52 protein-coding genes are annotated in these 57,091 nt (G+C 70.7%); 30 read left to right on the top strand and 22 right to left on the bottom strand.

What is annotated here, in order from left to right:
• Positions 1 to 2 precede the first annotated feature (2 nt).
• Complete coding sequence (gene clpX, locus OEY_RS0105080) at positions 3 to 1,280, top strand: ATP-dependent Clp protease ATP-binding subunit ClpX (RefSeq protein ID WP_003938129.1); 1,278 nt, start codon at positions 3 to 5, stop codon at positions 1,278 to 1,280.
• A gap of 133 nt (positions 1,281 to 1,413) precedes the next feature.
• Here the strand turns inward: clpX and OEY_RS0105075 are convergent, their stop codons facing one another.
• Both OEY_RS0105075 and OEY_RS0105070 read right to left on the bottom strand, forming a co-directional pair.
• Positions 1,414 to 2,757: an MFS transporter gene (locus OEY_RS0105075; RefSeq protein ID WP_010592835.1), complete on the bottom strand. Its 1,344-nt coding sequence runs from the start codon at positions 2,755 to 2,757 to the stop codon at positions 1,414 to 1,416.
• A 166-nt stretch (positions 2,758 to 2,923) separates the two neighbouring features.
• Positions 2,924 to 3,574: a TetR family transcriptional regulator gene (locus OEY_RS0105070; protein WP_010592834.1), complete on the bottom strand. Its 651-nt coding sequence runs from the start codon at positions 3,572 to 3,574 to the stop codon at positions 2,924 to 2,926.
• Positions 3,575 to 3,675: 101 nt separating this feature from the next.
• Here OEY_RS0105070 and OEY_RS0105065 point away from each other — a divergent pair, with 101 nt between their 5' ends.
• Positions 3,676 to 4,548 (top strand): shikimate dehydrogenase, encoded by an 873-nt coding sequence (locus tag OEY_RS0105065; protein ID WP_010592833.1) that lies wholly within the window; start codon positions 3,676 to 3,678, stop codon positions 4,546 to 4,548.
• Positions 4,549 to 4,579: 31 nt separating this feature from the next.
• On the opposite strand, the gene OEY_RS0105060 is transcribed toward OEY_RS0105065, so the two are convergent.
• Positions 4,580 to 5,221 (bottom strand): TetR/AcrR family transcriptional regulator, encoded by a 642-nt coding sequence (locus OEY_RS0105060; RefSeq protein ID WP_225222741.1) that lies wholly within the window; start codon positions 5,219 to 5,221, stop codon positions 4,580 to 4,582.
• Positions 5,222 to 5,284: 63 nt separating this feature from the next.
• On the opposite strand from OEY_RS0105060, the gene OEY_RS0105055 reads away from it, so the two are divergent.
• On the top strand, positions 5,285 to 6,460 hold the full coding sequence (locus OEY_RS0105055; protein ID WP_010592831.1) for an alpha/beta hydrolase family protein: 1,176 nt from the start codon (positions 5,285 to 5,287) through the stop codon (positions 6,458 to 6,460).
• Positions 6,461 to 6,476: 16 nt separating this feature from the next.
• On the opposite strand, the gene fdhD is transcribed toward OEY_RS0105055, so the two are convergent.
• Positions 6,477 to 7,289 carry a formate dehydrogenase accessory sulfurtransferase FdhD gene (fdhD, locus tag OEY_RS0105050; protein WP_010592830.1) on the bottom strand — a complete coding sequence of 271 codons (813 nt, stop codon included), beginning with the start codon at positions 7,287 to 7,289 and terminating at the stop codon, positions 6,477 to 6,479.
• Entirely contained in the window at positions 7,289 to 9,598 is a 2,310-nt protein-coding gene (locus OEY_RS0105045; RefSeq protein ID WP_010592829.1) for an FdhF/YdeP family oxidoreductase, read from the bottom strand. Before OEY_RS0105045 ends, fdhD begins: the two co-directional genes overlap by 1 nt.
• A gap of 238 nt (positions 9,599 to 9,836) precedes the next feature.
• On the opposite strand from OEY_RS0105045, the gene OEY_RS0105040 reads away from it, so the two are divergent.
• The gene (locus OEY_RS0105040; protein WP_010592828.1) at positions 9,837 to 11,189 is read left to right on the top strand and encodes an ammonium transporter; all 1,353 of its coding nucleotides are present in this window, start codon (positions 9,837 to 9,839) and stop codon (positions 11,187 to 11,189) included.
• Positions 11,190 to 11,355: 166 nt separating this feature from the next.
• On the opposite strand, the gene OEY_RS0105035 is transcribed toward OEY_RS0105040, so the two are convergent.
• From OEY_RS0105035 to glnT, 5 genes are all read right to left on the bottom strand, one after another.
• Positions 11,356 to 12,003, bottom strand: coding sequence for a helix-turn-helix domain-containing protein (locus tag OEY_RS0105035; RefSeq protein ID WP_010592827.1), 648 nt, complete (start codon positions 12,001 to 12,003; stop codon positions 11,356 to 11,358).
• Positions 12,004 to 12,137: 134 nt separating this feature from the next.
• A complete protein-coding gene (locus OEY_RS0105030; RefSeq protein ID WP_006937284.1) occupies positions 12,138 to 13,463 on the bottom strand; it encodes an FMN-binding glutamate synthase family protein in 1,326 nt (441 codons plus the stop codon).
• A 34-nt stretch (positions 13,464 to 13,497) separates the two neighbouring features.
• Positions 13,498 to 14,184, bottom strand: coding sequence for a protein glxC (locus tag OEY_RS0105025; RefSeq protein WP_029539893.1), 687 nt, complete (start codon positions 14,182 to 14,184; stop codon positions 13,498 to 13,500).
• A gap of 101 nt (positions 14,185 to 14,285) precedes the next feature.
• On the bottom strand, positions 14,286 to 15,173 hold the full coding sequence (locus OEY_RS0105020) for a glutamine amidotransferase (RefSeq protein WP_006937281.1): 888 nt from the start codon (positions 15,171 to 15,173) through the stop codon (positions 14,286 to 14,288).
• Positions 15,174 to 15,229: 56 nt separating this feature from the next.
• Positions 15,230 to 16,606, bottom strand: a complete 1,377-nt coding sequence (gene glnT / locus OEY_RS0105015) for a type III glutamate--ammonia ligase (RefSeq protein WP_010592825.1) — start codon at positions 16,604 to 16,606, stop codon at positions 15,230 to 15,232.
• 301 nt (positions 16,607 to 16,907) lie between these two features.
• On the opposite strand from glnT, the gene OEY_RS0105010 reads away from it, so the two are divergent.
• The 8 genes from OEY_RS0105010 to OEY_RS0104975 all read left to right on the top strand — a co-directional run bounded on the left by OEY_RS0105010 (position 16,908) and on the right by OEY_RS0104975 (position 23,161).
• Positions 16,908 to 17,285 (top strand): cupin domain-containing protein, encoded by a 378-nt coding sequence (locus OEY_RS0105010; RefSeq protein ID WP_006937276.1) that lies wholly within the window; start codon positions 16,908 to 16,910, stop codon positions 17,283 to 17,285.
• A gap of 10 nt (positions 17,286 to 17,295) precedes the next feature.
• Positions 17,296 to 17,808 carry a 50S ribosomal protein L32 gene (locus OEY_RS0105005; RefSeq protein WP_225222742.1) on the top strand — a complete coding sequence of 171 codons (513 nt, stop codon included), beginning with the start codon at positions 17,296 to 17,298 and terminating at the stop codon, positions 17,806 to 17,808.
• Positions 17,808 to 18,803, top strand: a complete 996-nt coding sequence (locus tag OEY_RS0105000; protein ID WP_010592824.1) for a PDR/VanB family oxidoreductase — start codon at positions 17,808 to 17,810, stop codon at positions 18,801 to 18,803. Before OEY_RS0105005 ends, OEY_RS0105000 begins: the two co-directional genes overlap by 1 nt.
• A complete protein-coding gene (locus OEY_RS0104995) occupies positions 18,800 to 19,807 on the top strand; it encodes a heme-dependent oxidative N-demethylase family protein (RefSeq protein WP_010592823.1) in 1,008 nt (335 codons plus the stop codon). Before OEY_RS0105000 ends, OEY_RS0104995 begins: the two co-directional genes overlap by 4 nt.
• Positions 19,804 to 20,280 (top strand): dimethylamine monooxygenase subunit DmmA family protein, encoded by a 477-nt coding sequence (locus tag OEY_RS0104990; protein ID WP_010592822.1) that lies wholly within the window; start codon positions 19,804 to 19,806, stop codon positions 20,278 to 20,280. The genes OEY_RS0104995 and OEY_RS0104990 overlap by 4 nt, the downstream gene beginning before the upstream one ends.
• Before the next feature lie 24 nt (positions 20,281 to 20,304).
• Positions 20,305 to 21,312 (top strand): heme-dependent oxidative N-demethylase family protein, encoded by a 1,008-nt coding sequence (locus tag OEY_RS0104985; RefSeq protein WP_010592821.1) that lies wholly within the window; start codon positions 20,305 to 20,307, stop codon positions 21,310 to 21,312.
• A gap of 70 nt (positions 21,313 to 21,382) precedes the next feature.
• Positions 21,383 to 22,543: a lycopene cyclase family protein gene (locus OEY_RS0104980; protein WP_010592820.1), complete on the top strand. Its 1,161-nt coding sequence runs from the start codon at positions 21,383 to 21,385 to the stop codon at positions 22,541 to 22,543.
• Positions 22,544 to 22,921: 378 nt separating this feature from the next.
• A complete protein-coding gene (locus OEY_RS0104975; RefSeq protein WP_017680511.1) occupies positions 22,922 to 23,161 on the top strand; it encodes a WhiB family transcriptional regulator in 240 nt (79 codons plus the stop codon).
• A 41-nt stretch (positions 23,162 to 23,202) separates the two neighbouring features.
• On the opposite strand, the gene OEY_RS0104970 is transcribed toward OEY_RS0104975, so the two are convergent.
• Both OEY_RS0104970 and OEY_RS0104965 read right to left on the bottom strand, forming a co-directional pair.
• The gene (locus tag OEY_RS0104970) at positions 23,203 to 25,215 is read right to left on the bottom strand and encodes a SpoIIE family protein phosphatase (RefSeq protein ID WP_010592819.1); all 2,013 of its coding nucleotides are present in this window, start codon (positions 25,213 to 25,215) and stop codon (positions 23,203 to 23,205) included.
• 97 nt (positions 25,216 to 25,312) lie between these two features.
• On the bottom strand, positions 25,313 to 26,503 hold the full coding sequence (locus OEY_RS0104965; protein WP_010592818.1) for an NAD(P)/FAD-dependent oxidoreductase: 1,191 nt from the start codon (positions 26,501 to 26,503) through the stop codon (positions 25,313 to 25,315).
• 149 nt (positions 26,504 to 26,652) lie between these two features.
• Between OEY_RS0104965 and OEY_RS0104960 the strand changes: the two genes are divergently transcribed.
• From OEY_RS0104960 to OEY_RS0104945, 4 genes are all read left to right on the top strand, one after another.
• On the top strand, positions 26,653 to 27,267 hold the full coding sequence (locus tag OEY_RS0104960; RefSeq protein ID WP_010592817.1) for a GNAT family N-acetyltransferase: 615 nt from the start codon (positions 26,653 to 26,655) through the stop codon (positions 27,265 to 27,267).
• A 125-nt stretch (positions 27,268 to 27,392) separates the two neighbouring features.
• Positions 27,393 to 27,809 (top strand): toxin-antitoxin system YwqK family antitoxin, encoded by a 417-nt coding sequence (locus OEY_RS0104955; RefSeq protein WP_017680513.1) that lies wholly within the window; start codon positions 27,393 to 27,395, stop codon positions 27,807 to 27,809.
• Between the two features lie 17 nt (positions 27,810 to 27,826).
• A complete protein-coding gene (locus tag OEY_RS0104950; RefSeq protein WP_010592815.1) occupies positions 27,827 to 28,453 on the top strand; it encodes a maleylpyruvate isomerase N-terminal domain-containing protein in 627 nt (208 codons plus the stop codon).
• A 168-nt stretch (positions 28,454 to 28,621) separates the two neighbouring features.
• On the top strand, positions 28,622 to 30,625 hold the full coding sequence (locus OEY_RS0104945; protein ID WP_010592814.1) for a S9 family peptidase: 2,004 nt from the start codon (positions 28,622 to 28,624) through the stop codon (positions 30,623 to 30,625).
• A gap of 59 nt (positions 30,626 to 30,684) precedes the next feature.
• On the opposite strand, the gene OEY_RS0104940 is transcribed toward OEY_RS0104945, so the two are convergent.
• Positions 30,685 to 31,635, bottom strand: a complete 951-nt coding sequence (locus tag OEY_RS0104940; protein ID WP_010592813.1) for a TIGR03621 family F420-dependent LLM class oxidoreductase — start codon at positions 31,633 to 31,635, stop codon at positions 30,685 to 30,687.
• A gap of 101 nt (positions 31,636 to 31,736) precedes the next feature.
• Here OEY_RS0104940 and OEY_RS0104935 point away from each other — a divergent pair, with 101 nt between their 5' ends.
• The 9 genes from OEY_RS0104935 to proB all read left to right on the top strand — a co-directional run bounded on the left by OEY_RS0104935 (position 31,737) and on the right by proB (position 43,877).
• Entirely contained in the window at positions 31,737 to 34,412 is a 2,676-nt protein-coding gene (locus OEY_RS0104935; protein WP_010592812.1) for a valine--tRNA ligase, read from the top strand.
• Complete coding sequence (gene folC / locus OEY_RS0104930; RefSeq protein WP_010592811.1) at positions 34,409 to 35,842, top strand: bifunctional tetrahydrofolate synthase/dihydrofolate synthase; 1,434 nt, start codon at positions 34,409 to 34,411, stop codon at positions 35,840 to 35,842. The genes OEY_RS0104935 and folC overlap by 4 nt, the downstream gene beginning before the upstream one ends.
• On the top strand, positions 35,839 to 36,264 hold the full coding sequence (locus OEY_RS0104925) for a DUF4233 domain-containing protein (protein WP_010592810.1): 426 nt from the start codon (positions 35,839 to 35,841) through the stop codon (positions 36,262 to 36,264). Before folC ends, OEY_RS0104925 begins: the two co-directional genes overlap by 4 nt.
• 16 nt (positions 36,265 to 36,280) lie before the next feature.
• Complete coding sequence (ndk, locus tag OEY_RS0104920) at positions 36,281 to 36,700, top strand: nucleoside-diphosphate kinase (protein WP_006937234.1); 420 nt, start codon at positions 36,281 to 36,283, stop codon at positions 36,698 to 36,700.
• 389 nt (positions 36,701 to 37,089) lie between these two features.
• Positions 37,090 to 40,281 carry a translation initiation factor IF-2 N-terminal domain-containing protein gene (locus OEY_RS0104915; protein ID WP_010592809.1) on the top strand — a complete coding sequence of 1,064 codons (3,192 nt, stop codon included), beginning with the start codon at positions 37,090 to 37,092 and terminating at the stop codon, positions 40,279 to 40,281.
• A 202-nt stretch (positions 40,282 to 40,483) separates the two neighbouring features.
• Positions 40,484 to 40,795, top strand: a complete 312-nt coding sequence (gene rplU, locus OEY_RS0104910; protein ID WP_003939076.1) for a 50S ribosomal protein L21 — start codon at positions 40,484 to 40,486, stop codon at positions 40,793 to 40,795.
• A gap of 36 nt (positions 40,796 to 40,831) precedes the next feature.
• Positions 40,832 to 41,095 carry a 50S ribosomal protein L27 gene (rpmA, locus tag OEY_RS0104905; protein ID WP_003939075.1) on the top strand — a complete coding sequence of 88 codons (264 nt, stop codon included), beginning with the start codon at positions 40,832 to 40,834 and terminating at the stop codon, positions 41,093 to 41,095.
• A gap of 200 nt (positions 41,096 to 41,295) precedes the next feature.
• The gene (gene obgE / locus OEY_RS0104900) at positions 41,296 to 42,750 is read left to right on the top strand and encodes a GTPase ObgE (protein WP_010592808.1); all 1,455 of its coding nucleotides are present in this window, start codon (positions 41,296 to 41,298) and stop codon (positions 42,748 to 42,750) included.
• Positions 42,751 to 42,776: 26 nt separating this feature from the next.
• The gene (proB, locus tag OEY_RS0104895) at positions 42,777 to 43,877 is read left to right on the top strand and encodes a glutamate 5-kinase (protein WP_010592807.1); all 1,101 of its coding nucleotides are present in this window, start codon (positions 42,777 to 42,779) and stop codon (positions 43,875 to 43,877) included.
• A 10-nt stretch (positions 43,878 to 43,887) separates the two neighbouring features.
• Here the strand turns inward: proB and OEY_RS0104890 are convergent, their stop codons facing one another.
• From OEY_RS0104890 to OEY_RS0104865, 6 genes are all read right to left on the bottom strand, one after another.
• Positions 43,888 to 44,721: an NAD-dependent protein deacetylase gene (locus OEY_RS0104890; RefSeq protein WP_010592806.1), complete on the bottom strand. Its 834-nt coding sequence runs from the start codon at positions 44,719 to 44,721 to the stop codon at positions 43,888 to 43,890.
• 21 nt (positions 44,722 to 44,742) lie between these two features.
• A complete protein-coding gene (locus OEY_RS0104885) occupies positions 44,743 to 45,678 on the bottom strand; it encodes a D-isomer specific 2-hydroxyacid dehydrogenase family protein (RefSeq protein WP_010592805.1) in 936 nt (311 codons plus the stop codon).
• Positions 45,679 to 45,727: 49 nt separating this feature from the next.
• A complete protein-coding gene (locus OEY_RS0104880) occupies positions 45,728 to 46,123 on the bottom strand; it encodes an ectoine synthase (protein ID WP_010592804.1) in 396 nt (131 codons plus the stop codon).
• Positions 46,124 to 46,178: 55 nt separating this feature from the next.
• The gene (gene ectB, locus OEY_RS0104875) at positions 46,179 to 47,459 is read right to left on the bottom strand and encodes a diaminobutyrate--2-oxoglutarate transaminase (RefSeq protein WP_010592803.1); all 1,281 of its coding nucleotides are present in this window, start codon (positions 47,457 to 47,459) and stop codon (positions 46,179 to 46,181) included.
• Positions 47,460 to 47,502: 43 nt separating this feature from the next.
• On the bottom strand, positions 47,503 to 48,042 hold the full coding sequence (ectA, locus tag OEY_RS0104870) for a diaminobutyrate acetyltransferase (RefSeq protein WP_026137701.1): 540 nt from the start codon (positions 48,040 to 48,042) through the stop codon (positions 47,503 to 47,505).
• A gap of 141 nt (positions 48,043 to 48,183) precedes the next feature.
• Complete coding sequence (locus tag OEY_RS0104865) at positions 48,184 to 50,286, bottom strand: RecQ family ATP-dependent DNA helicase (protein ID WP_029539891.1); 2,103 nt, start codon at positions 50,284 to 50,286, stop codon at positions 48,184 to 48,186.
• 404 nt (positions 50,287 to 50,690) lie between these two features.
• Here OEY_RS0104865 and OEY_RS0104860 point away from each other — a divergent pair, with 404 nt between their 5' ends.
• The gene (locus OEY_RS0104860) at positions 50,691 to 52,244 is read left to right on the top strand and encodes an acetyl-CoA hydrolase/transferase family protein (RefSeq protein ID WP_010592800.1); all 1,554 of its coding nucleotides are present in this window, start codon (positions 50,691 to 50,693) and stop codon (positions 52,242 to 52,244) included.
• Positions 52,245 to 52,267: 23 nt separating this feature from the next.
• Here OEY_RS0104860 and OEY_RS0104855 read toward each other — a convergent pair whose 3' ends face one another.
• Positions 52,268 to 52,864 carry a DUF3515 domain-containing protein gene (locus tag OEY_RS0104855; RefSeq protein WP_010592799.1) on the bottom strand — a complete coding sequence of 199 codons (597 nt, stop codon included), beginning with the start codon at positions 52,862 to 52,864 and terminating at the stop codon, positions 52,268 to 52,270.
• Between the two features lie 90 nt (positions 52,865 to 52,954).
• Between OEY_RS0104855 and OEY_RS0104850 the strand changes: the two genes are divergently transcribed.
• Genes OEY_RS0104850 through OEY_RS0104840 form a run of 3 tightly spaced genes read left to right on the top strand, consistent with a single transcriptional unit; the run spans position 52,955 to position 55,148 of the window.
• Entirely contained in the window at positions 52,955 to 53,920 is a 966-nt protein-coding gene (locus OEY_RS0104850; protein WP_072786457.1) for a thiamine-phosphate kinase, read from the top strand.
• A 10-nt stretch (positions 53,921 to 53,930) separates the two neighbouring features.
• Positions 53,931 to 54,452, top strand: coding sequence for a gamma carbonic anhydrase family protein (locus tag OEY_RS0104845; RefSeq protein ID WP_010592797.1), 522 nt, complete (start codon positions 53,931 to 53,933; stop codon positions 54,450 to 54,452).
• A gap of 18 nt (positions 54,453 to 54,470) precedes the next feature.
• Positions 54,471 to 55,148, top strand: coding sequence for a uracil-DNA glycosylase (locus OEY_RS0104840; RefSeq protein ID WP_010592796.1), 678 nt, complete (start codon positions 54,471 to 54,473; stop codon positions 55,146 to 55,148).
• Between the two features lie 68 nt (positions 55,149 to 55,216).
• Here OEY_RS0104840 and OEY_RS0104835 read toward each other — a convergent pair whose 3' ends face one another.
• Positions 55,217 to 56,008 carry an enoyl-CoA hydratase-related protein gene (locus OEY_RS0104835; protein ID WP_010592795.1) on the bottom strand — a complete coding sequence of 264 codons (792 nt, stop codon included), beginning with the start codon at positions 56,006 to 56,008 and terminating at the stop codon, positions 55,217 to 55,219.
• Positions 56,009 to 56,236: 228 nt separating this feature from the next.
• Entirely contained in the window at positions 56,237 to 56,428 is a 192-nt protein-coding gene (rpmB, locus tag OEY_RS29680) for a 50S ribosomal protein L28 (RefSeq protein ID WP_003939060.1), read from the bottom strand.
• Between the two features lie 197 nt (positions 56,429 to 56,625).
• Between rpmB and OEY_RS28045 the strand changes: the two genes are divergently transcribed.
• The coding region (locus tag OEY_RS28045) for a DAK2 domain-containing protein (RefSeq protein WP_010592794.1) at positions 56,626 to 57,091 on the top strand (466 nt) is incomplete at its 3' end.

The following is a 57,091-nucleotide window of genomic DNA, read 5'->3' as shown; positions in this document are numbered from 1 at the left end:
AGATGGCACGTATCGGTGACGGGGGCGACCTGCTCAAATGTTCTTTCTGCGGAAAGAGCCAGAAGCAGGTCAAGAAGCTCATTGCGGGCCCAGGGGTCTACATCTGCGACGAGTGCATCGACCTGTGCAACGAGATCATCGAGGAAGAGCTGGCCGAGTCCAACGAGGTCAAGCTCGACGAGTTGCCCAAGCCGGCCGAGATCCGCGAGTTCCTCGACAACTACGTCATCGGGCAGGACTCCGCGAAGCGGACCCTGGCGGTGGCGGTCTACAACCATTACAAGCGCATCCAGGCGGGCGAGAAGGCGCGCGATACGCGTGGCGAGTCGGTCGAGCTGGCCAAGTCGAACATCCTGCTGCTCGGACCCACCGGCTGCGGCAAGACGTACCTGGCGCAGACCCTGGCGAAGATGCTGAACGTGCCGTTCGCGATCGCCGACGCCACCGCCCTGACCGAGGCCGGCTACGTCGGTGAGGACGTCGAGAACATCCTCCTCAAGCTCATCCAGGCGGCCGACTACGACGTCAAGCGCGCCGAGACCGGGATCATCTACATCGACGAGGTCGACAAGATCGCCCGCAAGAGCGAGAACCCGTCCATCACCCGCGACGTGTCCGGTGAGGGCGTCCAGCAGGCGTTGCTGAAGATCCTCGAGGGCACCCAGGCGTCGGTACCGCCGCAGGGCGGGCGCAAGCACCCGCACCAGGAGTTCATCCAGATCGACACCACCAACGTGCTGTTCATCGTCGCCGGTGCCTTCGCCGGACTCGAGCGGATCGTCTCGGACCGGGTGGGCAAGCGCGGGATCGGCTTCGGCGCCGAGGTGAAGTCGAAGGCCGAGATCGATACCACCGATCACTTCGCCGAGGTCATGCCCGAAGACCTGATCAAGTTCGGGCTCATCCCCGAGTTCATCGGTCGCTTGCCCGTCGTCGCCTCGGTGACGAACCTCGACAAGGATTCGCTCGTGCAGATCCTGTCGGAGCCGAAGAACGCCCTCGTCAAGCAGTACGTCCGGCTCTTCGAAATGGACGGGGTGGAACTCGAGTTCACCCAGGACGGCCTGGAAGCCGTCGCCGACCAGGCGATTCTGCGTGGTACCGGCGCCCGCGGTCTGCGCGCCATCATGGAGGAGGTCCTGCTGCCGGTGATGTACGACATCCCGAGCCGCGACGACGTCGCCAAGGTGGTCGTCACCGCCGAAACCGTCAACGACAACGTGCTTCCCACGATCGTGCCGCGCAAGCCCGAGCGCGAGCGTCGCGACAAGACCGCCTGATCGCGGAACACGGAGTAGGCCCCGGCACACGACGTGCCGGGGCCTACTCGTATGTCCGGAACCTGTGTGACCGAATGTCACATCGCATCGATGTGATCGACGCGATGTGACATTCGGTCCCTGAGGGGGAGGGTCAGATCCGGTTGCCGAGCTCGCGCAACGGGGTGCGGAAGGTCTCCTTCGCGGACAGCGCGGAGACCGCACACACCAGGCAGGCGCCGGAGGTCAGGATGGCGACGGGCAGCCAGTTCGTCGGGTCGCCGCCCATGAGCGCGGTGCCGATGGCGGGGGCGAAGCCGGCGATGGCGAAGCCGAGCTGGGTTCCGATCGCCATACCGGAGTAGCGGACCTTCGTGTTGAACATCTCGGCGTAGAACGACGGCCAGATCGCATTGGGTGCGGCGTAGAGCAGACCCATCAGGGCGATGCCGGCGGCGAAGATCAGCGCGACGTTACCGGTCGAGATGGCTTGGAAGTACACGAAGACGAACACCGCCGAGCCGAGGACGCCGGTGACGAAGACGGGCTTACGGCCGACGCGATCCGACAGGGCGGCGAGGGCGGGCTGACTGAACAGGGCGACGGCGTTGGCGGCGATCGCGACCGCGAGCATCGTCGACTTGGCGATGCCCACTTCGTCGCTGGTCGCGAACGCCAGGCCGAAGACGGCGAAGATCGTGCTCACGACCGCGACGAAGGCGCAGAAGACCACGCGAGCCAGGTTGGCGGAGTGGGTTCGCAGCAGGTCGGCCACCGGCAGCTTGGCGACGTCGTCGGCCTTCTTGGTCTCCGCGAACTCCTCAGGCTCCTCGAGCTTGCGCCGCATGACGTACGCGGCGACGAGCACGAGCAGGCTGCCCCAGAACGGGACGCGCCAGCCCCAGCTGTAGAGGATGTCGTCGGGCATGGCCGCGACGGGCAGGAACACCAGGCTGGCGAGGATGAAACCCGCTTGGGTGCCGTTGAGCGTCCAGCTCGCGAAGAATGCGCGACGGTTCTGCGGGGCGTGCTCGAGGGTCAGGGAGCTGGCGCCGGACTGCTCGCCGGCGGCGGAGATGCCCTGGAAGATGCGCATCAATACGAGCAGGGCGGGGGCGAGCACGCCGATCGACTCGGCGCTGGGGATCAGGCCGATGCCGAAGGTGGCGACACCCATCAGGATGAGGGTGAACAGCATGACGTTCTTGCGCCCGACCCGGTCACCGAAGTGGCCGAGGACCACGGCGCCGAGGGGACGCGCGACGTAGGCGACGCCGAAGGTCGACAGGGACAGCAGTGCCGCGTGCCCGCTGTCGGGGAAGAACACCGTCGGGAAGATCAGGGCAGCGGCGGAGGCGTAGATGTAGAAGTCGTAGTACTCGAGCATGCTGCCGAGAAAGGCCGACGACGCCGCGCGCTTGACCTTGGTGGTGTCGTGCGGGCGGGCAGCGGTCGTCATACCGGAATTCTCCGGCGTGTCGAGGGTGTGCGCGGTCATCGCGTCTCCTGTGCGGAAAAGATGGGGGATGTTCGAGATACGAACCCGGGTTCGTTCTGCGTCGTTCCGAATGTAGGCGCCATCACACGCCCGCCGCAAGATGTATGAACTAGATAGTTCATAAATTTTCGGGAGGCGTGCCGGTGTGCCGTGGCGTCGGGGTCGCTCAGTCGGGCGCGGTCGTCAGGTAGGCGACCACGAGATCGCCCAGCATCCGCCGGTGCCGGGTCCGCAGTTCGTCCGTGGCGAGATCCTGGTCGAACAGTGCCTGCCAGGTGTACCGGTTGGCGGTGCGGAAGACACAGAAACTGCTGATCACCAGGTGGATGTCGAGAGCGTCCACGCCGTCGCGGAAGATCCCGTCTGCCCGGCCGCGTTCGAGGATGCCGGTGAGCACGTCGACGGCGGGCGCCCCCAGGCCGGCGAGCCGGGTCGACCGGCGGATGTGCTCGCCGCGGAGCATGTTCTCGTTGGCGACGATGCGAATGAAGTCGGGATGCTGGTCGTGATGGTCGAACGTGGCCTCGGCCAGCGTGCGGATGGCTTCCACGGGGCCGAGGTCCGCGAGGTCCAGCTCGCGCTCCTGGGCGCGGATCGTTCCGTACGAGTTCTCGAGGACGGCCCGGTAGAGGCCCTCCTTGTCGCCGAAGTAGTAGTAGATCATCCGCTTGGTGGTCTGCGTGCGCTCGGCGATCTCGTCGACCCGGGCTCCGGACAGCCCCTTGTCCGCGAACTCCGCCGTGGCCACCTCGAGGATGTTCTCCCTGGTGAGGTCGCTGTTGCGGCGGCGTCGGCCGGTGGTCTGCTCGGTTGCCATGGCGCCACCCTATCGACCGGGTGTTGTGCCGGTGCCCTCCGTGGCCGTACGCTGTGTCTTGTAACTCACTAGTTCGTACATTGCGCTGGGAAAGGCCCGCCATGACCGACTCCATCCTCTGCGGCCTCATCGGAACCGGCATCGGTGCGTCGTTGACCCCGCCCATGCACGAGGCGGAGGGCGCGCGACAGGGTATGCGCTACGTCTACAAGATCGTCGACCTCGACGTGCTGGGTCTGGCGGTGGCCGATCTGCCGCGGCTGCTCCGCTCCGCGCACGACCTGGGCTTCCGTGGCCTGAATATCACCCATCCGTGCAAGCAGGCGGTCATCAAGCACCTCGACGACCTCTCCCCGGAGGCGAGCCGGCTCGGTGCCGTCAACACCGTCCTCTTCGACGGAGGCCGGGCGATCGGGCACAACACCGACTGGTCGGGATTCGGTCGCAACTTCGACCGGGGTCTGGGCGGTGTCGCCCTCGACAGGGTGGTCCAGCTCGGGGCCGGGGGAGCCGGTGCGGCGGTCGCCTATGCGGTGCTCACCCGCGGCGTGCGCGAATTCACCGTCGTCGACGCCGATCTCGCGCGAGCCACCGCACTGCGCGACAAGCTGACCGTGTTGTTCCCGGGCGCCGCTGTCGGTACGGCGACGCCGGACGAGCTGCCCCGATTGTTGGCCGCCGCCGACGGCCTCGTCCACGCGACGCCCGTCGGCATGGCCACCCACCCCGGGACGGCCTTCGACCCGGCGCTGCTGCGGCCCGACCTGTGGGTCGCCGAGGTCGTCTACCGGCCCATCGAGACCGAGCTCGTCCTGCGGGCTCGGGCGCTCGGCGCCCCGACGCTGACCGGGGCGGGGATGGCCGTCTTCCAGGCCGTCGACGCATTCCGCATCTTCACCGGCGTGGAGCCCGATGCGGAGCGGATGCTCGCGCACATGACCGCCCTGATCGAAGCGGAGAAGGTCGCCGTCTGACCGGCACGTCCGGGTGCGTCCTCCGGGGCGGCTACCGTTTGGGCACGCGGAGCATCGCGCAGGCCAGATCGACGATCTCCGACTCGAACGCTCCCAGTTCGGGCGCTTCCCCCACGTCGTGGGCGCGTTCCCAGGCGGCGTAGGAGCCGATGACGAACCGCACCGTCAGGCCGACCCGGCGCCGGGCCTCGGCCTCGGCCAGCTCGAGACTGTGCACGATCGCCTCGAACAGCGACGTGAGCACCGTGAGCGACTCGTCGGTCGGGTAGTAGTCGGCACGGGACGCGCCGGAGGCGGGGATCGTCAGGAACTCCAGGGGCGCCACGGCGAGCCACTGCTCGTTGAAGCGGGCCCAGTAGCTGGGCCGGCCGCGGGCGACCTCGGTCGTGAGGGGGTGGACGTAGGCGAAGACCAGCCGTTCCAGGCGCGGCGGCGTGTCGAGGCGGGCGGCGTCCACGAGGGCGGCCCGTTCCGCGTTGACTCGCGGTGCGTGCCGGGTCCACACCGCGTCGAGCAGTCCGTGCCACGACCCGAAGTGGTACGCGACGGCCGAATTGTTGCGCTGACCGGCGGCTTTGACCACCTCCCGCGCCGAGACGCCGTGGATGCCGCGGTGCGCGATCAGTTCCTCCGCGGCATCGAGCAGGGCGAGACGACCCGTTGACACGACCATGACGTCCACTGTACTAAGAAGATCAACTTTCCATTTAATACGAGCATCTTAACGGAGGAACTCGTGACCCGACTTTCCGGCAGGCGCATCGTCGTCGCGCTCGCTCTGTCCTCGGTAGTGGCTGCATCGGCGTGTTCGGAGTCGGATCCGCCGCCGTCCGAGCGCGCACCCGGTGCACTCGTCAGCTCCCGCCCCCTGACCACCGCTGCGGCACTGCCCAGTGCGGCGCGTACCGACCTGATCACCTACCTGTCCGAGGATGCGGCCGGCCGCACCATCCTCGTATCCGGGACCGTCGCAATCCCCCGGGGCGATGCTCCCGACGGTGGGTGGCCGGTGATCAGCTGGGCCCACGGCACCACCGGTGTCGGGGACGCCTGCGCACCGTCCGCCGACACGGTCGGCGGACCCGCCCACGGCTACCTGTCCCGCACCACCGCCATGCTCGATCGGTGGGTCGCGGACGGCTACGTCGTCGTGCAGACCGACTACGAGGGGCTCGGCACGCCCGGCGGCCACCCGTACATGAACGGCGACAGCGCCGCGAACACCGTCGTCGACATCGTGCGGGCGGCCCGCGAAGCCGATCCCGGGGTCGGCACCCGGTGGACGGCGATGGGCCACAGCCAGGGCGGGCACGCCGCGCTGTTCACCGCCGCGCACGGTGCCGAGCGCGCCCCCGAGCTCGAACTGCAGGGAGCGGTCGCCTATGCGCCGGGCAGCCGCACCAGCGAGACGGCCGCCTACTTCGAAACCGGCGGTCCGGGCATCGCGCAGGCGCTGAGCTTCCTGCCCGTCCTCCTGCTCGGCGCCGAGGCCGCCGACCCGGACATCGCGGCCGACGCGATGCTCACCGACGCCTCCCGGCCGCTGCTCGCGGCGGCGCGCACCGGGTGCATGGACGACGTGCGCGCCGCGGCCGCAACCGTGCCCGTGGACCAGGTGTTCGCGCCCGGCGCCGACGTCGGTCGCCTGACCGAGTACTTCGCCACGCAGGAACCCGAAGCCCTGACGCTGACCGTGCCGACGCTCGTCGTGCAAGGGACGACCGACGTGCTCGTCTCCCGCCAGATCACCGACGAGGTCACGAACTCGTTGTGCAGCAAAGGATCCCCCGTCTCGTACGAGGTCTACGACGGCGCCGACCACCGCGGCGTGCTCGAGGCCGCCCACGACGACGTGCGCTCGTTCGTCGAGGAGGTGAGCTCCGGCGAGGCGCCGGCGGCCGTCTGCAGCTGAGGTCCGGACCGTCGATTCACGCGACGGTGCCGGTGTAGACGTTCATCGAGTCGCCGCGGAGGAAGCCGACCAGTGTCAGGCCCGCCTCCGCGGCGAGATCGACCGCGAGCGACGACGGGGCCGAAACCGCGCCGAGCGCCGGTACTCCCGCCATCACGGCCTTCTGCACCAGCTCGAAGGACGCCCGCCCGCTGACGACGAGCACGCTGTCCGACAACGGGATCCGGTTCTCGGTCAGCGCCCAGCCGAGCACCTTGTCGACCGCGTTGTGCCGGCCCACGTCCTCCCGTAGCGCCAGCAGGGTGCCGTCGGGGGTGAACAGCGCTGCGGCGTGGAGGCCCCCGGTGCTCTGGAAGACCTTCTGCCGCTGACGCATCCGTGGGGGCATTCCGGTGAGGGCGCGGGCGGAGACCGCGAAACCGTCGGTCAGCGGGAACCGGGTACGGGTGCGCACCTGATCGAGGGACTCCTTCCCGCACACCCCGCATGCGGAACTCGTGACGAAGTTGCGTGCGCCCGCCCCGTCCGGCACCGCGACCCCGGGCGCGAGCTGCACGTCGAGCACGTTGTACGTGTTGGCGCCGGTGTCGTCGACCCCGTCGCAGTAGCGCACTACGGCGACGTCCTCGCGGCCGCCGATGATGCCCTCCGCGAGGAGGAAGCCGTGGGTGAGTTCCACGTCGTGTCCCGGGGTCCGCATGGTCACCGTGAGGGCGCGGCCGTCCAGGCGGATCTCGAGCGGTTCCTCCACCGCGAGGCTGTCCGGCCGGCGCGCCTGCCCGTCCGCGGTGATCCGCAGGACGGGCCGGCGGGCGGGGACTCGGCCCATCAGTCCGTCCCGGCCGGTTCGAGCCGCACGACGATCGCCTTGGAGACCGGGGTGTTGGACTTCTCGGCGACGTGGTCGAGCGGCACCAGCGGGTTGGTCTCCGGGTAGTAGGCGGCGGCGTTGCCGCGCGGGGTGTCGTAGGCGACGACCCGGAAGCTCTTCACCCGGCGTTCTTCGACCGTGTCCCCGGTCTGCCACTCCGACACGACATCGACGAGATCGCCGTCGGTCAGGCCCAGTTCGGTGATGTCCTCGGCGTTGACGAAGACGACCTTGCGGCCGTTCTTCACGCCGCGGTAGCGGTCGTCGAGTCCGTAGATCGTGGTGTTGTACTGATCGTGGCTGCGCAGGGTCTGCAGGACGAGCCGGCCCGGGGGAGTGGGCACCCAGACGAGGTCGTTGACGCTGAAGTTGGCTTTGCCGGTGGGGGTGTCGAACTCGCGGTTGTCGCGCGGCGGGTGCGGCAGCTGGAACCCGTCGCGTCGGCGGACCTTCGTGTTGTAGTCCTCGCAGCCGGGCACGACGCGCCCGATCGAGTCGCGGATCAGGTCGTAGTCGCCCTCGAACGCCGACCACCGGACGGAGTGGTCGGGGCCGAACAACTCGCGCGCGAGCCGGCACACGATTGCGACCTCGCTGCGCAGTTCGTCGCTGACGGGGTGCAGCCGGCCGCGGGACAGGTGCACCATGGACATCGAATCCTCCACGGAGACCAGCTGTCTGCCGCTCTTCTGCACGTCGAGGTCGGTCCGGCCGAGAGTGGGCAGGATCAGTGCGGTGCGGCCGTGCACGAGGTGGCTGCGATTGAGCTTGGTCGAGATCTGCACCGTCAGGTCGCAGCGCCGGAGCGCTTCCTCGGTGGCACGGGTATCCGGGGTCGCGGCGACGAAGTTGCCGCCCATCGCCATGAAGAAGCTCGCCCGTCCGTCGCGCATCGCACGGATCGCGTCGACGGTGTCGTACCCGTGTGCGCGGGGACTCGTGATGCCGAACTCGCGGTCGAGCGCGGCGAGGAACGACTCGGGCATCTTCTCCCAGATGCCCATGGTCCGGTCGCCCTGCACGTTGGAGTGTCCCCGCACCGGGCACACACCCGCGCCGGGCTTGCCGATCATTCCCCGCAGCAGCAGGAGATTGACGGCCTCGGCGATGGTGGCGACGGCATGGGTGTGCTGGGTCAGTCCCATCGCCCAGCACGCGACGGTGCGCTGCGAGCGCGCCAGGTCCGCGGCGGTGGCGCGCAGCTGCTCCTCGCTCAGCCCGGTGGCCTCGACGACCGTGCCGAGATCCACCGCGCGGATGTGCCGCTCGTACTCGTCGAAGCCCGCGCAGTGGGCGTCGACGAAAGCCCGGTCGATCACGGTGCCGGGGGCCGCGTCCTCCGCCTCGAACAGGAGCCTGCCGAGTCCCTGGAACAGGGCCAGGTCGCCGCCGAGGCGGATCTGCAGGAATTCGTCCGCGATGTCGGTGCCGTGCCTGAGCACGCCGTCGACGCGCTGCGGGTCCTTGAACCGGAGCAGCCCGGCCTCGGGCAGGGGATTGATCGCGATGATCCTCGCGCCGTTCTCCTTGGCCTTCACCAGGGTGGAGAGCATGCGCGGATGGTTGGTGCCGGGGTTCTGTCCGGCGATGAGGATCAGGTCGGCCTGTTCGAGGTCGGGCACCGACACCGAGCCCTTGCCGATTCCGATGCTCTCGACGAGTGCGCTGCCCGACGATTCGTGGCACATGTTGGAGCAGTCGGGCATGTTGTTGGTGCCGTAGCTGCGGATCAGCAGCTGGTAGAGGAACGCGGCCTCGTTGCTGGTGCGGCCCGAGGTGTAGAAGACGGCGTGGTCCGGGGTGGGCAGGTCGCGCAGGTGGTCGGCGATCAGCCGGTACGCGTCGTCCCACTCGATCGGGGCGTAGTGGCTCGCGTCCGGGCGCAGCACCATCGGATGGGTCAGCCGGCCCTGCTGTCCGAGCCAGTAGTCGGTCTTCTGCGACAACTCGGCGACGGAGTGCCGGGCGAAGAATTCGGGCGTGACCGTGCGCAGGGTGGCTTCCTCGGCGACGGCCTTGGCGCCGTTCTCGCAGAACTCCGCGGGTTTGCGGTGACCGGGAGTCTCGGGCCAGGCGCAGCCCGGGCAGTCGAAGCCGTGCCGCTGGTTCAGACGCGGCAGCGTCGCGGCGGTGCGGGCGACGCCCATCTGTTCGTAGGCGCGCTTCAGCGACACCAGGACCGCCGGGACACCGGCGGCGTGGTCCTTCGGCCCGGTGACCTCCAGGTCGGATTCCACGATGTCGTGCAGCGGACCGTGTCGAGTCATGTGTCCATCCTCACCCGCGGGAGATGCGCATACCAGTTCGAACGCTACCGGTTGCCGCCGAGCGAGCGATCGGGGGTGGCAGTTCCGGGCGCGAGCTGCCGTTACACGAAGTTCACCGGCGGCTCCCACGCACATTACACAGCGAGTTCACTCTCAGGTGACGGTGATTAACAACATAAGACAGTCACCGCGACACGGACGAGGGGCGATCCCTCGGGACTGGACAAGGTGGACACCTATGGAAGAGGCAATCGCTGCCGCCGATACCGCCTGGATTCTCGCGGCCTTCACGGCGGTCTCGCTGATGGTTCCCGGGCTCGCGCTGTTCTACGGCGGCATGGTGAGCGTCCGCAGCACGCTCAACATGATCATGATGACGTTCGCAGGATTCGCACTGGTCGGAGTCCTGTGGGTGCTGTTCGGCTACTCGGCCGTGCTCGGAGACTCGCTCGGCGGTGCCGGACTGCTCGGCAACCCCCTCGAGTATCTCGGGCTCGGCCAGCTGCTCGCGGCGCCGGCCGAACCGGGGCTGCCCCCGGCCCTGATAGCAGGATTCCAGCTGCTGTTCGCAGGCATCACCGTCGCCCTCGTGTGCGGCGCCCTTGCGGACCGCATGAAATTCTCGGCCTGGATGGTGTTCGCCGGGCTGTGGGCAGTGCTGGTGTACTTCCCCGTCGCGCACTGGGTGTTCGCGTTCGACTCGGAGGACGGGTCCGTCGTCGGCGGTTGGATCGCCAACACCCTCGGCGCGGTCGACTTCGCCGGCGGCACCGCCGTGCACATCAACGCCGGCATCGCGGCTCTCGCGGTGATCCTCGTGCTCGGCAAGCGCCGATCGTTCCTCAATCCGCCTCGGCCGCACAGCCTTCCGCTGACCGTTCTCGGTGCCGGCATCCTGTTCTTCGGCTGGTTCGGCTTCAACGGCGGTTCCGCGCTCGCCGCGAACAACAGCGCCTCCGTCGTGGTGCTCAACACCCTCGCCGCGGCGTGTGCCGGCATCTGTGGCTGGCTGATCGTCGAAAGGCTGCGGGAGGGCCACGCCACCACACTCGGTGCGGCGTCCGGCCTCATCGCCGCCCTCGTCGCGATCACCCCGGCCTGTGGTGCCGTCTCGCCGATCGGCGCGCTCGTCGTCGGCGCCCTGGCCGGCGCGTTGTGCTGCTTCGCGATCTCGTTGAAGTTCCGCCTGGGCTACGACGACGCGCTCGACGTCGTGGGCATCCACCTCGTCGGCGGTGTCCTGGGTACGATTCTCATCGGATTCCTGGCCGTGCCGGCGGCGCCGAGCGGTGCCACCGGGCTCTTCTACGGCGGCGGATTCGGTCTGCTGGGCACCCAGACCGTCGCCGTGCTCGCGGTGCTGGCCTATTCCTTCGCGGTCACCTGGATCATCGCCAAGGGTCTGGACCTGGTCATGGGCCTGCGCGTCGACCCGGAGACCGAATACGAAGGCCTCGACGTCGTCGTGCACGGCGAAACCGCGTACGTGCTCGACGCGGTGGGCTTCACCGGCACGTCCCGTACGGAGGCGGCGTCGGTCGCGGAGGCGGCGACGGCACTCACGTCCAAGGCGGCAGCCGAGAAGCTCTGACCGAGGACCGACAACGGGTGAGGCCCCCGCTACGGCGGGGGCCTCGTTCGTCGTCGAGCGGGAGATTCTCGCGACGAGGGGGCGGTTACCGCTGCCTGCACCCGCGATGCACCGCGGCGGTGTCCCTCTCGACGCGGAAACCCCCCGCTCGTGGTGGAGAGCGGGATCAGTCCTGGTGTTTGTCCGGGTACGCGGTGACCGCGAGGAACCGGATGGGCAGGGTGACGAGCTCGTTCGGCCCGTGGATGCCCTCGCCGTCGAGCAGCAGGGCGTCGCCGGGTTGGAGCCGGTACTCGGATTCGCCGTGCCCGTAGACCATCTCGCCCTCGAGCATGTAGAGCAGCTCGGTCCCCGGATGCTGGAACAGCGGGAAGACCTCGCTCGCGTCGGTGAGCGTCACCAGCACGGGCTCGAGCCGCTTGTGCTGGCCCCGCAGCGTGCCGAGCAACTCGTAGTGGTGTCCGACGCGGGTGCCGCGGCCGACGATCTCCGCGCCCTGGCCGGCCCTGACGAACACCGCCTCGCGCTGCGCGTCGGCGCCGCGGAACAGCGACGTCACCGGTACGTCGAGACCTGCGGCCAGGCGGGCGAGGGTCGAGAGGCTGCACGACGTCTGGGCGTTCTCGATCTTCGACAGCATCGCCTTGGAGATGCCCACCTTCGCGGCCATGTCGCCCACGGAGAGCCCGCTGGCGATCCGCAACTTGCGGACCTCCTGTGCGATGGCGCGTTCCAGGTCCACCCCGGTCGGGGTGTCCCGCGGGACCTCCCGGCCCGGCGCGTCGTACAGTACGGGGCGCTCGGGGCTGCTCATGTCCTCACTGTACGTGCTGTTTCCCGACAGTGGACGATCGTGCGAGGGGCAGGCACACGGAACGAGCGAATGTGCCTTACCGTCGGACAGGCCGACGGTAAGGCACATTCGCTCGGTGGAAGGCGGGCAGCGGCTCAGAAGCCCTGGCCGGGCACCCAGTTGGTGCCGGCCAGTGGCACCCGCGCCATGGCGGCCGACTCGATGGTCAGGGCCACGAGGTCCTGCGGCTCGAGGTTGCGCAGGTGCGACTTGCCGCAGGCGCGTGCGATGGTCTGGGCCTCCATGGTGAGCACGCGCAGGTAGTTCGCGAGGCGGCGGCCGCCCTCGACCGGATCGAACCGGGCCTGCAGGTCCGGATCCTGCGTGGTGATGCCGGCGGGGTCCTTGCCGTCCTGGAAGTCGTCGTAGAACCCGGCGGCCGAGCCGAGCTTCTCGTACTCCGCCTGGTACCGGGGGTTGTTGTCGCCCAACGCGATCAGCGCCGCGGTGCCGATGGCGACGGCGTCCGCGCCGAGGGCCATGGCCTTGGCGACGTCGGCGCCGGACCGGATGCCGCCGGAGACGACGAGCTGCACGCCACCGGGGGTGCGGTGCATTCCCATCTCCTGCAGCGCCTGCACGGCCTGGGGGATCGCGGCGAGGGTGGGAATGCCGACGTGCTCGATGAACACGTCCTGCGTGGCGGCCGTGCCACCCTGCATGCCGTCGACCACGACGACGTCGGCCCCGGCCTTCACGGCGAGCTTGACGTCGTAGTAGGTGCGGGTCGCGCCGACCTTGACGTAGATCGGCTTCTCCCACCCGGTGATCTCGCGCAGTTCGATGATCTTGACGGCGAGGTCGTCCGGGCCGGTCCAGTCGGGGTGCCGGCACGCGCTGCGCTGGTCGATACCGACGGGCAGGGTGCGCATTCCGGCGACGCGCTCGGTGATCTTCTGCCCGAGCAGCATGCCGCCGCCGCCGGGCTTGGCGCCCTGGCCGAGGACGACCTCGATCGCGTCGGCCTTGCGCAGGTCGTCGGGGTTCATCCCGTAGCGCGACGGCAGGTACTGGTAGACGAGGTGCTTGGACTGACCGCGTTCCTCCGGCGTCATGCCGCCGTCGCCGGTGGTGGTGGACGTGCCGACCTCGCTGGCGCCGCGCCCGAGAGCCTCCTTCGCCCGCCCGGACAGCGCCCCGAAGCTCATGCCGGCGATGGTGACCGGGATGTCGAGGTGCAGCGGGTACTTCGCGTGCCGGTCGCCGAGGACCACGTCGGTCTCGCACTTCTCGCGGTAACCCTCGAGCGGGTACCGCGACATCGACGCGCCGAGGAACAGCAGGTCGTCGAAGTGCGGAAGCTTGCGCTTGGCGCCCCATCCGCGGATGTCGTAGATGCCGGTCTCGGCGGCACGCTGGATCTCGTGGATGACGTTGCGGTCGAAGGTGGCCGACTCACGAAGTCCGGGCTGGAAGGTCATGGGAGTCTCCTGGGATGCGGTGCGGGCGGTGCGATCAGTACGCCGAGGCGTTGTCGACGTGGAAGTGGTAGAGCCCGCGGGCGGAGCCGTAGCGGGTGAACTCGGCGGGGTCGGCGTCGAAGCCGGCCGCCCGGAGGAGTTCGCGCAGTTCCTCGAGGTGCTCGGGCCGCATCTCCTTCTTGACGCAGTCCGCACCGAGGGAGGCGACGGTGCCGCGGACGTAGATGCGCGCCTCGTACAACGAATCGCCGAGGGCCTCGCCGGCGTCGCCGAGGACGACGAGCCGTCCGGCCTGTCCCATGAAGGCGCTCATGTGGCCGATGCTGCCGCCGACGACGATGTCGACGCCCTTCATGGAGATGCCGCAGCGGGCGGCGGCATTGCCCTCGATCACCAGCAGCCCGCCGTGGGCCGTGGCGCCGGCGGACTGGGAGGCGTCCCCGGTGACGCGCACGGTGCCCGACATCATGTTCTCGGCGACCCCGACCCCGGCGTTGCCCGCGACGGTGACGGTCGCATGCTTGTTCATCCCGGCGGCGTAGTAGCCGACGTGGCCTTCGATGCGCACGTCGATCGGCCGGTCGAGCCCGCACGCGAGGGCGTGCTTGCCCTGGGGATTGGTCACGGTCACCGCGGCCGGGGCTTCGGTGGCCTGCAGTGCGGCGTTGAGTTCGCGCGTGGTGGTGACGTCGAGGTCGTACGTCGTGCCGGCGGGAAGCATGTCGGCGGGAAGCGTGTCGGTGGGCAGGGTCTCGGAAGGCAGGGTCTCGGCAGGCATGGTCGTCTCCGGCGTCGAAGAGATGGGGGAAGCGTCGGTGCTGGTCAGCGGTGCCATACGTAGACCCGCTCCGGCTCGGGCTCGAAGATGTGAGCGTCCGCGATGCCGGGCAGGCCGGCGAGGGCCCGGAACTCGGAGGCCATCGCGACGTACGCGTCGGTCTCGGCGACGATCGCCGGCTTGCAGGCGATCGGGTCGCGTACGACGGCGAACGAGTCGGACGTCGACACGAGGAGGGTGTAGAACCCGTCGAAGCGCTCCCCGAGCAAACGCAGGGCCTTCTCCAGGTCGGCGCCCTCGGCGAGGTGCTTGGCGACGAACCGTGCCCCGACCTCGGTGTCGTTCTCGCTGTCGAATGCCACACCCTCGGCCTCGAGTTCGCGCTTGACCGACAGGTGGTTGGAGAACGAGCCGTTGTGCACCAGGCACTGGTCCGGGCCGACGGCGAACGGGTGCGAGCCGGCGGCGGTGACGGCCGATTCGGTGGCCATGCGGGTGTGGCCGACGCCCTGCCAGCCGGAGGCGGCCGGGATCCCGAAGCGCTCGGCCAGCGCCACCGGATCGCCCATGCCCTTGAGGACGGTCACGTCGTCGCCGAAGCCGATGATCGTTGCACCGGGGTCGACGGCGCGGACGGTGTCGGCGAGCAACTGGGCCGGGACCGGCGCGTGGAGCACGGTGGTGGGGGCCAGGTCGATCGCGGTCACGGTCACGCCGAGTGCGGCACCGGCGGTGGCGGCGACGTCCGGGGCGGCGCCGAGCAGGGACACCGACGCGTGGCCGGCGGGGGAGAAGGTGGGGTCGCCGTAGAGGGCGACTCCGGCCGAATCCGGTCCCCGGTCGACCATCTGGCCGAGCATGCCGGTCAGCAGGCCACCCAGCCGGGGGGCGAGGGAGGCGTCACGCAGGTGAAGCCCGACGATTCCGCACATGGGTCGTCTCTCCTTTACAGGTCGTCGTTCGCGGTGGCCCGTTCGGACCGAACGGGTCAGAAGGCGGTCAGGTAGCTGTCGATCTCCCACGAGGTCACGGTGTTGTGCCAGTGGAAGAACTCCTCCCGCTTGAGGGAGGCGAAGTACTCGGCGACGCCCGGGCCGGCGGCGTCGAGGGCGCCGGTGACGACGGGGTCGGCGGTGAGCGCGTCCATCGCGTGCAGCAGGGTCATCGGCAGCGTCTCCGAGTTCGGGGTGCCGCCGGGTGCGCCGGGATCGAGCTTGCGGTCGATGCCGTCGAGGCCCGCCGCGACGGTCGCGGCGGCAGCGAGGTACGGGTTGGCGGAGCCGTCCCCGCCGCGCAGCTCGACGCGGTTGCCGTCCGGAACGCGGAGGTAGTGGGTGCGGTCGTTGCCGCCGTAGGTGGCGTGCCGCGGCGACCACGTCGCGCCGGAGCTGGTCGCGGTGGCGCCGGTCCGCTTGTAGGAGTTGACGGTCGGGGCGATCACGCCCTGCAGGGCGCAGGCATGGTCGAGGATGCCGGCGATGAACGCGTAGGCGGTCTCGGACAGGCCGAGACCGCGGGGGTCCTCGGCGTCGGGGAAGGCGGAGCCGTCCTCCCGCCACAGCGACAGGTGCATGTGCATGCCCGAGCCGGTGCGGTCGGCGAACGGCTTGGGCATGAAGGTCGCGGTCATGCCGCGCTGCTCGGCGAGCACCGAGATCAGGTAGCGCAGGGTGACGACGCGGTCGGCGGTGGTCATCGCGTCGGCGTACTGGAAGTTCTGCTCGAACTGCCCGTTGCCGTCCTCGTGGTCGTTGGCGTAGTTGCCCCAGCCGAGGGAGTTCATCGCCGCGGAGATCGAGGTCAGGTGCTCGTACATGCGGGTGACGTCACGGGCGTCGTAGCAGGGCTGCCGGGAGGTGTCGAGCACGTCGGCGGTGCGCAGCGTCCCGTCCTCGTCGCGCTGGACGAGGAAGTACTCGATCTCGGCGCCGACCTTGACGGACAGGCCCCGTTCGGCCGCCTTGCCGAGAACCTCCTTCAGGATCACCCGCGGGGCGTAGGGCCAGGGCTTGCCCTCGACGTGGGGATCACAGTGCACCAGCGCAAGGCCCGGGCGCACGAACGGGATCGGCGTGAAGGAGGTGGGATCCGGGATAGCGACGAGGTCGGGATCCCTGGGGACCTGACCCATGGCTCCGGCGGCGTAGCCCGCGAAGCCGACCCCGTCGGACTGCAGCTCGTCGACCGCCTCGACCGGGACGAGCTTGGCGCAGGGCTTGCCGGCGAGGTTAGTGAACACCGCGAGGATGAAGCGGGTGTCGGTGGCGCGGGCGAGTGCGGCGAGATCGGCGGAGCCGGCGGCATCGGCGGGGGCGTCCGTGGAGGGCAGACGCATCACGGGGAGGTCGGTGGCTTCGAGCGTCATGGGGACTCCTGGGGTTCGGCTGCGAAGTTTCATAAGGTGAATCGCTGTCGAATGCAATGAAACATAGCATGCATGACGGGCGTGTTACGCCGCCGTGAGTTTGTGGTGACGGTCCGACTCGGCCCGTGCCGCTCGGGGGAGAAACGAATGTTCCTGACGCTGAGAGGATTCGGTTACACGCGTTAACGCGTCGGCAACCGTCGGTGCGTTTCATCTCATTACTGTCTGTTTCACGTCAGCGATCGACGTTCCGTCCTCCCGCCCACGGCCGGTGCAGCCGGCCTCGTTCCTAGGAGCACTCATGGCAGAAACCACCACGGTTCCCGCATTCCGCGTCACCGCCGACTTCTGGAAGACCCTGCCCCAGATGTCCACCGAGGAATTCCCGGGCACCGAGGGCTTCATCGACGACGTCTATCCCAACCCCGAGGGGTCGGAGATGGCCGCGGGCTACTTCAAGCTCGCGCACACCGACGCCCCGCTGGACTATCTGTACGAGTACGACGAGATGAAGGTCGTCCTCGAAGGGGAGTTCCGCCTGGAGAACCTGGATACCGGCCAGGTGGAGATCGCCCGCGCCAAGGACGCGATCTTCTTCCCCAAGGGCTCGCGGATCCGCTTCACCACCCCCCACGGCGCCCTGGCGTTCTACGTCGGCCAGCGCACGTTCGCGCCGTAAGGATCCGGCCATGAGCGTCTGTATGGAGACCACCAGCGTGCCGCGCTGGGACGAGGAGCGGACCGTGGCCGACGGCGGCAGGACGGTCACCGTCCTGTCGTTCGGCGACGCCGCCACCGACCACGCCCGCCGCCTGGTGACCTCCTTCGAAGGCCGGCGAGTGAGCTGGCTACGGGCGCCCGCCACCTGGGGCGACGCGGCCGCGGAGGTGCTGCAGCGCCAGCTCTCCGCGGCCCGCGTCGGCTGGCGGCTCGTGCTGGTGGGCGACGAGGCCGCCGTCCTCGCCGCCCGGGCCGTGGCCGTCGCCGCGGGGGCGCTCGACGACGAGATCCTGCCCGAGGTGCTGACCACGGACACGCGCACGGTGTACTGCGCCCACTGCCGACACACCCACGACGCCACCGCCGCGATCGGGCAGACCAGCACGTGCCCCGCGTGTTCGGCGGAACTCGTCGTGTACCACCACGTTTCGCGCCACCACGGCGCATATCTCGGCTACCAGCTCGACGCGGAGGAAAGCTGATGACCCTCGTATCCGATGCCGGAACGGCCGTCCGGCGCAGCGACGCGACCCTCGCCCTCACCGTCGCCGAGGTGGCCACCGTCGCCACCGGAGTGCGGCACGTGCGGTTCGTCGACCCCACCGGTGCGCCGCTGCCGTCGTTCACCCCGGGCAGCCACGTCGTGCTCTCCTGCGGCGCCCACGACGACGGCCGGCCCCGCCGCAACTCCTACTCCCTGACCGGTCCGGAGCTCGAACCGCAGAGCTACTCGATCTCCGTGCGGCTCGACGAGACCGGCCGGGGCGGCTCCCGCTGGATCCACGCCCTCGAGGTCGGGGACGTCGTGGAGGTCAGCAGGCCCCGAAGTGCCTTCGCGCCGATCCTCACCGCGCGTCACCACATGCTCGTGGCCGGCGGTATCGGCGTCACACCCATCCTCTCGCACGCCCGCGCCGCCGCTCAGTGGGGCCGCTCCTTCGAGGTCCACTACACCTTCCGCGAGGGCGACGGCCCGCACCTCGGCGAGTTGCGCGAACTGTGCGGAGACCGCCTGCACACCTACCACACCCCCGAAGAGTTCTGGGCCGCACTCGGCCCGGCCCTGCTCGATCAGCCGCTCGGCACCCACCTGTACGTGTGCGGGCCCTCCGGTCTCATCGACGAACTCACCCGTCGCGCCCGCGGCGCGGGCTGGCCGGACGCCCGCATCCACTACGAGCACTTCGGTGTCGGCGACCTCGAGCCCGGAACCCCGTTCACCGCGCATCTGCGCCGCACCGGGGTCGACATCGCCGTGAACTCCGGCGTGAGCCTGCTCGAAGCGCTCGAGGCGCGCGGGGTACCGGTGCCCAACCTGTGCCGGCAGGGGGTGTGCGGCGAGTGCCGGATCCCGGTGGCGGACGGCGCGATCGAGCACCGCGACCTGTACCTGACCGACGCGGAGAAGCACGCCGGCGACTGCATGATGCCGTGCGTCTCCCGCGCCGGCGGCGAGCGATTGGAGCTGGACCTGTGACTGCCGCAACCGAATTCGAGGTGCTCCCGGAACGCGTCGCGCGGTTCCCGTTCCCCTTCCCGCGGGACACCTACCGGTACAGCACCAACGTCGAGCCGGCCGGGACCCGCGCGGACACGGCGGCCGGCGGCTGGGGCGAGCGCCCGGTCGACATGGACGGCTTCCTTCTCGACGACCTCGCCGAACGACGGCGCGTGCTCGACGCCGACCCGAGCCGCTTCCAGGCGCTCGGGCACATGGAGGTCGCGCAGTGGGACGCGATGCTCACCCTCATGAAGATGCTGGCCGAGGCATACCCGCAGACGTTCGCGCTCGACCGTGACGGCACCGTCCGGCGGTGGAGCAACCGCGCCCTCGACCTCGAGCAGGCGTTCGTCTACGGGCAGTCCGCCACCCTGCCCGAGCCGCCGCTGCTGTACATCGGCCGGCAGATCCAGGAGGACGTCGTGCTGCTCGATCAGCGCGACGGCGCCCTGTGGGGTGACGCGGGCCTGGTGACGTTCGCCGCGGACTGGTCGCTGCGCTTCGACGTCGGGATGAGCTTCCTGCAGATCCACGGTCCCGTGCCCCGCATCCACGCCGAAGGGGTGATCACCCGCGCCCAGTCCTTCCTCATGGGACTGCACGCCGGGCAACGGTATCGGCGCACCAACTGGACCCTCACCGTGGACCGCCGGCTCGACACGGCCACCGAGACGTATCCCGAATGGGGACGCGATCGGCGCCTGCTCGCCGAGGGCCCACTCGACGACGTCGGCCGTCGCCTGCACCTGCGGGTCGAGGTGCAGCACCTGATCCGTCTCGGCGCGTCCGGCGCGATCATGTTCCTCATCCGCACCTACCTGCTGCCCTTCGAGGAGATCGCGCTGGTGCCGGAATGGGCCGACCGGCTCTACCGGGTGCTCGAGGAACTGCCCGAGGACATGGCCGACTACAAGGGCATCACGCGCACCCGCGAACCCGGTCTGAAGTGGTTGCGCGAGTTCGGAGGTGTGCGGCCGTGAAGAACTCGGGATTCGTCACCGGTGCGGTGCCCCCGATCGATCCGGGCGGGCGCATCCACCTGCTGTTCAGCCTCGGCGACTGCGCCGACGCGCGGGCCGCGGTGACGGCCTGGGCGGCGCAGGCGCTCGCCGCCGGCCGCGTCGCCACCGTGGTTCCGGACGCGAGCGCTGCGGAGGTGGCGCGGCTCGTGCGCGAGGCTCGCGCCGGTACCCGCGTGCTGATCGCCGGACCGCGGCGGGAAGCGATGGCAGCGACGGCTGCGGCGCGCACCGCCGGCCTGCTGCCGTGTGAGACGACCACCTACGTCACCGCCGCCGACGGAGTGTCGCTGTTCTGCCCGCACTGCGCCACCACCCAGTCCGTCGACGCCGCTCCCGGGGCGGTCGTCGCCTGCGGTTCGTGCGGCCTGGACCTCGAGATCCGTCCTCATCTGTCGGGACATCACGGCACCTACCTCGGCGCCGTGGCCTGACCCGCCATCCGGAAAGGAACCTTCGTGACCACCTCCGTCGCCAGCGACCTGTCCTGCCTGCCGTGGCCTTTCCCCGAGGGCGACAGGACGTTCCGTTACGCCGTGAACGTCGAACCGGCGCCGCGCCGCACCGAGACCGCCGCCGGGGCCTGGGGCGAGCACATCGTCGACCTGGGCAAGAGCCACGACGAGTACGTCGAGATGATGCGGTTGCGTCGCTCGATCGTCGAGGCCGACCCCGGGCGCGTGCAGATGCTGCCGCACATGACGCCGGCGTGCTGGGACCTGATGCTTTACTACATGCGCGACATGGCGGCCTCGTTTCCCGACGTCATGCACCTCGACGTCGAGAACGGCGGATACCGCTGGCGCAACGACCTTCTCGGAATCGATCAATGGCTCGTGCCGGGGGATTCGGGCACCCTGCCGGAGCATCCGCTGGTGTTCATCGGGTGTCAGCTGCCCGACGACGTGCTGCTGGTGACCGAGCGCGACGGGCACCTGTGGTTCGACGCGGCGCTGGTCACGTCGTCCGCCGACTGGTCCGTCAAGTTCGACATCGGCATGAGCCTGCACGAGATCCACCGGCCCGTTCCCGGCCTGACCCCGAACGGGGTGACCGACCGCGCCGAGCAGTTCATGCGGCGCCTCACCACCGAGCGGCCGTACCGGCGGGTGAACTGGACCTTCTCCGCGGTCGGTTCGCGGCGCCGGGACACCAGCCTCGAGACGATGCCCGAGTGGATGGACGACATGCCGCGGCTGATCGCCGAACGCGACTGGGGCCGCATCCAGCTGCGCATCGAACTCGAGCACCTGATCCGCCTGCCGATGACGGGGGCGCTGGTGTTCAACATCCGCACCTACATGGCACCGCTCGAGGAGATCGCGCAGGTCCCGGCGTGGGCCGAGCAACTCGCCGACATCGTCGAGGAACTGCCCGCCGAGATCGCCGCGTACAAGGGCATCGACTCCTACCGCATGCCGGCGATGGCCTGGCTGCGCGAGCGGACGCGCGCCCGGGCCGCGTAGTGGCGCACCGGATTCACCGGCGGCCGGTACGGTGACGGAGGGAGGGTCTCCGGCGAGGGGAGAAGCGAGCGTGCGAGCGTGGAGCGGACCGGTCGACGGCGGCATCGCCGTCCTGGGTGCGGGCCTGAGCGGACTGTCGCTGGCGGCCCATCTCGCCGCCGTCCCGGCGCGACCCGGCCCGGTGGTGCTCGTCGACGACGGCGCCCGCGACATCCGTGACGCCGGCTGGGCGTTCTGGTCCCGCCGGTCCGGGCTGCTCGACGCGGCCGTCTCCGCGCGGTTCGCCCGGATCCGGGTCCATGCGGGCGGACGGGCCCGCACGCTCGGCCTCGGCCGGTACCGGTACGGCGTCGTCCGCGGAGCCGACCTGGCGTCGGTGGTCGGCGAGGTTACGGACCGAGTCGACGACATCGGGCTCCGCACCGGCCGGGTGACGCAGGTGCACGACGGGGCCCGCCCGCGTGTCGCCCTGTCCGACGGCACGGAGCTGCACCCCGAGTGGGTCTTCGACGGCCGGGGCCCCGACGCCGACGACCGCGGGACGAGCCCCGATGCGTGGCTGGACTTCCGCGGGTGGCGGATCCGCACCGAAGCTCCCCTGTTCGATCCCGACGTCCCCACCCTGTTCGACTTCCGCACCGATCAGCGCCGGGCGGCGTCCTTCGTGTACGTGCTGCCCACCGACGACCGTCGCGCCCTCGTCGAGCACACGAGTTTCGCGCACCCCGACGGCGGGCCCGTCGGCACCGCCGCTCACGACGAGGCGCTCCGGGAGTACCTGGCGGCCGTGCTCGGCGCGGACGAGGACACCTACGTCGTGGAGGCGGACGAGTCCGCGCGGCTGCCGTTGGCGTCGCGGCCGCCCGCGCGGCGCAGCGGCAACATCGTGCGCATCGGCGCCGCGGGCGGAATGCTCAAGGGCAGCAGCGGATATGCGTACCAGCGGATCCAGTGCGACAGTGCGGCGATCGCGCAGTCGCTCGCCCGGCACGGGCATCCCTTCGACGTGCGGCCTGCTCCGTCCCGGTTCGCCCGGTACGACCAGGGGCTGCTGCGGGCCGTCGTCGAGCGGCCCGCGGTGCTCGAGCGCGCCTTCGCGGGGCTGTTCGACCGGTCCTCCGCGGAGCCGATCCTGCGGTTCCTCGACGAGGAGTCGTCGTGGCGCGACGAGGCGGCGCTCTTCGCGTCGCTGCCCGCCGCCCCACTGCTCCGGGCGATGGCCGGCCGCTGACCGTCCCCGGCGGCTCCGCGCGACCGGACGCGGGTCCGGGTCCGAGGAGGGCACCGCCGCGTCGCCCCGCGAACAGGCGGTATGCGGGTCGGGGAACGGGGCGGGCGGTCGGTCCGGCCCCCAGTTTCGTGGATCTTCGACAAATCTCTCTTTCTGTTGGCATGAATTCCGGCGGCGTGGGGTACTCCCCGGTCCATGAGATCGACGAACCGAGACCCGGCCCTTCGCGGGGGTCGCGGCGCGTGGATCGAAGTGAACGAAAGGTCGCAGACTTTCGTCCGGTCCGCTCGCACTGCGTGCGAGCCTGCTGTCAAGGAGAGCCCCGTGCCATTGTCACCTCACCCCCTCCGGCCGACCGTCGATGTCTGGAACTGGCAGATGCAGGGCTTGTGCCGCGGTGTCGACTCCTCGGTGTTCTTCTCGCCCGACGGTGAACGGGGCCGAGCGCGTTACCAGCGGGAGTCGAAGGCCAAGGAGATGTGCCATCGGTGCCCGGTCATCGAGCAGTGCCGCGAGCACGCGCTCACGATGGGCGAACCCTACGGGGTGTGGGGTGGGATGTCGGTCGCCGAGCGGGAGAAGTACGTGCAGTCCCGGAGACGGAAGATCGCGAGCTGACGAGGATTTCGCCCGGCATCGACATTTCGTCGGTGCCGGGTTCACGTCTCCGGGTCGCCTGAGGGTTCGGCGATGCCACCCGCGGGGGGTGCGGCCCGGCCGTGGAGTCCGACCAGGGTGAGCACGTGGTGCGCGGTGGTGCCCGGCGGCGCCACCAGGGTCACGGCGGTGTGCTGCCCGGCCGCACGCTCACGGGCCGTCGAGAGCAACGAGACCCCGGCGGAGCCGAGATGGGTGACCTCGCTCAGATCCACTGTCACCGAGAGTGTTCCGCCGCGTGACGCCACGTCGAGGTGACCCTTGAGGATGGGGGCGGTGTCGATGTCGACATCGCCCCGCACCGCGAGGCGGCCGGGTGCGGTCTCGTCGACGGCGAAGTCGCGCGAGGACTCGGGACGGCCGACGATCGCGCCGTCGGTGAACTCGGTGACGACGCGGGCGCTCCGGGTGAGCCGGAACGTGACCGTCGCAGTCGTGCCCGTGTCGTCGCAGTCGATGCGGAGATCGTCGGCGAAGAGCCGGACCATCGTCAGTCCGCGGCCGCGGCTGTCCGTCAACCGGTGGGACTCCGGGGTTGTCGCGGGGGTCTTCCAGCGGCCCCGGTCCCGTACGCGGATCCGGAGGCAGCCGTCGGCGTCGAGAACTCCGCCGATCTCGACCGGGCTGTGCTCGGCGTCGGTGCCGGGATAGGCGTGCTCGACGACGTTGGACACCAGTTCGGAGACCGCGTGTTCGACGGCCACGGTCCCCGCATGGTCGGCCCCGATACGCACGAGCCACTGCCACAGCGCCGACCGCGCCGCCTTCGGCGCCTCCCGGTCGGCGTGCAGGTGCACGTGCAGGGGATCCGGCATCGCCGTCCGCTGAGCCGCGACGATGGTCACGTCGTCGCTGTATCCGGTTTCCCGAAGCAGGAATTCGAGGACCTCCCCGCACACCCGATCCACCGTCCGGGCGCGTGTGTCCGGGATCGGGAACGAGCGGCCGGCCACGCTCAGAGCCGCCCGCTCGGCGAGTTCGGCGGTGCTCGCCGGGGGCGGCCGGCCGGGACGCTCGATCAATCCGTCCGTGTAGAGCAGCACGACGTCGCCGGTGGCGAGGGCGTCGGTGGCGACGGGGAACGTCGAGCCGGTTCCGATCGGCGTCGCGCCCGAGGGAGGCAGGTAGCGGACCGTCCCGACCGGGCTCGCCACCAGCGGCGGGGGATGCCCGCCCGTGCAGTAGCGGACTCGGCCGCTTCCGGTGTCGAGGACGGCGACACACACCGTCGCGGTGCGGGCGCCGGGGACGTGCGCCGAGAAGGCGTCGAGCGTGGACAGGGCGCCGGCGACGTCTGCACCCGCGAGGATCTGCTGGCGCAGAACCGCCGGGAGTTGTCCCATCACGGCGGCGGCCTCGACGCCGTGCCCGACGACGTCTCCGGTGATGAGCGCGAGCTCGCCGCCGGGGAGGGCCAACGCGTCGAACCAGTCACCGCCGGCGGCCGTGTCCTCCGCGGCGACCAGGTAGGCCGCCGCCACCTCGGCTCCCGGCACGACCGGAACGGACGGCGCCAGCAGGGTCTGCTGCATCACCGTCACCGCGTCGCGGGCCTGTTCGTACTTCTCCGACATCAGCTGGGCCCGGGCCTCGGCGACGTGCCGCGCCAGGACACTGTCGGTCACGTCGGAGGCGAAGAAGAGCAGTCCGGCGACGCCGCAGCCGGGGTCGCGGCAGGGGGCGACGGTGAAGTCGAAGTAGCGCTCGCGGACCACGCCGCTGCCGTCGGTGTCGATCTGCATGCGCCATTCCTTGGCGGTCTCGGCGACGCCGGTCGCCGCCACCCGGTCGAGCAGCTCGAAGAACTGCTGACCCTCGAGTTCCGGGACGGCCTCGCGCACCGGCCGGCCCAGGAGATCGCCCCGTCCGAGCAGCGCACGGTAGGCGGCGTTGGTCGCGACGTACACGTGGTCGTGTCCCTGCCACGCTCCGAGTGCGAACGGCAGCGCCTCGAACACGCGGAGAACCGTGTCCGGCTCTCCCGTGGCCGAGAACAGATCCTCGTCGTCCGGCATGACGTGTACCTTCTCCGGTTTCCGCGCCGAAGCCTCACCTTCTGTTCTATACCCCGCCCGGGCCTCGGTACAGCGGCGTGTCCGGCGGTTCGTTTCGTCAGCGCATCTCCCCGGCCCCGACGTACGGGTTCAGGCTGGCGAGGGGCTTGCCTTCGGCGAAGCGCGAGTACCGGAAGTCGGTGCCGTCCACGGCGGGGTCGCTGCTGATGCCGTCGAGCAGGAGGTCGGCGGCGAGCCGGCCCACGGCAGGGGAGATCTTGTAACCGTGGCCGCTGAAGCCCACGAGCAGGAACAGTCCCGGCGCCGGGGACGGGCCGATGATCGGGTTGTAGTCGGGTGTGGTGTCGTAGCATCCCGCGTACGACGAGGCGAGCCGCGGATCGGGCATGGCCGGCAGCAACCGGTCGAGCTTCGCGACGGCGGTTTCCACGAACGGGTCGTCGGCGCGATTGGCGTAGTCGTCCGGGTCCGCCCACTCCGGCGCGGAGTGATCGCTGTTGCCCACCAGCAGCTCTCCGTTGGGCTCGCGGCGGATGTACTGGAGGTTCACCAGGTCGGAGAAGGTGGGGATGTCGGGGGTGGGTTCGCCCTGGTCGACGAGCAGGAGTTGTTCCCGCTGGGCCCGGATCGGGAGGTCCACGCCGGCGGTCGCGCCGAGTGCCGGTGACCACACGCCGGTTGCGAGCACGACGGTGCCCGCGTGGATTTCGGAGCCGTCCGCGAGCCGCACCCCGTAGACCTCGCCGCCCTCGCGCTGCAGGAGGGAGGCGACGGGGGTGCCCTGGCGCACTCGCACGCCGAGGGCTCGGGCGCGGGTGCCGTAGGCCATTCCGGTCATGTAGGCGTCGCCGTGGCCGCCGAGGGGCTCGTACGCGAAGGCCGCGAAGGGATCGAGGGCTATCCCCGGTAGCAGGCGGCGGACCTCGCCGGCGTCGATCGTCTCGACGGGCACTCCGAGGGCCCGGTGCATCTCGACGTTCGCGGCGAGCGGGGCGGTGTTCTGGGGCCCGACGCCGACGACGTATCCGGTCTGCCGGAAGCCGATGTCGGCCCCGAAGATCTCCTCGGCTTCGGAGAACACCTGCACGCCGTGCCAGGCCATCGCGGCCAGCGACGGAACGCCGTAGTGGCAGCGGACGATGCCGCTGGACTTGCCGGTCATGCCGGAACACATCGTCCCGCGTTCCAGGACGAGGACATCCGTTTCGCCGCGCTCGGCGAGGGACCAGGCCGCAGCCAGGCCCTCGAGTCCGCCGCCGACGATGACGATGTTCGCGGTTTCGGTCATCGCATTTCCTCACAGCTCGCACTTCGGTTGTTTCTTACAGGGAAACAGTGTTGCATAAAACGAAACACGCGCGGTTCTCGCTGTGTGACAACGACGTAAAACCTGCTGGGCGGCAACGATGCTCCGTCGAGGCCGGTAGCCTCGTCCGCATGACCCCTGTCGTCCGCCCGGCCACCCGACGGGACATACCGGTCTTCGCCCGCACCCTCGCCGACGCGTTCTTCGACGATCCGGTGATGATGTGGATGTGGCCCGACGACGAGCGCCGGCGCCGAGGTCTGCCACGCATGTTCGCCGCCGAGGCGCAGCATCATCTGCTGTCGCACGGCGGACTCGAGCTCGCCGAGGGGCCGGACGGTTCCGCCGGAGGCGCGACCATGTGGGCGCCGCCGGGTCGCTGGAAAGCCCCGGGGTGGCGGTCCGTGCTGGTCACTGCGGGGATGATCCGCGCGCTCGGGCGCCGGGCCCGCGTCGGCGCCGAGGTCGACGGCGCGCTCGACGAGGCGCATCCGGCCGAGCCGCACTGGTACCTCTCCGCCATCGGAACCGGAAACGCGGCGCGTGGCGGAGGTTTCGGGAAGGCCCTGCTGCGGTCGCGGCTGGACCGCTGTGACGCCGACGGGATGCCCGCGTATCTCGAATCGAGCAAGGAGAAGAACATCTCCTACTACGAGCGGTTCGGGTTCCGGGTCACCGGCGAGATCGCCGTCCCGAACGGAGGGCCGACCCTGTGGAAGATGTGGCGCGAACCCGTGACGCGATGAATCGGCCGATCCCTTGATATGCAAGCAGTTGCTTGCATATAGTCGGTATCTGTGAGTGATGTCTCGCGGACAGCCACAGGACCGAGCGGCGTATGCGAAGCCCCGGCCCGGGTCGGGGGCACGACGTGAGCGCGCCCCTCGAGCGCCCGAACGCCGTGGACGGTCACGGCCGCAAGACCGGCGAATGGGCGGAGCCCGACCCGCACGGCGGGCTGATGGTGGGCACCTACGTCGACGGCGAGCGTCACGGAACGTGGCGGCACTTCTCCGCCGGTGGGGCGCTACGTTCCGAGGGTGGTTACGACCGCGGCGTCCTGCACGGTCCCTGGACCTGGTACCGCGCCACCGGTGGTCTGCTGCAGCGCGGCGGGTTCGCCCACGGTGACAAGCACGGCTACTGGGAACGCTGGACGGCGGCGGGGACACTCGTCGACAGCGGACACTGGGAGCACGGCAGGAAGACCGGTGAGTGGACCTACTACGACACCGACGGGAGCATCAGGAAGACGACCACCCACCGGCCGAGGCCGCCGCGCGGGTGACCGAACGAGGGGGAGCGGTGACATCGACCTTCGACCGGGATCGAGCCCTGCTGATCCGGCTGTGGCGCTCCTGGGCCGAACGGGCCCGGGCATTGAGCGACGAGCAGTGGACGGCCCCGACCCGGCTGCCGGGCTGGACCGTTCGGGACCTGTACGTCCACGTCGCACCCGACGCCCTGATCGCCCTGATCGCCGACCCCGCGCCCGAGGGCACGGCAAAGGTCACCAGCGCCGCGGAGATGCTCCGCGTCTTCAACGCCGACCCGGTCGCCGCCGAACCGATGCACCGACGGATCGCCGAGATGGTCCGCCACGCCGCCACCGACGCCGGCCGGGAGACGCTCGTCGAGCGATTCGCCGTCGAACTGCCGCAGGCGTTCGATCGCCTGACCGGCCTCGATCGTGAGACCGTCGTCCCACACCCTCTGCTGGGCTCGGTGACGCTCGGCGCACTCCTCGACCTGGCCATCCTCGAAACGACCGTCCACCTGCTCGACGTCGTCGACACGGTCGGCGGACCGCCGCCCGAATCGGAGGCACTCGAACGCACCCGCAACGTGCTCGCCGCCGTCCCGGACGCGCGGGACTTCATCGAAGCGGCATCGGGCCGGTCGGGCGCGCGGATCCTGCCGGTGATGCGATGAGGCAACCGCGCATGTGACGCGGCGCCAGGAGTCCGACCGTGGGGGCAGCGCCCACGCGGCGCCGGCGACGGCGCAGACCACAGTGCCGGTCGGCAGGGGCATTCGCCGTCCGAAACGGCCGTGTCGGCTCCCCGGTGACGCCCCCGGCGCGCACTACCCTCGGGCACCATGACCGCATTCGACGACCTCGACGACTATCTCGCTCTCCCGCGCGTCACCGCGCTCGCGCTGTCGCCGGACGGGACCCGTGTCGTGATCGCCCAGTCCACCCTGGACGAGGAGGGGACCGGGTACGTCGGGGCCTTGTGGGAGGTCGACCCGCACGGACAGGAGCCCGCCCGGCGGCTCACGTGGGGTGCGAAGGGCGAGTCGAACCCGGTCTTCACCGCCACCGGTGACCTGCTGTTCACCGCGGCCCGGGCCGACGGGACGGACGGCGACGATGCCCCCGTCGCACTGTGGCGGCTGCCGGCGGCCGGTGGCGAAGCGCAGCGCGTCGTGTCCCGCAAGGGCGGGGTACGCGCAGTGCACGCCGCGCGGGCCGCCGACCGGATCGTGGTGACGGCGGACGTGCTCGGCCGTACCGACGGCGACGACGAACGGATCCGGGACGCCCGCAGGAAGCACAAGATCTCCGCCGTGCTGCACACCGGATACCCGATCCGGCACTGGGATCACGACCTCGGCCCGGCCGAGCCGCACCTGCTCGCCCTCGCGGACGGCCTCCACCCGCCCCTGTCGGACCTGACTCCCGGACCCGGGGGCGCGCTGCGCGAGGCCACCCTCGACCTCGCCCCGGACGGCACGTTCGTCGTCACCACCTGGTCGGTCCCCGGGCCGCTCGCCTCCCGCCGCACCACCCTGGTGCGCATCGACACGGACACCGGACTGCGCACGGTCCTCGTCGACGACGAGACCGCCGACGTGTTCGCCCCCGCGATCTCGCCGGACGGCACCCGGATCGCATTCCTGCACGAGACACACTCCGACCCCGAGACCGCGCCGACAATCACGTTGCGGCTGTTCGATCTTCGATCGGGAGACACGACGGTTCTGGTGCCCGGATGGGACCGGTGGCCGACGTCGGTCGTCTGGCGTCCCGACTCCGGGGCGCTGCTCGTGACCGCCGACGAGCACGGCCGCGCGCCGATCTTCCAGGTCGCGTTGTGGGCCGACGTCCCCACCCCGTTGACCACCGACCCGGCCGCCTACACCGACCTGCGCGTCGCACCCGACGGAACGTGCGTCTACGCCCTGCGTGCGGCCTACGACGCTCCGCCGCACCCGGTGCGGATCCCGCTGGACGGCTCCGGCGCCGTCACCGTTCTGCGCGCTCCCGCCGAGCTGCCGGACCTCCCCGGCCGCCTCACGGAACTGACCACTGCCGCCGCCGACGGCACCCCGCTGCGGGCCTGGCTGGCCCTGCCGGCCACCGCCGACCCCGACGCCCCCGCACCGCTGCTGCTGTGGATCCACGGTGGCCCCCTCAGCTCCTGGAACACCTGGTCGTGGCGATGGAACCCGTGGCTTCTCGTCGCCCGCGGCTACGCCGTGCTGCTCCCGGACCCCGCCCTGTCCTCCGGCTACGGGCAGGACTTCGTCCGGCGCGGGTGGGGCAGATGGGGCAAGGAGCCCTACACCGACCTGATGGCGCTGACCGATGCCGCGATCGAGCTCCCCGAGATCGACGCCGACCGCACCGCCGCGATGGGCGGCTCCTTCGGCGGGTACATGGCCAACTGGGTGGCCGGGCACACCGACCGGTTCCGGGCGATCGTCACCCACGCGAGCCTGTGGGCTCTCGACCAGTTCGGACCCACCACGGATTCGGCCTGGTACTGGGCGCGGGAGATGACCCCCGAGATGGCGGTGGAGAACTCACCGCACCTGTATGTCGCCGACATCGTCACTCCCATGCTGGTGATCCACGGCGACAAGGACTATCGCGTGCCGATCGGGGAGGGGCTGCGACTGTGGTACGAACTGCTCTCCGAGTCGGGGGCACCCGCCGCCGAGGACGGCTCCACCGTGCATCGCTTCCTCTACTTCCCCGACGAGAACCACTGGGTGCTCGGCCCCCAGCACGCGAAGATCTGGTACGAGGTGGTCGAGGCGTTCCTCGCGGAGCACGTGCTCGCGCGTCCCCGGGAACTGCCCGAGGTGCTCGGCTGACGCGGATCCCGGCGGTGCGCGGCGCGGGAGTCGAACGGCATCTCCGTCGGGGGCGACGCTCACCCGCCCAGCGTCCGCACCCGCTCGAGCACCGGGGCGAACGCCTCGAGGTACGGCCTGTGGACGGTGTAGTAGGTGAAGCCGTAGCGGTCGCGGTCGCGCAGGACCTGATCGGCCATCCGTTCCACCGTGCCGATCAGTGCGAACGGCGTGTCCAGCAGTTCCTCGACGCTCGTCATCGGACCGAAGCGCTCGAGCAGTGCCCGCGCCGCGGCCTCTCGGTCGTCGGTCACCACGACCGCCTGGACCAGCACCTGCCACTCGAGGCGGTCCGCGCGGGCGCCGGCGCGCTCGCGGGCGAACCGCACGCGTTCGTCGGCCTCGGCGGCCGTCGCGATGCGCAGCACCCCGGGCGCCTGTCCCGGCACCTGCACGGCACCGGCCACCCCCACGATGTCGGCGCGCTCGGCCGCCAGCTGCAGCACCCGGTCCCCGGTACCGCCGATCAGCAGCGGGGGACCGGTGCCGCCGAACCCGCACCGCTGGACCGGCTGCAGCGGTGCCAGGTCCAGGCCGGCGCGCAGCTCGGCCTGTTGTGGGTACCCGCCCTCCGCGAAGCGGCGCCCCAGACCCTCGATCAGGGCCTCGAGCCGATCGACGCGGCGGCCGATCGGATCCCAGCCGATGCCGGCCTCGTCGAATTCCCACTTCATGTGCCCGGCGCCGAGGCCGAGTTCGAGCCGGCCACCGGTGAGGACGTCGGTGGTCGCGACGTCGCGGGCCAACAGCTCCGAGTTCCAGAACGGAGCGTTGAGGACGAGCGTGCCCACTCGCAACCGCTCGGTCGCCTGCGCCGCGGCGACGAGCGTGGGAAACGGCGCGACGACCCCCAGGTGGTCCGCGGCGAACAGCGTGTCGTACCCGAGCGCCTCGATGCGGCGGCATCGGCCGGCGAACGCGCCGGCCGACTCCAGGGTGAAGACGTTCGTGGCGAAGCGGAACTCGTTCACGTCTGCCACGGTGCCGTACCCGTGATCCGCAGTCCAGCAGGCCCGATCCGGGCACGTGGGGCGTGTGCAGGCGGTTTGCCTCCGCTGACTACGATTGCGGGGTGACCAGTGCGCCAGAGAACCACCAGAACCCCGCCGACGCCCTCCCCAAGAGCTGGGACCCCAGCGCCGTAGAGGACGAGCTGTACCAGGGCTGGGTGGACGCCGGTTACTTCGCCGCCGATCCGTCCAGCGACAAGCCCGGTTACTCGATCGTGCTGCCACCGCCGAACGTGACCGGCAGCCTGCACATGGGTCACGCACTCGACCACACCCTCATGGACGCGCTCTCGCGCCGTAGACGCATGCAGGGCTACGAGGTGCTGTGGCTGCCCGGCATGGACCACGCCGGCATCGCCACCCAGACCGTCGTCGAGAAGCAACTCGCGGTGGACGGGAAGACCAAGGAGGACTTCGGTCGCGAACTGTTCGTCGAGAAGGTCTGGGACTGGAAGCGCGAATCCGGCGGCACCATCCAGGGGCAGATGCGCCGCATCGGGGACGGCGTCGACTGGTCCCGCGACCGGTTCACCATGGACGAGGGTCTCTCGCGGGCCGTGCAGACGATGTTCAAGCGGCTCTACGACGACGGGCTGATCTACCGCGCCGAGCGACTGGTGAACTGGTCGCCCGTGCTGCAGACCGCGATCTCCGACATCGAGGTCAAGTTCGAGGAGGTCGAGGGCGAACTCGTCTCGTTGCGCTACGGCTCCCTGGACGACGACGAGCCGCACGTGATCGTCGCCACCACCCGGGTCGAGACCATGCTCGGTGACACCGCCGTCGCGGTGCACCCGGACGACGAGCGCTACCAGCACCTGGTCGGCACCACCCTCGAGCATCCCCTCACCGGCCGGCGTATCCCCGTGATCGCCGACGAATACGTCGACCCCGAATTCGGCACCGGCGCCGTGAAGATCACCCCCGCCCACGATCCCAACGACTTCGAGATGGGCGTGCGGCACAACCTGCCGATGCCCACCATCATGGACAAGGCCGGCAGGATCGCCGACACCGGAACACGATTCGACGGCATGGACCGGTTCGAGGCGCGGGTCCGGGTGCGCGAGGCGCTGGCCGAGCAGGGCCGGGTCGTCGCCGAGAAGCGTCCCTACCTGCACAGCGTCGGTCATTCCGAGCGCAGCGGCGAGACAATCGAGCCCCGGCTGTCGATGCAGTGGTGGGTCAAGGTCGATGCGCTCGCCAAGGCCGCGGGCGACGCGGTCCGCAACGGCGACACCGTGATCCACCCGGCCAGCCAGGAGCCGCGCTGGTTCGCGTGGGTCGACGACATGCACGACTGGTGCATCTCGCGGCAGCTGTGGTGGGGTCACCGCATCCCGATCTGGTACGGCCCGGACGGCGAGGTCGCGTGCTTCGGACCGGACGAGACCGCGCCCGAGGGCTGGGAGCAGGATCCCGACGTCCTCGACACCTGGTTCTCCTCAGGTCTGTGGCCGTTCTCCACGATGGGCTGGCCGGACAGGACGCCGGAGCTCGAGAAGTTCTATCCCACCAGCGTTCTCGTCACCGGATACGACATCCTGTTCTTCTGGGTGGCCCGGATGATGATGTTCGGCCTGTACGTCGCGAACGACGAGGCGATCACCGCCGGCGGGAAGTCCGGCGTCCAGGTGCCGTTCAAGGACCTGTTCCTGCACGGCCTCGTGCGCGACCAGTTCGGCAAGAAGATGTCCAAGTCGCGCGGCAACGGCATCGATCCGCTGGACTGGGTGGAGCGGTACGGCGCCGACGCGCTGCGCTTCACCCTGGCCCGCGGCGCCAACCCGGGTAGCGACCTCGCCGTGGGCGAGGACCACGCGCAGTCCTCCCGCAACTTCGCCAACAAGCTGTTCAACGCGACCAAGTTCGCCCTGATGAACGGCGCGGTCGTCACCGAGCTCCCGGCGCGCACCGCCCTCACCGACGCGGACCGGTGGATCCTCGACCGGCTCGAGCAGGTCCGCGCCGAAGTCGACGAGGCGTTCGAGCGGTTCGAGTTCTCCAAGGCGTGCGAGGCGCTCTACCACTTCGCATGGGACGAGGTGTGCGACTGGTATCTCGAGCTCGCCAAGGTGCAGCTGGCCGACGGCAGCGAGTACGCGCAGGGCACCAAGGCGGTCCTCGGCAACGTCCTCGACCAGCTGCTCCGCCTGCTGCATCCGGTGATCCCGTTCGTCACCGAAACCCTCTGGAAGGTCCTCACCGGCGGCGAGTCCGTGGTCGTCGCGTCCTGGCCGAACGCCACCGGCACCGAGCCCGACGCCGACTCCGCGCGTCGCGTCGAGGATCTGCAGAAGCTCGTGACCGAGGTCCGCCGTTTCCGCAGCGACCAGGGCCTCAAGCCGTCGCAGAAGGTCGCCGCACGCCTCACCGAGATCGACGCCGCCGACCTGGTTGCGCAGGTGCCGGCCGTACGGTCCCTGGCGCGGCTGACCGAGCCTGCGGAGGAGTTCGCCGCCACCGCCGCCATCGAGGTGCGCCTGTCCCGTGCCACCGTCACCGTGGAACTGGACACCTCCGGCACCGTCGACGTGGCGGCCGAGCGCGCCCGTCTCGGCAAGGACCTCGCGGTCGCCGAGAAGGAGCTCGCGGGCACGTCCGCCAAGCTCGGCAACGAGGCGTTCCTCGCCAAGGCGCCCGCGGCGGTCGTGGAGAAGATCACCGCCCGCAGGCAGATCGCGGAGGAGGAGATCGCCCGGATCACCGCGCGCCTGCAGGAACTGGGGTCGGCGTGAGCGAGGACCGGTCCGCGGCCGGCCCGGCGACGCCGTCGCCGGTCGACCTGGCCGAGCTGACCCTGGTCGAGGCCGAACTCGACAAGCGCTGGCCCGAAACGAAGATCGAGCCTTCGCTGACCCGGATCGCGGCGCTGATGGATCTGCTCGGATCCCCCCAGCGCAGCTATCCGTCCATCCAGATCGCCGGCACGAACGGTAAGACGTCGGTGAGCCGCATGATCGACGCCCTGCTGACCCGGTTGCACCGGCGCACCGGCCGCACCACGAGCCCGCACCTGCAGCTGGCCACGGAGCGGATCAGCATCGACGGGGCGCCGGTCTCCCCGCGCACCTACGTCGACACCTATCGCGAACTCGAGCCGTACGTCGCGATGATCGACGCGCAGTCGCAGGCCGCGGGCGGCCCGGCGATGAGCAAGTTCGAGGTGACCACGGCCATGGCATTCGCCGCGTTCGCCGAGGCCCCCGTCGACGTCGCCGTCGTCGAGGTGGGACTCGGTGGCACCTGGGACGCCACCAACGTCGTCGACGCGCAGGTCGCGGTCGTCACCCCGATCGGGCTCGACCACACCGAATACCTCGGCCCCGATCTCGCGACGATCGCGGGGGAGAAGGCCGGGATCATCAAGAAGGCACCCGACGACGGGCTCGTGCCCCGCGACACCGTCGCAATCCTGGCCCAGCAGGAACCCGAGGTGATGGAGGTGCTGCTGCGCCGGGCCGTCGAAGCGGACGCCGCCGTCGCACGCGAAGGCGCCGAGTTCCAGGTCCTGGCCCGGCGCATCGCCGTGGGCGGGCAGCAACTCGAGCTGCAAGGCCTCGGCGGGGTGTACACCGACATCTTCCTGCCGCTGCACGGCGAGCACCAGGCCCGTAACGCCGCGCTCGCGCTCGCCGCCGTGGAGGCGTTCTTCGGGGCCGGCGCCGACCGGCAGCTCGACGCCGACGCGGTGCGCGCGGCGTTCGCCTCGGTGCTCAACCCGGGCCGGCTCGAACGGGTGCGTAGCGCTCCGACGGTGTTCCTCGACGCCGCCCACAACCCCCACGGGGCGAAGGCTCTCGCTGCGGCCCTCGCCGACGAGTTCGACTTCCGCAAGCTGGTCGGAGTGGTGTCGGTGATGGCCGACAAGGACGTGCCCGGTCTGCTCGACGCCCTCGAGCCGGTGTTCGACGAGATCGTCGTGACCCACAACGGCTCGCCGCGGGCGATGGACGTCGACGAGCTCTCAGACCTGGCCGTGGCGCGGTTCGGCGACGAACGCGTGGTCGTCGCGCCGACACTGCCCGACGCCCTCGAGACCGCCGTCGCCATCGCCGAGGAGGTCGCCGAGCCGGGTGAGGCAGTATCGGGGGCGGGTGTCGTGGTCACCGGCTCGGTGGTGACCGCCGGCGCCGCCCGCACTCTCTTCGGAAAGGACCCCGCGTGAGCGAGGCAGCTGACAACTCCGCCGCATCGCCGGACCGGGACTCCGCCGTCCGGCCCCCCGCGAAGGACCCGTGGAAGGGGCTGCGAGGCGTCATGGCCGGCACGCTCGTCCTCGAAGCCATCGTGGTCCTGCTGGTGCTACCGGTTGTCGCGGTCGTCGGCGGGGGACTCACGTGGCTCTCGGGTGGCTACATCGTGTTCCTCGCCGTCGCGATGATCGCGGGCGCCGGGCTGCAGGGCCGGCCCTGGGCGCTCCGGTACAACCTCGCGCTGCAGGTGCTGACCCTGCTGGGCTTCTTCGTCGACCTCGCGCTCGGCATCGTCGGCGTGATCTTCAGTGCGGTGTGGGGCTACATCCTGTACCTGCGCAAGGACATGAAGGACCGCGAGGCGCGGGGCCTGCTACCGGGGCAGCGGGGCTGACCACTACGCTGTGCGCGTGACTGAGCGGACCCTGGTACTGATCAAGCCCGACGGCGTGGCCCGTCGTCATGTCGGCGAGATCCTCTCGCGCATCGAGCGCAAGGGACTCGACATCGTGGCACTCGAGCTGCGCACCGCCACCGAGGAGGTGGCCGCCGCCCACTATGCCGAGCACGAGGGCAAACCCTTCTATCCCGGCCTGATCGAGTTCATCACCTCGCGGCCGCTGGTCGCGGCGGTTCTCGAAGGGCCCCGCGCCATCGCCGCATTCCGCCAGCTCGCGGGCGGCACCGACCCCGTCGAGAAGGCCGTACCCGGCTCGATTCGCGGTGATCTCGGGCTCGACGCCGGCGAGAACCTGGTGCACGGTTCCGACTCGGTGGAGTCGGCCGAGCGTGAAATCGCTCTGTGGTTCCCGGCCCTCGCCGGGTCCTGATCCGTCCGTCGACCTACGTGCCACGGCGCCCTTCGGGGCGCCGTTGGCGTATTCACGGACCTCTGTGTGGGATACTGAGGTAGGTCGCCCCGCTTCGGAGTGTTGCGGAACGACCGAACGACATCACGGATCGATGCCCGACATCGCTGTGACCGGGGACGCAGGAGACACCTCGCCCGGTGGCACGCTGGATGCACCGGCGCTCGATCCGCGATCCAGCCAGGCACCGCTCGGCCGTGCAGTGAAAACGGGCACCGGACGACCGTGCGATGCGAGACCGCACATCTCGCGCCTCCCGGTGCGAGCCCACACAGACAGCGCCCCCGCGTGGCCGCGTCACATCGCTCGAGATCGAGGATGGACGCGCCCGGGGGCCCGAGGAGACCTACGTGGCCGAACAAGCGCCGCCGAACGACACTTCCATCGATGAGGGCACCGTGGTGCTGCCGCCGAAGATGCGCGTGCACGCACTCGCCAAACTGCTCGGTCTCACGAGCAAGCAGGTCATGGCCAAAGCCGCCGACCTCGGCACCGAATTGCGCAGTGCCCACTCGAGCCTGCAGCGCGACCTCGCCGAACAGATCCGCGCCGCTCTCGGTGCGCCCGCCGAGACCGGGACGGAAGCCGCACCGGAACCGGTGGGTGAGGTACCCGAGGTGCCCGCCGCCGAGACCGCCGAGGCTCCCCTCGGAGAACCGGCCGGCGCCGAGGGGCCCGCCGGGGAACCGGCCGCCGAGCCGGAGACCGCGGTCGAGGACACCACCGCTCAGGAACCCGCCGCGGCACCTGCGGCTCCGACCCTGTTCACCGGCATGGAACAGGAGACCCCGGCGTTCACCGCGCCGGAACCGGGCGCCGTCGAACCCGTCGTCAGCGCGCCACTGTTCCTGCAGCCGGAAGTCACCGCCCCCGCCGAGGCGGCACCGCGCCGCCGCCGTTCCCGCCGGGCGGCCGAGGCGCCCGAGCCCACCGTCGTCGAGGAAGTCGCCGAGGAGGTCACCGAGGAGACCGCTGCGGCGGAGCCGGGTGAGGAGTCCGCCGAGGAGGAGCCGCGCCGTCGCCGTCGTGGTCGACGCGGCCGGGGCCGTGGACGTGGCGAGCAATCCGAGACGTCGGAGGAGACCACCGCCGAGGAGACGTCCCCCACGGAGACTGCTGCCGAGGAGGGCGCCGCTCCGGAGAAGGGCGAGGGCCCGGAAGCAAAGCCCGCGGAGCCGGCGACGGAAGAGGTCGCGACCGCCGAGCCGAGCGCGGACCAGGCCGAAGGCGAGCAGAAGGAGTCCGGGCAGAAGGAGTCCGGACAGACGGAGCCCGAGCAGAAGGAGTCCGGGCAGGGCGAGGACGAGTCCGGGGAAGGGTCTTCCCGTCGTCGCCGTCGTCGTCGTCGTCGCAAGGGCAGTGCGGACGGAGCCGACACCGCCGTCGAGGACGACTCGGTCCCCACTGTCGTCCACGAACGTGAGCCGCGATCCAAGACGCGCGCCCCCAAGGACGAGGTTCAGGGCATCACCGGTTCCACCCGGCTCGAAGCCAAGCGCCAGCGCCGCCGCGACGGCCGGGACGCAGGCCGCCGTCGGCCCCCGATCCTCACGGAGTCGGAGTTCCTCGCCCGCCGCGAGTCCGTCGACCGCGTCATGGTGGTGCGGGAGAAGACCGGTGACACCGCGAACCCCGGGAACATCACCCAGGTCGCGGTCCTCGAGGACGGCGTCCTCGTCGAGCATTTCGTGACCAGCGCCGGCTCCGGTTCGATGGTCGGCAACATCTTCCTCGGCCGCGTCCAGAACGTGCTTCCCTCGATGGAGGCGGCGTTCATCGACATCGGCAGGGGTCGCAACGGCGTCCTCTACGCCGGCGAGGTCAACTGGGACGCCGCCGGGCTCGGTGGCAACTCGCGCAAGATCGAGCAGGCCCTCAAGCCGGGCGACCGGGTGCTCGTGCAGGTCAGCAAGGACCCGGTGGGGCACAAGGGCGCCCGGCTCACCACGCAGATCAGTCTCGCCGGCCGATTCCTGGTGTACGTGCCGGGCGGCTCGTCCACCGGCATCAGCCGCAAGCTGCCCGACACCGAGCGCAAGCGGCTCAAGGAGATCCTGCGTGAGGTCGTCCCGGCCGAGGCCGGTGTGATCATCCGTACTGCGGCGGAGGGCGTGAGCGAGGACGAACTCGCCCGCGACGTACAGCGCCTGCAGACGCAGTGGGCCTCGATCGAGGAGCAGGCCGCCAAGCTCGAGGCCGACGGTTCGGGACAGCCGAAGACCCTCTACGAAGAGCCCGACCTGCTGGTCAAGGTGATTCGCGACCTGTTCAACGAGGACTTCTCCAAGCTCGTCATCGAGGGTGAGAACGCCTGGAACACTGTCGAGAACTACATCCGGACCGTCGCCCCGGACATGCTGCCCCGCGTGGAGCGGCACGATTCCGAGTCGGGCGCGCGTGACGTGTTCGCCGTACACCGCATCGACGAGCAACTCGCCAAGGCGCTCGACCGCAAGGTGTGGCTGCCGTCCGGTGGCACTCTCGTCATCGATCGCACCGAGGCGATGACGGTCGTCGACGTCAACACCGGCAAGTTCACCGGCGCCGGAGGCAACCTCGAAGAGACCGTCACGCGCAACAACCTCGAGGCAGCCGAGGAGATCGTGCGGCAGATGCGGCTGCGCGACATCGGCGGCATGATCGTCGTCGACTTCATCGACATGGTGCTCGAGTCGAACCGGGACCTCGTGCTGCGACGCCTGACCGAGGCGCTCGGCCGGGATCGCACCCGTCACCAGGTCTCCGAGGTGACCTCGCTGGGACTCGTGCAGATGACGCGCAAGCGGCTCGGGACGGGGCTCGTGGAGGCGTTCTCCACCACCTGCGAGCACTGCCACGGCCGCGGCATCCTCGTGCACAGCGAACCCGTCGAGGTCGCCGCCGCCGAGGACGGTGGCCGGCCCGCGCGCAGCGAGAGCGGCTCCCGTCGCCGCCGCGGCCGTGATCGGGGCACCCAGCCGGAACCGGCGACGACCGAGACGGCCGCACCCCAGCCGGCCCCCGAGGCGCCGGTGGTGGACGCGACGGTCAAGCGCGCCCACCCGGTCGCTCTGGCGATGGCCGCGCACCACGACAACCACGACGAGCACCCGACCGAGTCCGGTGCCGAGCCGGCGGAGGCAGCGCCCGCGCAGACGCCCACCGAAGCCGCGTCGGCACCGGTGACAGAACCCCGCGAGGCGCGCCCGGTCGAATCGCGCGAGGCGCCGGCCGAATCGGGCGAGGCGCAACCGGCAGAAGCACCGGAGGCCGGTAAGCAGGCCGCCGAGCCGGCGGCCCGTCGCCGTCGCCGGGTCTCGCGGGCTCCTTCGGCTCCGACGGGCGACGGCACCGGCACCGTCTTCGTGGTGCCGGCTCCGGCCCCGGAGCCCGTGGCCACCGCTCCGACCCCGGAGCCCGTGGCCACCGCTCCGGCCCCGGAGCCGGTGACCACCGCGGCGGTTTCGGACGGTGACAGCGCCGAACCGGTGACCGTTCGACGGCCACGTCGTCGCCGGGCCGCCGGCCGGCCTGCCGGCCCGCCGGTCGAAGCGCAGGCATGAGGTCGAACCGGGCCCGACCGCGGCCGGGCCCGGTTTGACCCTGGCAGTCACCTTCCCGTAATCTTGGTCAGTCGCTACTCGGCGATACGGCCCTGCTGCGCCCGATGCGGGATTGTGGCGGCCCCGAGTCAGCAACCACCAGACCAGTCGCGTTGCACACCGTGGCGCGAGCACGTTCGAACTAGCAAGGGGTAGCCGTCCGATGGCAACGTACGCGATCGTCAAGACCGGCGGTAAGCAGTACAAGGTCGCTGAGGGCGATCTCGTCAAGGTCGAGAAGATCGAGGGTGAGCCCGGCACTGCTGTCTCGCTTGCTCCGGTCCTCGTCGTCGACGGAGCCGAGCTGACCACCGACGCCGACAAGCTGGCGCAGGTCACGGTCACCGGCGAGATCGTCGAGCACACCAAGGGCCCGAAGATCCGCATCCACAAGTTCAAGAACAAGACCGGCTACCACAAGCGCCAGGGTCACCGTCAGAAGCTGACGGTCCTGAAGGTCACCGGCATCAAGTAATTCGGGCTTCCGCTTCAAACCCCAGGAGGGTTCGTCATGGCACATAAGAAGGGTGCATCCAGCTCCCGCAACGGTCGCGATTCGAACGCCAAGCGTCTCGGCGTCAAGCGCTTCGGCGGCCAGGCCGTCAGCGCCGGTGAGATCCTGGTGCGCCAGCGTGGCACCCACTTCCACCCCGGCGTGAACGTCGGTCGTGGCGGCGACGACACGCTCTTCGCGCTTGCTGCCGGTGCCGTCGAGTTCGGCACCAAGCGTGGTCGCAAGACGGTCAACATCGTTCCGGTCGCGGCAGACGCCTGATCTGCCGTCCGAATCGGACACCGCGAAGGTCTCCTTCGCACATACTCCCAGTAGGGGCGGACCAGGGTCGCACACCCGGGTCCGCCCCTACTGTTTTCGGACCATCGGCAGCGCGGTGGTCCCGGCACGACTCCGGTGATCCCGGCACAGCGGGAGCACCGGCCGACACAACAGTTCCACCATTCGACGGAGGTCCACCCATGTCCCGCTTCATCGACCGGGTGGTGCTGCACGTCACCGCCGGCAAGGGTGGTAACGGCTGCGCCTCCGTCCACCGGGAGAAGTTCAAGCCGCTCGGCGGCCCCGACGGGGGTAACGGCGGAAACGGCGGCAACGTCGTGCTCGAGGTGGACGAGGGTGTCCACACCCTCCTCGACTTCCACTTCCACCAGCACGCGAAGGCCACGAACGGCACCCAGGGCGCGGGCAGCAACCGCGACGGCGCCAACGGCGGCGACCTCGTGCTGAAGGTGCCCGACGGTACCGTCGTGCTCGACAAGGACGGCCGGATCCTGGCCGACCTGGTCGGCTCCGGCACCCGCTTCGTCGCCGCGCACGGCGGCCGCGGAGGTCTCGGCAACGCGGCCCTGGCGTCGAAGGCCCGCAAGGCCCCCGGCTTCGCCCTGCTCGGCGAGGAGGGGGAGGAGCGCGACCTCGTCCTCGAACTCAAGTCCGTCGCGGACGTCGGGCTGGTCGGTTTCCCGTCGGCGGGCAAATCGTCCCTGGTGTCGGTGCTGTCCGCGGCCAAGCCGAAGATCGCCGACTACCCGTTCACCACCCTCGTCCCCAACCTCGGGGTCGTGCAGTCGGGCGACACCACGTTCACCGTCGCCGACGTGCCGGGCCTGATTCCCGGTGCCAGCGAGGGCCGCGGGCTCGGCCTGGACTTCCTGCGCCACCTCGAGCGGTGCGCTGTGCTGGCCCACGTCGTCGACTGCGCCACGCTCGAGCCGGGCCGCGACCCGATCTCCGACATCGATGCGCTCGAGGCCGAGCTGGCCGCCTACCGGCCGGCGCTGTCCGGCGACAGCAGCCTGGGTGATCTCGCCGACCGTCCCCGCATCGTCATCCTGAACAAGGTCGACGTGCCCGACGCCGCCGAACTCGCGGACTTCGTCACCCCGGATCTCGAGGAGCGGGGCTGGCCGGTGTTCAGGATCTCCGCCGTCAGCCGGGAGGGGTTGCGGCCACTGACATTCGCGCTGGCGCGAATGGTGGAGGAGTACCGGAAGGCGCATCCGCCGGCGGCGCCGCGACGGCCCGTCATCCGGCCCGTCGCCGTCGACGAGACCGGGTTCAGCGTCGTTGCCGATCCCGAGACGCCGGGCGGCTTCATCGTGCGCGGCACCCGGCCCGAACGCTGGGTGCGGCAGACCGCATTCGACAACGACGAGGCCGTCGGCTACCTCGCGGACCGGCTGGCCCGCCTCGGTGTCGAGGACGAACTCGTCAAGCAGGGCGCCGAACCGGGCGCGTCCGTCACGATCGGCGACGTCTCCTTCGAGTGGGAGCCGCAGACGCAGGCCGGCGTGGACGTCGTGCCCACCGGACGCGGCACCGACGCCCGCCTCGACCAGGTCGATCGCGTCGGGGCGGCCGAACGTCGCCACGCCAAGAAGGTGCGACGCGGTCTCGCGACCGACGACGAGTTCTGACCACCTCGAACCAGAAGCAGGAGATCGTGAGCGATACCCGGGAGGCCGTCGCCGGCGCACGCCGCGTCGTGGTGAAGATCGGCTCGTCCGCCATCACCAGCCTGGTCGGCGGACTGGACCGGGACCGACTCGACCGTCTCGTCGACGCGCTCGAGGGGCGCATGCGCGGCGGCTCGGACGTCGTGGTGGTGTCCTCCGGTGCGGTCGGTGCCGGACTCGCCCCGCTCGGCCTGACCGTCCGGCCCCGTGACCTGGCCACCAAGCAGGCCGCGGCCAGCGTCGGGCAGCTCGCCCTCGCCCACGCGTGGGGTACCTCCTTCGCGCGGTACGGCCGCACCGTCGGGCAGGTGCTGCTCACTGCCGACGACATCGCGCGACGCACCCAGCATCGCAACGCCCAGCGCACCCTCGACCGGCTGCGCGCGCTGCACGCCGTGCCGGTGGTCAACGAGAACGACACCGTCGCGACCGCCGAACTGCGCTTCGGTGACAACGACCGTCTCGCCGCGCTCGTCGCGCACCTCGTCGGGGCGGACGCGCTGATCCTGCTCTCCGATGTCGACGGCCTCTACGACGGCGATCCCCGCAAGGGCGATGCGCACCTCATCGCGGAGGTGACGAGCCCGGAGGACCTCGACGGCGTCGTCGCGGGGTCCGGGGGCGCCCTCGGCACGGGCGGGATGGCCTCGAAGCTGTCCGCGGCGCGACTGGCCGCCGACTCGGGGGTGCCGGTGCTGCTCACCGCCGCGTCCCAGGCCGACCGCGCCCTCGGTGCCGCGGATGTGGGGACCGCGTTCGCCCCTCGGCCCGACCGGATGTCCGCGCGGCGATTCTGGGTGCGGCACGCTGCCGACACCCACGGCACCCTGCACCTGGACGCGGGCGCGGTGCGGGCAGTGGTCGAACGGCGCCGTTCGCTGCTCGCGGCGGGCATCACCGGCATGAGCGGTCGCTTCCACGGCGGGGACGTGGTGGCGCTGGTCGGTCCCGACGGTCGGACGGTGGGGCGCGGAGTAGTGGCCTACGACGCGGCCGAACTGGACTGGATGATCGGGTTCTCCACCCGGCAGCTGCCGGCGGACCTGCAGCGGCCGGTGGTGCACGCCGACGACCTCGTGACGCTGTAGAGGCGGGCGCTCACCGGACCGGTGCGGCAGCCGGCGATCCGGCAGCGAGGGCCGTGAGCACCTCCGAGCACCCGGCGTCGACCTTCACCGTGGCCAGCGCATCGCCCCGGGTGGTGCCCCGGTTGACGATGCCCACGGGCTTGCCGAGTTTCGCGGCGTGCCGCACGAAGCGCAGTCCGGACATCACGGTGAGCGAGCTGCCGACCACGAGCAGCGCATCCGCCTCGTCGACGAGCGCGAACGCGCGCTCGACACGTTCGCGAGGCACCGATTCACCGAAGTACACGATGTCCGGTTTGAGCATTCCCCCGCACCGCTCGCAGTCCACCGGGCGGAAGCTGTCGGTGTCGTCGACGACCGCATCGGCGTCCGGGGCCACCTCGAGGCCCGTCGTCCCCCGGACCCGGTCGAGGAAGCCCGGATTCGCGGCGGCGAGTTGCTCGGCGAGGGTGAACCGCGAGAGCCGGTGGTTGCACGCCAGACAGCGCACCTGCGCGTAGCAGCCGTGCAGGTCGATCACCCGCCGGCTGCCGGCCTTGGTGTGCAGCAGGTCCACGTTCTGGGTGAGGACACCGAGGACGACGCCGCGCCGTTCGAGCGCGGCGAGGGCACGGTGCCCGGCGTTGGGCCGCGCGGAGTCCATGTGCCGCCACCCGACGTGGTTGCGCGCCCAGTAGCGGCGCCGGAACTCGGGATCGCCCACGAACTGCTGGTAGGTCATCGGGTTGCGGGGTGGCGCGCCGGGACTGTGGTAGTCCGGGATGCCGGAATCGGTGGAGATCCCGGCGCCGGTGAGCACGCACAACCGCCGGCCGTCGAGCAGGTGGTGCAGCGGTTCGATCACCCCGCCCAGGATAGCGGTGCGTCAGTACCCGGCGCTCGGGTCGACGACCGCGGCGAGGTCGAGGCCGGCCGCGAAGCGCGTGACGTTCTCGGTGACGTGCTCGGCGAACGCGGGGATGCGCAGCGCCGGGGGATTGGAATCGTGTGGCGTGATCATGGCATTGCGCAGGGACCACAGGGGGTGCCCGTCCGGCAGCGGTTCGGGATCCGTGACGTCCAGACCGGCGCCCGCGATGACACGGCGGCTGAGAGCATCCACCAGCGCGTCGGTGTCGACGAGGCTGCCGCGGGCAACGTTGATCACCCACGCGGTGGGCTTCATCGCGGCGAGTTCGTCGGCCCCCACCAGCTGCTCGGTCTCAGCCGTGGCCGGGGCGGCGATCACGAAATGATCTGCGCGGGACCATACTTCGTCGATCCGTGCGACGGGGACGGTCTCCACGGCGCCCGGGACCGGACGGCCGCTGCGGGTGACCGCGAGCGCCTGCGCGCCCAGCGCGCCGAGCATGGGGATCAGGGCCCGGCCGATGCCCCCGGCGCCGATGATGCCGACGGTGGCGCCGCGCAGGGTTCCCAGCTGGGGGTAGAACACGCCCGGCGTCCACGACGTCGCGGCCAGATGGTCGGGCAGCGCCCGCACCCCGGCGAGCAGCAGCATGAGCGCATGCTCGGCGACCGTCGCGGCGAACGCCCCGGCAGCCGACGTCCACGTCACCTGGGGGTGAGCGCGGATGATGCCGGCGTCGAGCCAGTCCTCCACGCCGGCGGCGGGTAGCTGGACCCATCGCACCGACGTCGGCAACGCCGCGGGGAATTCGTCCGATCCGCCGGTCCAGACCACCGCGTCCGGGTGGTCGTCGAACCCGCATACGCAACCGCCGCCGGCCCCGATCGCCCGGTCGAACACGATGTCCGGGGCGGGGCCGACGGCGATCCGCGGCTGTCGCTCGTAGGTCATGGATCCGACTCTAGGCGCGAAGGGCCGGCCGGTCACACGCTGCGGGCGCTCAGACGACCTCGACGAGGGGGTACACGCCGTTCTCGTCGTGGACCTCCCGGCCGGTGACCGGCGGGTTGAACACGCAGAACATGCGCATCCGGGTGTCGGGCTCGACCCGGTGCCGCTCGTGGCCGTCGAGCAGGTACATCGTGCCGGGCGCGAGCGGGTACACGGTGCCGGTCTCGAGGTCGGTGAGCGTGCCGGTGCCCTCGATGAGCCACACGGCCTCGACGTGGTTGGCGTAGTGGAACTCGTTGACGGTGCCGGCCTCGATCGTGGTCTCGTGGAACGAGAAACCGACCTTGTCGCCGCCGAGCACGATGCGCTTGCTGCGCCAGTTGCCGTTGTCCGACGTGATGTCGCGGTCGGTGCCGGTGATTTCTTCGGTGGTACGGACGATCATGGGCAGGTCCTTCCGGTGCTCGTCTTCGCGTGCGGGGTTCGACGGTGGCCGGGGCTCAGGCCCGGACCACCGAGGTGGCCTCGCACAGGATGTTCAGGCCGTGCTCGAGCTCGTCGTCGCTGATCGTCAGCGGCGGGAGCAGCTTGACGACTTCGTCGGAGGGGCCGGAGGTCTCCGCGAGCAGGCCCTGCTCGAACGCCAGGGCACACACCTTCTGCGCGTCGCTCGGCTCGTCGAACACCAGGCCCTGAACCATGCCGCGGCCGCGGGTGGAGACGCCGTCGAACATGTCGGACAGGTTCATGAAGGTCTGCCGGATCCGCTCGCCCTTGCGCAGCGTGTCGCGCTCGAGACGGTCGTCGGCCCAGTAGTGCTGCAGCGCCTTCGCCGCGGTGACGAACGCCGGGTTGTTGCCGCGGAACGTGCCGTTGTGCTCGCCCGGGCCCCACACGTCGAGTTCACGCTTGAACAGCGTCAGCGCGAGCGGCAGGCCGTACCCGCCGATCGACTTCGACAGGGTCACGATGTCCGGGGTGATCCCGGCGACCTCGAACGAGAAGAACGGGCCGGTGCGGCCGCAGCCCATCTGCACGTCGTCGACGATGAGCAGGATGTCGCGCTCGGCGCACAGGTCCGCGAGGGCTCGCAGCCACTCGGGACGGGCGACGTTCACGCCACCCTCGCCCTGCACGGTCTCGACGATGACCGCCGCCGGGCGGTTCAGGCCGCTGCCGGAGTCGTCGAGCACGCGGGAGAACCAGTGGAAGTCCTCGGTGACGCCGTCGAAGTAGTTGTCGAACGGCATGGGGGTGGCATGCACCAGCGGCACGCCGGCCCCGGCCCGCTTCATCGAGTTGCCCGTCACCGACAGCGCACCCAGCGTCATCCCGTGGAACGCGTTGGTGAAGTTGATGATCGACTCGCGACCGGTGACCTTGCGGGCGAGCTTGAGGGCCGCCTCGACCGAGTTGGTGCCCGTGGGGCCGGGGAACTGGACCTTGTAGTCGAGGCCGCGCGGAGCCAGGATGTGGCTCTCGATCGACTCCAGCAGTTCCCGCTTGGCGGGGGTGGCCATGTCCAGGCCGTGGGTGATGCCGTCGCCCATGATGTAGTCCACGAGCGCGGTCTTCAGAATCGGGTTGTTGTGCCCGTAGTTGAGGGCTCCCGCACCGGCGAAGAAGTCGAGGTAGTCCTTGCCGTTCTCGTCGCGGATCCACGATCCGGATGCCGTTTCGAACACGGCCGGCCAGCCACGGCTGTAGCTGCGCACCTCGGATTCGAGGTGATCGAAAATGCTGTGCTTGGCGGGGGTTTCGGGGTGCTCCAGGATGGTCATTCCTCGTCCTCCTGCGGCGAATTCGTTTTCGCCGGTCGTGTATTCATTCGCCGATCGTGTAGAGATCCTCGGCCATGTGTGAATCGGGAAAATCCGAAGGGGTGAACAATTCGCTCCGGGTGATGCGCAGTCCGCGTCGCCGGGCGAGCGCGGTGAACATCGCGATCGATGCCTCGTTGTCCGGGCTGACCGTCGTCTCGAGCCGGGTCACACCGGCGTCGGTGAGTCGGTCCCACAGGCTGTCGAGCATCCGGCCCGCGACGCCGCGGCCCCGTTGGTCCTGGTCCACGGCCACCTGCCAGACGAACAGCGTGTCCGGTGCCTCCGGACGGCGGTAGCCGCTGACGAAACCGACCGCCTCGTCGTCACCAGCGGTGGCGACCACCGAGGTCGCCGCGAAGTCGCGGCACCACAGCACGTACGCGTAACTGGAATTGACGTCGAGCACTTTCGAATCGCGCGCGATCTGCCACATGCGAATTCCGTCGGAAATGCGCGGTGCGCGGAAATTCGGCTCGGCAGGTGCGTTCACCGTTTCGGCAGGCGCGGTGGGCGGGGTACTTCTCGGTGTCACAGGCGTCATAAGCGGTCTCGAACCTAACAACTTCGCGGGCGGGATTCACCCGCCTTGTCGGAATCCGTCACCGGATACCCCGCCTCCGTGCAGGTGAGACGCGGGTGTGAGAAGGATCACTCGATGTAGCGCCCGGACCGGTCGCGGCGATTATTTCGGGCTCGCGAGAGCCAGCGGGAGCACCGCGGACGCACCCGCGCGGATCAGGGTCCGGGCCGCCATCGTCAGCGTCCAGCCGGTGTCGGTGACCGCGTCGACGAGCAGGATCGGCCCAGGGTTTCCGTGGAGGTCGGGGCTCTCCCACGCGTCCACGAGGCCGGCGATCCGGTACGCCGAGTTCGCTGCCGTCACCGCGGGCCGGCCGGGCCGGGCACGCAGCACGCCGAGATCCTCGAGCCGGCCCAGCTGCGCCAGGCGCGTCGCGAGGGAACCGACCAGCAGGGGCCGGGTCGCCGACTCCAGGGCCATCACCGCGGTCGGCCGCTGCGTCCAGTCCCATGCTCGGAGCACGTCCACGGCGGCCTGCACGACCGCATCGGGCACCGGCGCGTCCGGGCCGTCCAGCAGCGCCCGCAGCCGCGGCCCCCATCCCAGGTCCGACAGCCGGCCGAGGACCCGCCCCGGCTCGGGTCCGTCGGTGATCTTTCCGGACAGCGCCACGCCGAGCTTGGCCATTCCGGTCGGCCACTGCCGCCGCGGCGGTAGGTCCACCCCCGGCCGATCCAACCGGGCCCGCACCCGGCCCAGTTCGGTGTCGTCGACGTCCGCCGACCACCGGGCCCCGCAGCAGTTGTCGCACCGACCGCAGCCCGCGGTCTCGGATGTCAGGCCGGGATCGTCGAGCTGGGTGCGCAGGAACACCATCCGGCACCCGGTGGTCCGCTCGTACTCGAGCATCGCCTCCTGCTCGGCCGCACGCGCCTGCTCGAGCTTGGCGTACCGGTCGGCGTCGTACTCCCACGGCGCACCGGTGGCGATCCAGCCGCCCTTGACCCGGCGCACCGCACCGTCCACGTCGAGCACCTTGAGCACCATCTCCAGCCGGGACCGGGTGAGGTCGACCAGTGGCTCGAGGGCCTGCGTGGACTGCGGCCGCTCCGGCTCGAGCATCTCGATCACCCGCCGCACCACCTCCTCCCGCGGGAAGGCCACCGACGCGAACCAGCTCCAGATCTGCCGGTCCTCGGGACCCGGAAGCAGAATCACCTCCGCGCGCTCGGTCGCGCGCCCCGCGCGCCCGACCTGCTGGTAGTAGGAAATCGGCGACGACGGGGCTCCCAGGTGCACGACGAACCCGAGATCCGGTTTGTCGAAGCCCATGCCCAGGGCCGAGGTGGCGATCAGCGCCTTGACCCGGTCGCCGAGCAGGTCCGCCTCGAGCTGTTCCCGCTCGGTGGGGTCCGACTGCCCGGTGTATGCCGCGACGGTGTGACCGTGCTCGGACAGCAGCGCGGCCAGGTCGTGCGCGGCCGACACGGTGAGGGTGTAGACGATCCCGGACCCGGGCAGCTCGTCGAGGTGCTGGGCGAGCCACGCCGCCCGGCGGGCGGGCTCGTCGATCCGCAGGACCGACAAGTGCAGCGACGGCCGGTCGAGGCCCCCGCGCAGTACGAGGGTCTCGCCCCGGCCCTCCCCGACGCCGAGTTGTGCCGCCACGTCCGCGACGACGCGGTCGTTCGCGGTCGCGGTGGTCGCGAGCACCGGGATGCCCTCGCCGAGGTCGGCGACGAGGGTGCGGATACGCCGGTAGTCCGGGCGGAAGTCGTGGCCCCAGTCCGAGACGCAGTGCGCCTCGTCGACCACCACCAGCCCGGCGTCGCGGGCGAGCGACGGCAGCACCTGGTCGCGGAAGTCCGGATTGTTCAGTCGCTCCGGGCTGACGAGCAGCACGTCCACCGCGCCGTCGGCGACCTGCCGATGGATCTCTTCCCACTCGGTGACGTTGCCGGAGTTGATCGTGGCGGCATGGACACCCGCGCGCCGCGCCGCCTCCACCTGGTTGCGCATCAGGGCCAAAAGGGGGGAGACGATCACGGTCGGCCCGTGCCCGCGGGCACGGAGCAACTTGGCGGAGATGAAGTAGACCGCCGACTTGCCCCACCCCGTGCGCTGGACGACCAGCGCTCGCCGGCGATGCACCACCAGTGCCTCGATGGCGTTCCACTGGTCCTCGCGCAACCGGGCCCCGGGTCCGGCGAGATCGCGGAGCAGTCGTTCGGCGTCGTCGCGTAGATCCGTGGTGGCGGTGCTCATGGGACCCATCGTGCCGGACGGTGACGACATCGGGGCGCCGGCGAGGCCGGCGGTGGTGTCCGCTTCGGGGACGAACGTGCCCGGTTCCGCGACGAACGGGGTCGTTCCGGCGGCGAACGACCCGTCGGGCCGGTCGGGATGCCGCGTCCCGTCCCCGCGTGGACGCGGGACGCCGTTCGCGTCGGGACCGTCGGCGTCCCAGCCGCCCGGAGCCGGGAGCGGTGCAGTCGCGATGGTAGGACCGACTGCCGCACAGGCACTTTCGGGCACCGTCGCGGGGGTGGCGTGCGGCCGCGTGGATCCGGTGGGGTGGCCTGCGGCGGGGGAGTGGTCCGCGCCCCAACCGGCCGATCGCTGTGACGGAGACTTCGTCGACCGCCGGGCATGCTCGTACCCTGTTCGCTATGCAGACGCAGTTCCTCCGCCCCGCATCCGACTCTTCCCCGAGCCGAATCGACCACCCGGCGTTCCGGCAGAAGGTCGTCTCCGCGGAGGAAGCCGTCCGCTGGATCCAGCCCGGCCACACCGTCGCCATCAGCGGCTTCGCCAGCGCCGGCACGCCGAAGGCGATCACCCCCGCGCTCGCGGAACGCATCGGGGCGGCCCGCGCGGCCGGCACCGACTTCACGGTCAACCTCCTCACCGGCGCGTCGGTCTCCGCCGAGACCGAGCGGATGCTGTCCGAGGTGGCCGGCATCTCCCTGCGGATGCCGTACCAGGCCGAACCCACCGCCCGCCGCAACATCAACAACGGCCGGATGGACTACGTCGACATCCACCTGTCCCACGTCGCCCAGCAGGTCTGGGAGGGCTACTACGGACACGTCGACGTCGCGGTCGTCGAGGTCTCCGGCGTGACCGAGACCGGGGAACTGATCCCGTCCGCGTCGATCGGCAACAACAAGACCTGGCTCGACGTCGCCGAGAAGGTGATCCTCGAGGTCAACTCGTGGGTTCCGGCCGCGATGACGGGCATCCACGACGTGTACTACGGCACCGCGCTGCCGCCGCACCGCAAGCCGATCATGCTCACCGACGTCGAGGACCGCATCGGCCAGAGCACGTTCCGCGTCGACCCCGACAAGGTCGTCGCGGTCGTCGAGACCCATGCCCGCGACAGCGCCAGCCCGCTGACCCCGCCGGACGCGGTGAGCCGGGCGATCGCCGCGCACGTGCTCGACTTCTTCGAGCACGAGGTCTCCCGCGGACGGCTGCCCGCGGATGCGCTCCTGCCGCTCCAGTCCGGCATCGGCAACGTGGCCAACGCGGTCCTCCAGGGGCTCGACGCCGGACCCCACAAGGGGCTGACCTGCTACTCCGAGGTCATCCAGGACGGCATGCTGCACCTGATCAAGCACGGCACCGTCCGCTTCGCGTCCGCCACGTCGCTGGCGTTGAGCGAGGCCGGGATCGACGAGCTGGTGTCCAACATCGACTTCTACCGCGAGCACATCGTGCTGCGTCCGCAGGAGATCAGCAACCATCCCGAGATCGTGCGCCGCCTCGGCATCATCGCCATGAACGGCATGCTCGAGGCCGACATCTACGGCAACGTCAACTCCACCCACGTCATGGGCACCAAGATCATGAACGGGATCGGGGGATCCGGCGACTTCGCGCGCAACGGCTACCTGTCGATGTTCCTGAGTCCGTCCACCGCGAAGGGCGGGAGCATCTCGTCGATCGTGCCGATGGTGCCGCACGTCGACCACACCGAACACGACGTGCAGGTCCTGGTCACCGAACAGGGACTTGCGGACCTGCGCGGGCTGTCGCCGCGGCGCCGGGCGCGAGTCGTCGTCGACAACTGCGCCCACCCGGACTACCGGGACATGTTGCACGACTACGTCGACCGGGCCGAGGCCGTGCCGGATGCGGGACACACCCCGCATCTGCTCGGCGAGGCCCTGTCCTTCCACCAGCGTTTCCTGGAGACGGGATCCATGCTGGCGCAGTGAATCCCGCGGGTCGCCGACCGGCGTCAGCCGCCGGCGACCGGCGCGGGATCGATCGGCTGCTGGGGCAGCGACTGCGTGACCGCCGCCGACACCGTCTGCAGCGGAGTCGGACCCGAACCGTTCGGCACCGTCAGCGCCACGTACACCGGCCGGTCCACGACGAACCACGTGCTCGCGTCGATGCCCTCCGCGGCGCCGGACACCTCGAACCACTGGACGCCGTCGACCACCTGCAGCGCCGCCGCGCGATCGAACTCCGCGGGCCGCTCCAGTCCGCACCGCAGCACCACCGGCTCGCCCTCGACGGGCTGCCACGCCGCGGCGCCCGCGGGGGCCGGGTCCGTCAGCTCCGCGCGGCGCAGGTCGCCGACCTCCTCGGGCAACGCTCCCAGCAGGGCCGCGCACTCCGGTGACTCGGCCTGCGGCGCCACCACCGGTCCCAGCGCCACGGGCGCCAGTTCCGGGGTGCGGTTCGCCAGCACCGCCGCCACCACGATGCCGATCAGCAACGCCACCGGCAGCGCGACGGCCGTGGCGACGAGGGCAGGGCTGCGGCGGTGCTCGTCGTCGCCGGACGTGCCGTCGGGATCGGGGTCGGGGGAGACTGTCGGCTCGGTCATGATCTCTCGGAGTCGGGGAACGGTAGCGTGGTCGAAACTACCGTGTCCGCCACCGCCCGCCCCGCATCGACCCACGAACGGGAGGATCGCATCACCGCGCCCGACCGCCCCGGCCCCACCGTCGCCGACCTCGGCGAGTTCCCCGTGATCGACCGCGCGGTCGCCGGACGCCGCCAGCCCCCCACCACCCTCGTCGGACCGGGACACGACGCGGCTCTCGTCGCCGCCGCCGACGGACGGGTCGCCGTCTCCACCGACATGCTCGTCGAGGGCCGGCACTTCCGCCTCGACTGGTCCACCCCGCACGAGGTCGGGCGTAAGGCCGTCGCCCAGAACGGTGCCGACGTCGCGGCGATGGGCGCTCGCCCCACCGCCTTCCTCGTCGGGCTCGGCTGCCCGCCCGACACCCCGGTCGGCGTGCTCGACGGCGTCTCCGCCGGGATCGGGGAGGCCGCCGAGGCGCTCGGCGCCGGCGTAGTCGGCGGCGACCTGGTGCAGGCGTCGCAACTGGTCGTGGCGGTGACCGTCCTCGGCGACCTCGGCGGGAACCCGCCTCTCCTGCGGTCCGCGGCCCGGCCCGGCGACATCGTCGCGCTGGCCGGTCCGACCGGGCGTTCCGCCGCCGGACTGGCCGTGCTCACCGCCGGACTCGCCGGTCACCCGGATCTGGTGGCCGCCCACAAGGTGCCGTCGCCCCCGTACGCCGCGGGCCCCGCCGCGGCCGCCGCCGGGGCCCACGCCGCAACCGACATCTCCGACGGCCTGCTCGCCGACCTCGGGCACATCGCCGCCGCGTCCGGCGTCGCGATCGACGTCTCGCACGAGCTGCTCGAGCCCGGACCCGGGCTGCGGTCCGCCGCCGCGGAACTCGGTGTCGACGTGTGGGAGTGGGTGCTCACCGGCGGCGAGGACCACGCCCTGGCCGCCTGCTTTCCCCCGGACGCGTCGCTACCCGCCGGCTGGCGTCCCGTCGGCACGGTGCGTGAGGGCCGCGGCGTCACCGTCGACGGTCACGACCGGCCGGGCCCCGGAGGCTGGCAGAGCTTCTCGAGATAGGTTTCAGGACATGGCTGTGTATGCGCTCGGCGACCGTGTGCCCGATATTCATCCCGACGCCTGGGTCCATCCCGATGCGGTGGTCATCGGCGACGTCACCCTCGGTGCCCGCGCCTCGGTGTGGCCCACCGCGGTCCTGCGCGGCGACTACGGCCGGATCGTCGTCGGCGCCGAGAGCAACATCCAGGACGGGACGATCATCCACTGCACCGCCGTGGACGCCACCGTCATCGGCGCCGGAACCGTCGTCGGCCACAACGCCCACATCGAGGGCTCCACCATCGGCGACGGCTGCCTGATCGGTTCCGGCTCCCTCGTGCTCAACGGCTCCGTCGTCGGCGACGGGGCGATCGTCGCGGCCGGTGCGCTCGTGGCTCCCCGCTTCCAGGTCCCGCCGCGCTCGATGGCGATGGGTGTCCCGGCGAAGGTCCGGGAGGGATACGAGGTGCCGGAGGGGCACATCGACGCCAACGCCAAGATGTACGCGGCGAACGCCGAGTACTACCGCGGCGCGCTGCGGCGGATCGACTAGAAGGACCGGGCACCACCGATGGCTGTACGACCCTTGCCGGAGATCGTCGAGGAGGGCTGGGCGCGGGCACTGGCCCCCGTCGCCGACGACATCGCCGCGATGGGTGATTTCCTGCGCGCCGAGAACGCCGCCGGACGTGGCTACCTGCCCGCCGGCGCGAACGTGCTGCGGGCCTTCACCGAGCCGTTCGACCGGGTGAAGGTGCTCATCGTCGGCCAGGACCCGTACCCGACGCCGGGTCATGCCGTCGGGCTGAGCTTCTCGGTCGCACCGGACGTACGTCCGGTGCCGCGCAGCCTGGCCAACATCTACCGCGAGTACAGCGACGACCTCGGCCTGCCGACACCACCGAACGGCGACCTCACGCCGTGGTCGGCGCAGGGGGTGCTGCTGCTCAACCGCGTCCTGACGGTGCAGCCCGGCCAGCCCGCGTCGCACCGCGGCAAGGGCTGGGAGCGCGTGACCGAGCAGGCGATCCGAGCGCTCGTCGCGCGCACGGCACCGCTCGTCGCGATCCTGTGGGGTCGGGACGCGGCCACGCTCGAGCCGATGCTCGGCGACGTGCCCACCGTGAAGTCGGCGCACCCGTCGCCGCTGTCGGCCTCCCGCGGGTTCTTCGGTTCCCGCCCCTTCAGCCGAGCGAACGCGTTGCTGGCCGATCAGGGCGGGAACCCGGTGGACTGGCGCCTGGCCTGAACCGGGTGCGGCTGAGCCCCGGTCGTTCAGGCCCGGTCGTTCAGCCCCGGTCGCTCAGCCGCAGTCGCTCAGCCCCGGTCGATCGACTCGAAGTCGGGGCGCCGCTTCTCTACGAACGCGTCGACACCCTCGATGCCCGTGGGGGTGGTGGCCGCCGCGGCGATCGCCTCGGCCTCCGCGTCGAGCTGCTCGGACAACGACCGTCCCGTGGACTCGGCCACCAGTCGCCGGATGCCGGCGTAGGCGGCGGTGGGACCGTTCGCGAGGGTGCGAGCCACCCGCATCGCCTCGCCCTGCACCTCGTCGTCGGCCACGAGACGGCTGAGCACCCCGAGCCGCACGGCCTCGTCGGCGTTCAGGACACAGTCGGTCAGGATGATCTCCCGCGCGCGGGCGACCCCGACGACGCGCGGCAAGGTCCACGACATCCCGCCGTCGGGTGTGAACCCGATCGACGGGTACGCCGGGCGCAGCTTCGTCGAGGGACCGCCGAGCGCGATGTCTGCGTGCAGCACGATGCTCATGCCCGCGCCCGCCGCCCAGCCCTGGACCGCGGCCACCACGGGCATGCGAGCCGCGTCGAGGGCACGGACGAAGTCGTGGAACAGGCGTGCGACGTCGCCGACGAACTCGCCGCGGTCCGGCGCGGCGGCGAACGCACGGACGTCGCCGCCCGCGCAGAAGTTGGCGCCTTCACCGACGAGCAGAACGGCGCCGACCCCGGCGCCGGCGGATCGCAGGGCCTCGATCCCCTGGGCCATGCCCGCGGGGGAGAGGGAGGTGCCACGCTCGGCGGTCGCCACGGCGATGCGCAGCACGCCGTCCTCGATACGGACGTGGGACAGTACTGATTCGGTCACCCGGGGCACCCTACCGGGTGCCCCGACGGTCGGTGCGAGGCCGTCGCTACCGTCCGGGCGAGCCTCTTGTGACGGGTGGTTGCGAGTCCCTCGCGGCGGGTGGCTGCGAGTCCGTCGCGACGGGTGGCTGCGAGTCCGTCGCGACGGGTGGCTGCGAGTCCCTCGCGAGGGGGACCGGACACGACGAGGCCCCGGCGTCGCAACGCCGGGGCCTCGTCGAACCGGATATCAGCCGCGGACGACCTTGCCTGCCTTGAGGCAGGAGGTGCACACGTTGACCTTGCGCGTGTTGCCCGGGGCAACCTGAGCGCGAACGCTCTGGATGTTCGGGTTCCAACGACGGTTGGTACGCCGGTGCGAGTGCGAGACCGACTTACCGAAGCCGGGGCCCTTGGCGCATACGTCGCAGACGGCAGCCATAGTCGCGAACTCCTTGGTGAGTAGTGGATATTTTCGTGTCTTCGTCGGCCTGCGAACACGGGAAGGCGTCCGCCACCCGTGCGAGGCAACCCTGCAAGCGTAGCGGGTGGGTGTGGCAATGGCCAAACCGGCCGGCCTGCGGGCACACCGTTACCCTTGCGTCACCGGTTGCGTGGTGGGCGAAGAGGGGGAAGCAGGTGCTCGAGGTCGGGGAAGCAGTCGACGGGACCGCCCTGCGCAGATGGGTGGATCTCGGGTTGCGGGTCCTCGCCGAGCGCCGCGACGAGATCAACAGTCTCAACGTCTTCCCCGTCCCCGACGGCGATACCGGCACCAACCTGCTCGTCACCCTGCGCTCCGCGGCAGCGGAACTCGACACCTCCGCGGCCGACGCCGACGATGTCGCCACGATCGTCGGCGCCCTGGCGCGCGGCGCCTTCCACGGCGCCCGCGGCAACTCCGGGGTCATCCTCGCCCAGATGCTGCGTGGCCTGGCCGATGCGCTCGACGGTGCCGTCGTGGTCGACGGCGCCGAACTCGGGCGCGCCTGGTGTCACGCCGCCGACCTCGTCACCCGCGCCCTGAGCTGCCCCGCCGAGGGCACGATCGTCAGTGTGCTGCACGCGGCCGCCGACGGCGCGCACGCGGCCGGCGGATCCGGTT

Source organism: Rhodococcus sp. P14, from assembly GCF_000256505.1.
In the GTDB taxonomy this organism is placed as follows: domain Bacteria; phylum Actinomycetota; class Actinomycetes; order Mycobacteriales; family Mycobacteriaceae; genus Rhodococcus; species Rhodococcus ruber.
Note: the sequence above shows the minus strand (reverse complement) of the source record. Positions and strands in the feature narration are given on the sequence as shown.

Excerpts from the sequence above, each read along its gene's own strand:
- clpX (WP_003938129.1), top strand. The coding sequence starts at position 3 with ATGGCACGTATCGGTGACGGGGGCGACCTGCTCAAATGTTCTTTCTGC.
- OEY_RS0105075 (WP_010592835.1), bottom strand. The coding sequence starts at position 2,757 with ATGACCGCGCACACCCTCGACACGCCGGAGAATTCCGGTATGACGACC.
- OEY_RS0105070 (WP_010592834.1), bottom strand. The coding sequence starts at position 3,574 with ATGGCAACCGAGCAGACCACCGGCCGACGCCGCCGCAACAGCGACCTC.
- OEY_RS0105065 (WP_010592833.1), top strand. The coding sequence starts at position 3,676 with ATGACCGACTCCATCCTCTGCGGCCTCATCGGAACCGGCATCGGTGCG.
- OEY_RS0105060 (WP_225222741.1), bottom strand. The coding sequence starts at position 5,221 with ATGGTCGTGTCAACGGGTCGTCTCGCCCTGCTCGATGCCGCGGAGGAA.
- fdhD (WP_010592830.1), bottom strand. The coding sequence starts at position 7,289 with ATGGGCCGAGTCCCCGCCCGCCGGCCCGTCCTGCGGATCACCGCGGAC.
- OEY_RS0105045 (WP_010592829.1), bottom strand. The coding sequence starts at position 9,598 with ATGACTCGACACGGTCCGCTGCACGACATCGTGGAATCCGACCTGGAG.
- OEY_RS0105040 (WP_010592828.1), top strand. The coding sequence starts at position 9,837 with ATGGAAGAGGCAATCGCTGCCGCCGATACCGCCTGGATTCTCGCGGCC.
- OEY_RS0105035 (WP_010592827.1), bottom strand. The coding sequence starts at position 12,003 with ATGAGCAGCCCCGAGCGCCCCGTACTGTACGACGCGCCGGGCCGGGAG.
- OEY_RS0105030 (WP_006937284.1), bottom strand. The coding sequence starts at position 13,463 with ATGACCTTCCAGCCCGGACTTCGTGAGTCGGCCACCTTCGACCGCAAC.
- OEY_RS0105025 (WP_029539893.1), bottom strand. The coding sequence starts at position 14,184 with ATGCTTCCCGCCGGCACGACGTACGACCTCGACGTCACCACCACGCGC.
- OEY_RS0105020 (WP_006937281.1), bottom strand. The coding sequence starts at position 15,173 with ATGTGCGGAATCGTCGGGCTTCACCTGCGTGACGCCTCCCTCGCCCCC.
- glnT (WP_010592825.1), bottom strand. The coding sequence starts at position 16,606 with ATGACGCTCGAAGCCACCGACCTCCCCGTGATGCGTCTGCCCTCCACG.
- OEY_RS0105010 (WP_006937276.1), top strand. The coding sequence starts at position 16,908 with ATGGCAGAAACCACCACGGTTCCCGCATTCCGCGTCACCGCCGACTTC.
- OEY_RS0105005 (WP_225222742.1), top strand. The coding sequence starts at position 17,296 with ATGAGCGTCTGTATGGAGACCACCAGCGTGCCGCGCTGGGACGAGGAG.
- OEY_RS0105000 (WP_010592824.1), top strand. The coding sequence starts at position 17,808 with ATGACCCTCGTATCCGATGCCGGAACGGCCGTCCGGCGCAGCGACGCG.
- OEY_RS0104975 (WP_017680511.1), top strand. The coding sequence starts at position 22,922 with ATGCAGGGCTTGTGCCGCGGTGTCGACTCCTCGGTGTTCTTCTCGCCC.
- OEY_RS0104970 (WP_010592819.1), bottom strand. The coding sequence starts at position 25,215 with ATGCCGGACGACGAGGATCTGTTCTCGGCCACGGGAGAGCCGGACACG.
- OEY_RS0104965 (WP_010592818.1), bottom strand. The coding sequence starts at position 26,503 with ATGACCGAAACCGCGAACATCGTCATCGTCGGCGGCGGACTCGAGGGC.
- OEY_RS0104960 (WP_010592817.1), top strand. The coding sequence starts at position 26,653 with ATGACCCCTGTCGTCCGCCCGGCCACCCGACGGGACATACCGGTCTTC.
- OEY_RS0104945 (WP_010592814.1), top strand. The coding sequence starts at position 28,622 with ATGACCGCATTCGACGACCTCGACGACTATCTCGCTCTCCCGCGCGTC.
- rplU (WP_003939076.1), top strand. The coding sequence starts at position 40,484 with ATGGCAACGTACGCGATCGTCAAGACCGGCGGTAAGCAGTACAAGGTC.
- rpmA (WP_003939075.1), top strand. The coding sequence starts at position 40,832 with ATGGCACATAAGAAGGGTGCATCCAGCTCCCGCAACGGTCGCGATTCG.
- obgE (WP_010592808.1), top strand. The coding sequence starts at position 41,296 with ATGTCCCGCTTCATCGACCGGGTGGTGCTGCACGTCACCGCCGGCAAG.
- OEY_RS0104885 (WP_010592805.1), bottom strand. The coding sequence starts at position 45,678 with ATGACCTACGAGCGACAGCCGCGGATCGCCGTCGGCCCCGCCCCGGAC.
- OEY_RS0104880 (WP_010592804.1), bottom strand. The coding sequence starts at position 46,123 with ATGATCGTCCGTACCACCGAAGAAATCACCGGCACCGACCGCGACATC.
- ectB (WP_010592803.1), bottom strand. The coding sequence starts at position 47,459 with ATGACCATCCTGGAGCACCCCGAAACCCCCGCCAAGCACAGCATTTTC.
- ectA (WP_026137701.1), bottom strand. The coding sequence starts at position 48,042 with ATGACGCCTGTGACACCGAGAAGTACCCCGCCCACCGCGCCTGCCGAA.
- OEY_RS0104865 (WP_029539891.1), bottom strand. The coding sequence starts at position 50,286 with ATGAGCACCGCCACCACGGATCTACGCGACGACGCCGAACGACTGCTC.
- OEY_RS0104860 (WP_010592800.1), top strand. The coding sequence starts at position 50,691 with ATGCAGACGCAGTTCCTCCGCCCCGCATCCGACTCTTCCCCGAGCCGA.
- OEY_RS0104855 (WP_010592799.1), bottom strand. The coding sequence starts at position 52,864 with ATGACCGAGCCGACAGTCTCCCCCGACCCCGATCCCGACGGCACGTCC.
- OEY_RS0104845 (WP_010592797.1), top strand. The coding sequence starts at position 53,931 with ATGGCTGTGTATGCGCTCGGCGACCGTGTGCCCGATATTCATCCCGAC.
- OEY_RS0104840 (WP_010592796.1), top strand. The coding sequence starts at position 54,471 with ATGGCTGTACGACCCTTGCCGGAGATCGTCGAGGAGGGCTGGGCGCGG.
- rpmB (WP_003939060.1), bottom strand. The coding sequence starts at position 56,428 with ATGGCTGCCGTCTGCGACGTATGCGCCAAGGGCCCCGGCTTCGGTAAG.